The organism is Pelagibacterium sediminicola, from assembly GCF_003390885.1.
GTDB lineage: Bacteria > Pseudomonadota > Alphaproteobacteria > Rhizobiales > Devosiaceae > Pelagibacterium > Pelagibacterium sediminicola.
Genome location: NZ_QMEL01000013.1, coordinates 1 through 49,139 on the forward strand (window position 1 = coordinate 1; position 49,139 = coordinate 49,139).

Below are 49,139 nucleotides of genomic sequence, written 5' to 3' on the forward strand. Positions count from 1 at the left end.
GGCGGAATAGTCCTGTCGCAATCGTATCGATCCGGGCATGAGCGAATCTCCTTCCCCGCTATCGAATCAGCAACCCGCCAGTTTGGGAATCCCCCGAGAGTCACACGCCAAAGCCGTTGGTATCAGTTCATGGTAATCAAGCCGCCGCTCGCATCCGATAGATTGAAAGTCAGCGTATAGGTTCGACCATTGCTGTTGCGCTGAATGATCGCCAGCCCGGATCGCCCATCCGTGCAGTTGATGCGCGGGGTCTGCGAGGTATCAACGGCAGGATTGGTCATACTGCCGGTGCAGGTAAAGCCCGCGCCAGTTATGACAAGCGCCCAGTTGCGGCCATTGTTGCTTTGTATCGAGCCAGAAATTGGCCCGCCGCCGACAAAGGACCCAACACCACTGAGCCGTATTGGCTGGCCGCCATTGTTGAAGCCGTCGTCTCCGCCCGCCCCTTGCTCGTTGAGGAACCTCAGGACAGCATCATCCGATCGAGACCTCTGATTGCTGTTGCAGGTGCCGCCGGCCTGGATTTGGCGGCCGTTCTGATTGTAAAGCATTGTACAGCCAGACGCCCACATAACCTCGATTTCGCCACTCGTACGCCGAAGAATTTCTGGGACATCGGCATTGCCCCCGCCGCTGGGAAAGCCTCCCGCTTCCCGCAAATAGCGGCCGGAGGCCCAGCCTCGCAGCGTACCGGCCTGGTTCTCGATCTGGCACCAGCGCGGAGCGCCGGAGTCCCTGCATCCCAGATTGCGGACCACTTCGCCTTGCCGCACAACGCCCAGTACTCGGTATCCGGTTCCAGGACCGCTGCGAACGTTCAAGGTGTCTCCGGCGTTCAGACCTGAAACCTGATAAAAATCCGGCCCTGACTGTGCCAGTAGAATGCGATGGTGGGGCGTCTTATCTCCCGGTCCGTTTGCTGTGTCGATGGCAAAGGGCACCCACAGCGGCGGGGACGCCGCGATTGCCGGTGCAACAGACAGGATGCCTGTCAGCAAGGCAGCAAGAATTGTGTAGTTGCGTTGCATTTTCATGATTCCGCCACCTCGAATGTTTCAGGACAGCACTAGCTGTTCTCAAGCAAGTCTATTCCTTGTACCAAGGACGGCAATCCGAAACGCGTATGAACAATATCCGATTTCCGAACAAATCTCTGGACCATCAAAGCTCACAAGCGTTACTCTCATTCTCTACTTCGACACCCGTTGGCGGCAATGAGGTGCGCATGCTGGTGCTACGTGGTCGGACTCTCGAGGCAGACCTTGATCGCCTCGGCCTGTTAGACGTCTATGGGGAGGCGGCTGCTGGCCTGAAAATGTTTCGGTTTTCCGATACTGTTGACGGATATTTCGGCATGAAGGGGGGGCAGCTTGGCTCAGGGGCGGTAACTGTCTCAATGGGCGAATGCAGCAATGTCAGCCTTCATCTTCCTGCTGAAGACACTATCCGGTACGAGCGCGTCGGTTTGGGAAGCGCGTCGTATGTCTCGTCGTCCATAGATGTGGAGCTGAACGGGGCGTCCGCCGTTATCGTTGGTCCTCGGCCCGTTCAGATGTCGGTCAAGCCTTCCAGTTTTCACACCGGTTGTATGGCCGCCACGCTGAACATGCGTGAACTCGACAGTTATCTGGAAAGTGCTCAGGATTTCCGTGTTGGAGCCTTGCAAGATGTCATTGTCAGCCAGGTTACCGAGACGAACGCTGATGCTGAGCTGCGCAGCTTGGTCGCGCATGTTATTTCCAATTTTGATTATTACGGTTCAGGAACGGCCAGCCGCGTTGGCCGGCTGATGGAGGCTCTGCTTGTTGACACCTTCGTCGCGCTGTTGAAGTCGACAGGAGCGTTGCTTGTGGCGGCCGGCGTCGGTGACATGGAATTGGACGCTCTGCGGCGTGCCCAGGAATTCATGCGGACGCGGTATGCGGAGCCGTTGAGGATGTCAGATGTTGCCGCTGCGGCCCAAGTGGGATTGCGCCAGCTTGAGTTGTCCTTCCGGCGTCACACCGACCAGACGCCGCGCCAGTTCCTGTCCCGGTTGCGGCTTGATCGGGCTAGGCGGCTGCTCATTGGTACACCGCAAATCTCGATTGGGGCTGTGGCACAGGCGTGCGGCATTGCCCATCAGGGCCGATTTGCGGGTGAATACCGGAAACGCTTCGGAGAGTCGCCTGTCCAGACACGCCGACGCTTTCAAGGCGCCTAGAGCGTTTCCAGAATAAGTGGCTACCACTTATTCGGTTCGGAAACGCGATAAATCAAAGACTTAGAGACCCCGTTTTGATTCCATCAAAACAGGAAAGGCTTTAGACGGGATCGGAATACAAGCGCGGGGCCTTCCGCCATGTACAAGATACGTGCTTCGCATATCGAACAGGACTTGGAGTCTTCGGGTCTTCTGCTTGCCTACAAGGGAGTAGCGGACGGGATTCAATTTCCGCGATTCGACGATCAGGACGACGGTCATTTCTCGGCTTCTGGCGGGCTGGTTGGTGACGGCACCATGTCGCTGACCCGATTTGATGTCACCGATTGTGTAATACGGCTGCCACGCGCTGATTTCATAGGCTATGAACGCACATTCTCTGGCCAGTTGGGGCAGCTGGCAGATGCCGGGCAGACTGCTGCGGCCCATGGCGTAGGGAGCATCTCTTCACCCGGTCAGTTTTGGCTTCATTTCGGCGGGCAGGGCGCCCCGGTTTCCGGGGTGGCTGTGACGATGTCTCTCGAGAGCTTGGACAGTTTTCTCGAAACCGGAAACGAACGACGCCTTTCTCCTCCGCTGCAAATGGTCTTGTCGTCAGATGGCCTGACCGGACGTGACCTGCCCCTGATCGGCCTGGTGCAATATGTTCTGGATGAGCGACGTCGTGGCGATCCTGCCTTCAACACGCGCCGAGACCGGCTTGCAGTGCCGTTGCTACAGGAAATGATGGTGCAGTTTCTCGTGGATACCGGAAGCCTTGTTCTGGGGTCCTCCAGCACGAACCTGGATGCGGTGATCGTCAGGAAAGCCAAGCAGGTTATTCAGGAGCACTATGCGAGCCCCATCACCGTCGCCTCAGTCGCTTCTGCCGTTGGTGTCAGCTTGAGATCACTTCAAAAGTCTTTCCGCGACCAAGGTGAAGGCACTCCCCGTCAGTACCTGTCGTCGGTTCGCCTCGACCGTGCCCGAGAGTGCTTGAAGATCGGGATGCAGGGCTCGGTGACTGAAATCGCTTGCGACTGCGGGATCATGCACTTGGGGCGGTTCTCACTCGAATACCGTCGCCGGTTCGGTGAAACGCCATCTGCCACATTTCGAACTGCACGCTTGGCCCGGGGTGTTCCCGGTTGAAGCTCTGCCTTTCCGCCTGCTTAAGAATACGGAATGTCGTTATGGCCTATTCGATAAATGGATATTTTGTTGCGTGATATGGATATCGCTTTCCCTGGAGACGTAGTAATTTTCCCGGATGATGGCACGTCCTTGTTTATGATGGCGGGCAAGACATAAATCTTGGATTGCTTGCCGTGGACGCAGTTGCGACCATGGCCCATCTGGTTTTTTGTCGCGGATTGCCTTCTGACCTTGCAATCTGAACCCGAGGACCGGGATGCTTAAGATTCATGCATTGGTATTGGCTTTAGTGGCTGGCCTTGTTGTGCCAGCGCATGCGCAACTGGTCATACCCACCGAACCGATAGATTTTCCCGCTGGCTCCGGTCGCGCGATTGTCGAGCATATGATTGTTGGCAAGGACGTCTACGGCTATACTTTCGAGGGTATGGCCGGGCAGTCGGTGACCATTGCCCTGGAGGCAGTCACCCCTTCGGCCAACTTTGTTCTCGCAAAATCAGGTGATGCGGGCGGTCTTTACAGCAGCATGACCGGCGAGAGGACACACACCCAAATACTACCGGAAGACGGCGAATATGTCATCCGGTTGCTGCTCGTTGGACAGGCCGCTGAGACAGGCTCTTCGGACATGACGCTCACCGTCACATTGGGTGATGGAGCGGTGGGTTCTGGGCCTGCACCCGCGCGGGCCGAGACAGCCGATGCGCCGCAGGGGGACTATGCGGACGGCCTGATGGGTGGCCCCGATTATTGGAGGGTCGATGGGCTGTCTTCTGCCGATCGGCTCAACGTGCGCTCAGGGCCTGGAACCGATCATGCGGTCATCGGCACGGTCCGCAATGGTGATATCCTGAAGAATGGCGACTGCGCTCAACCCCGCACTACAATCTGGTGCCAGGTGACGGCAACTGATGGCGATGGCCTGATCGGCTGGGTTTCCCACCGCTATCTCCGCGAAGGCTATCCGACCGATCCTGAAGGCGATGCGATGGTGGAAGGGACGAACTACCATGCGGTCGGCTCCATTCCATGTGTGATCGAGGCGAATTCGGCAGCCACGAACTGCGAATTCGGGGTCACTCGCGGTCAGCCAGGTATCGCGACGGTCTTCATCACGTTGCCCAATGGCTTTGTCCGGGTCATTGCCTTCTCTGACGGCATGGTCAGCCCGCAATCGGCCGTCACGACATTTAACTATGAGCATTCCGGCGATGAGACATCGGTTACGATCGACAATGGGGCCGAAAGTTACATTATTCCCGATGCGGTAATTTTTGGTGGTTGATCTCCACCGGGCGATCGGAAGGTCGCCTGCACGGCGATTGGGGATGGATCGCGCTGCTCTGTGCCGGTTCAATCAAAACGTGAAATGATCTAGCCACTCGCGAGAAAGGTGGTTGCATGGCGTGCCAGGCTAAAGGGCGAGCGAGCCGAATTGACTACCTTTCCAGGTGGTGCATATCGATCAAGCCGGTGCGTGCCTGAAGCAAATGGTAGCGCATGTATGTTGCCGCACCTTCGGCGTCTTCCGACGCGATGGCAGAATAGATTTTCGCATGTTCCTCGATCACGCGGTTGCGACGTTCGAGTGTGCGGGTCTGTGCCAGTTGCAGCCCTATTGCCACTGTCTGGCTCACCGGACGGCGAATTTGCTTGAGCAGGGTAATAAAGTACTCATTTCCAGCCGCTTTTGCGATGGCTTCGTGAAAAGCAAGGTCCTCTTCTCGACCAACGTCACCTTTTTCGATCGCTTTGCGCAGCGCCTCGTTTGCTTCCCTGATCGCCGATAATTGGGGCACCGTGCGTCTTTGTGCTGCCAGCCGTGCAGCTTCCGCCTCCAGAACGATGCGCGGCTCAAGCGAGCGCAGATATCCCGATATCTCAGCCGGTTCGGCAAATTCGGTCAGCCTTTGGGATGGCCGGGTGGACACGAACGTACCGATACCTTTCTTCGCATTGACCAGACCGTCGGCCTGCAACCGCATCAGCGCTTCGCGTACGACCGAACGTGACACGCCACAGCTTACCGCCAGCTCTGCCTCCGATGGCAGCTTGTCGCCCTCGTTGAGTTTTGCAGCCAGGATCTGCTCCAAGATCTGGCCATAAATAACTTCAGCCAACCGTTGTTTTCGTGCCGGTCGTATATTGATCTTGTCCACGACATCCTTCCTGAGCAGAGTGGCCGATATCTCGACCGCCGCCCCGTATTATTTGAATTTGTCGCGCATTCCCGCAAGCCCTGGGATGTAGTCGATCAGATGCGCATGATCAGGATCGAAATACTGAACAAGCCCGCGCTGGTCCCGCCCCACCAATATCGTGAATACATACGCGCGATGCCCCGGTGAGGTTACGGTCGGATGATAACCGGTCGGCAGGAGGTAGGTATCGCCGTCGCGAATTATTTCGGCGCGAGCATCCTGGGAATCGTAATGCAGCTGCGCACCGAAACCGCTCGGCGGGTTAAATCTGTAATGGTAGAGTTCGGCGTGGTTGGTTTCGCCGTCTCGGGCGGTATCATGCTTGTGAGGGGGGTAGCCTGACCAGCATCCATCCTCGGCATAGAGTTCGCTGACAAGAAGATTGCCTGCCCTGCCATTTCCGTTCTGGCCGAGAATGTGAAAGATCTCGCGCTTCGATTTGGTTTCCGGCGAGCCCACCACGACGCTTTCGACTTCCTCGGGCGTGACACGAAATGGGGCATATGGCTCGGGGCAGGCGCCTCCCGCAATTGCCAGGGCACATCCCTCCCCACCGGCTGTGATCCGGATCGTTTCAGCCGTTCCGGCGTAGACCGAATCCGCCTTGCCGCTCCAGATGTCGGTCCGGCGGCCGACGTCGCGGAAGACCTCGTCGTCGCAGGTTATCGTGCATGCGCCAGATTGAACAACGAGGACAAGCTCGAAGCCCGGAACGCTTACAGTATTTTCCTCGCCGGGTTCGAGGTGAACGAGATCGAAATAGACATCGTCCAGCAATGCGTTCCCGGCGTCGACTATCGGCTTGTGCCTGTCGGTGGTGTGGCGGATTAAATTGGTCATGATTTTGTCCCCTGTTTCAGACCGATGCCGTCAGGCCCCCGTCCACGGTCAGCACGTGGCCGGTGACGAAATCGGATGCTTGTGATGCTAAGAATACGGCGGCGCCGCCAAGTTCCGCTGGCTTACCCCAGCGCCGCATGGGTGTCCGCGCCAGAAGCCAGCCCGAGAATTGGTCGTCCGCGACAAGTGCCGCGTTCATGTCGGTGGCGAAATAGCCCGGTGCTATGCCGTTGACCTGAATATTGGCAGGACCGAACTCGGTCGCGAGCCCCCGCGTGAACATCTTGAGCCCGCCCTTGGCCGCCGCATAGGGCACGACCGAAGACCGCCCAAGGTCGGCAAGGACAGAGAGAGTGTTGATGATCTTGCCGGATCGGCGCGCGATCATGGAGCGGCCAACGGTCCGCGCGAGCCGAAACGGGACAGTGAGATTGGTGAGTAGAACCCGGTCCCAATCTGCATCCTTTATTTCGGTCAATGGCTGGCGATGCTGGACCCCCGCGTTGTTGACCAGGATATCGATCACCTCGCCGCGCCTGTCGATGCCTTCGAGCAGAGCCTCGGTCGCATCGGCATCGACCAGGTCACAGATCTCCGCTCGCGCCGCGTGACCGTGCCTGGTCAACTCGGAGACGGCATTGTCGAGCTTTTTGCCGTCACGGCCCACCAGCACAACGCTGGCTCCGTGCTGGCAAAGGGCGGTTGCCATTGCAAAGCCCAGGCCGGAGCCTCCGCCCGTGACGAGCGCCATGCGGCCGCTCAGATCGAACGCCCCTCTTGCGCCCGGGTCCATCGTTTCGGCCTCGATCGTCATGGGTCAGCCGGCCTTGGGCGTGAATGTGAGGTAGATCTTGGTCAATCCATCGGTCTGCCAATCGAAAACGGTATCCTTGACGGCAAGAAACACGTCCCCCGCGCCGAACGCGTGGCGGCTACCGTCTTGTTCAGTCAAAGTGAGGTTGCCCTCGAGCAGATACATGATCTCGTGCTTGGGAAAGGCAATCGGAACTCGGGAATACGCCGTCGTGCTCCAGGCGCCGGCATTCATCTGCCCTCGAGCGCCGCTGGCAACGGTCACGTCGGCTTGCTCAGGTGTTTCGGAGGTCAGCAGCGAAGCGGGCGTGGGGTCGCATGTGGCCATGGCTGGCGGAGACGCGGGATCGAGAAGTACGGGAGAGCCGGCACCATGCTCTCCAGCCGCCGCGACGTGCACCGCACTTATTTCGGGTGTCGATGTAAGCGTCCACCCGGCTCCCGACGGCACCATGCAGGCTTGACCCACCCGGACCGTGACCGGCTGCCGGTCCGATCCTTCCAATACAAGCTCGCCAGATTTGACGATTACGAAATGCGACCCGTCATCGAGCGGCCGGCCGTCAACCTGTGCGTTGATGGCGGTGCAGGTCACGCCATGATCCTTGTCGTCGAGCAGAACGCCGACAGGCGGCGTTTCAGACACAGCATCGATGTTGAAGATGTGCGTGATGCTGGCAGTCATGGTTGTTCTATATCCTTGTTCAATTGTACATGGTGCCCCTCGCTCCTCAGATGAGCGGAGCGAAGGTGTGGTTGCGTGCCCTATTCAGCGCCGGGATCAGTAACCGCGCCCGGCCTCAAAGACGTTGGAGAGCGCTTGCCCGTTTTTGTGTCGCTCGATCGAGGCCGCCACGAAGTCGGCTTTCTCCTGCCGGCTCGGCGTCGAAGCGATGTGCGGGGTGACTATGATCCTGGGGTGATCCCAAAGCGGGCTGTCTCCTGCGAGCGGTTCCTTGTCGAACACGTCCAGAACCGCGCCGCTCAACCCACCGTTGTCGAGAGCTGCGATGAGATCGCTTTCGACCAGGTGCTGGCCACGACCAACGCTGATGATCCCGGCTCCGCGCGGCATCGCCGCAAAGGCGGTGGCATCAAGCAGCCCCTTGGTCTCGGCTGTGGCGGGAAGCAGACACACCACGATATCGGCACCGGACAGGAACGCCTCGAATTCTGCGGGACCCGCAAAGGTTTCGAGATCTTCGATGTCTTTTGCAGTCCGCGACCAGCCCCTCACATTGAAGCCAACGGCGGACAACATCCGGGCCGAGCCGACACCGAGATTGCCCAACCCCATTATGCCGACAGTCCTTTGGGGGGCGGAATGCTCGACTTCCTTGTAGCGCCATTCATGGGCCGCCTGGCCCAGAGCAAAATCGCGCGTGTCACGCAGCAACGAGAGCGCTGACCAGACAACAAATTCTCCCATACGCTGGGCCATGTCGGCTCCCCCCATACGCACGAGCGGCAGAGCTTCGGGCCAGGACGGGTCCTTGGTGATATGGTCGACCCCGGCGCCTGAGGAAAACACGACCTCAAGATTGGGCAGGCTGGCCAGCCAGCCCTGCGGGGGCTCCCATACCATCACATATCCGACATCGGCAGGATCTACGGACTTGTCGCTCCAGAAATGAACGTCCAGGGAGGGATCTGCCTTCTTGAAGCACTCTGCCCAGAGCGGAAAGTTCTCCTCGGGCCCGGATTTGATCAGGACTTTCATCATGTTTCTTTCTGAATATACGCTAGGAATTCTTGTCGGAGTCGATATTGCCGATCAGGATCTTGTCGAGGCCGAACAGTCTGTCGATGATCAGCATGGTCAGAACAGCCAGGGCAATCAGCACGGCCGAGACGGCGGCGACCAGCGGGTCGATGGAATCCTCGATATAGAGCATCAATCTGACCGGCAGCGTGGTCAGTCCCGGCGACGCGATGAAGATGGTCATGGTCACTTCGTCGAAGCTGGTGATGAAGGCCAGGATCCAGCCGCTTACCACCCCCGGGACGATCAGCGGAAAGGTGACCCGCCTGAAGGTCGTCCAGGGCGAGGAGCCGAGCGAAGCGGCCGCATTGTCGAGTGCCGGGTCCAGCGATCCAAAGGAGTTCATCACGGTCCGCAGGATAAAGGGCAGGATTATGATGACGTGGCTCAGGATCAGTCCGGGCATGGTGCTGCCCAGCCCGATCTGAGACAGATACCGCAGGAACGCCACGCCGAGGACGATCGAGGGGATCATCAGGGGCGACATGCACAAGGTCAAAAGAAAGAGGCGGCCAGGAAACCGGTAGCGCACGATTGCGATCGAGGCAGGAATGGCGACAAGCGCGGCGGCGCTGGCCGAGAGCAGGCCGAGCATCAGGCTCGTCTGAAACGAGGTCACGAAATCCCGATTGTCCAGCAGGGCCTCGAACCAGCGTAGCGAGAACCCGTTGGTCGGCATCGCCAGGTAAGACTCCGGAGTGAATGCGATAAGACAGACCACCGCGATCGGTGCAAGCACGAAGATCACGAACAGGGTGTGAAATGCCAATGCCCAAAATCCATTGCGGCCTCTCATCTGTAGATCCTCGCAAAGTAGCGTTCGGCCAGGGCGTTGCAGCCGACGGTGACGCCGATTACGGCCGCGAACAAAAGCATGGCGAGCGCCGCGCCCAGGGGCCAGTTGAGAGAATAGAGGAACTCGTCATAGACAAGGGTTGCGATAACCTTGAGCCGCCTGCCGCCGATGATCTGCGGTGTCGCAAAGGCACTGGCGGCCATGGCGAAGACGATAATGGAGCCGGCGAGAATGCCAGGCACCATCTGGGGGATCACCACCCTGCGCAGCGTTGTGAACCCGCTTGCGCCCAGCGACAATGACGCATTCTCGATCTGTGGATTGAGGCGCTGCAGCGTGACCATCACCGAGATGATCATGAACGGCATCAGCACATGCGTTAGCGCGATCACGACCGCAAATTCGGTGTACATCAACGCGACCGGGCTTTCGACAAGGCCGAGAGCCATGAGCGTTTCATTGATCAGCCCGTTCGAGCCGAAAAGAAGGGCCCAGCCCAGTGTACGGGACACCACGGAGATCAAGAGAGGTCCAAGCGCGACCAACAAAAACAGCCCCCGCCACGGCGCCCGCATACGCATCAGGATATAGGCTTCCGGGGCACCCACGACGATCGCCAATACTGTCGTCAGGACCGCAATTCTGGCCGTTCGTGCAAATATCTCAAAGAAATAGTTGTCCGAAAAAATCTCAATGTAGTTGGCAAGGTTGTAAACGTTCTGAATGCCGGTGTAGAGGCTGAATGCCTGCAGCGACAGAATTGCCGTCGACAACAACGGCGCCAACAGAAAGCCGAAAAATACGACGACTGCTGGCAAGGCCAACAGGAAGGGCGACCACGGGATACGCCGGAAGTCGAGTGTATCGCTCACGCTACACTCCTGTGCCGAAGGTATGGATGTCGCGTCCATCCAGATCGAGATGGCAAGCCGATCCGATGCGCGGCGGCGGAGTGCCCACATTGGGCTGCTGGACGAGAATGGTGCCGTGCTCACTCGTAATTTCGAGAAGCCATAGGGTGCCCTGGAAGACGCGGTTTTTGACGATTCCCGGTATTCCACTGGACGCGAGCCGCATCTTTTCAGGACGTATCGCAATCCGGACCGGGCCTTCGGGAAGAGCGGTATCGCAGGCAAAGCTCTGATCGCCGATCACGATCTCCTTGACGCCATTCACAGTCCTTACAGACGCGCTGACCAGATTGGTCTTTCCGAGGAACTGTGCAACGAAATCCGTTTGCGGATGTTCGTAAACCTGCTCGGGACGTCCGATCTGCTCAACCTGACCGGCACGCATCACAACGATGCGATCAGAAAGAGCCATCGCCTCGTTCTGATCGTGTGTAACCAAAATTGTTGTTGTTCCGGTCACCTGTTGAATCCGGCGAAGTTCAACCTGCATTTCTTCGCGCAGACTTGCGTCGAGATTGGAAAGCGGTTCATCGAGAAGCAGGATCGAGGGTTCGATCACCAATGCCCGGGCCAGGGCGACCCGCTGCTGCTGTCCACCCGACATGCGCCGGGGATATCGGTCGCCAAATTTTGCGAGCCCGACCAGATCCAGAGCTCTGGCAACCCGCTCCTCACATTCGGCGCGTCCCACGCGCCGGACTTCCAATCCGTAAGCAACGTTTTGCGCCGCGGTCATGTGAGGGAATAGCGCATAGCTTTGAAATACCATGCCCAGACCGCGCTTGCTCGGCGGCGTGCGGACGAGATCCCTGTCCTGCAGTCGGATGTTTCCCGACGTCGGTTCAACAAATCCGCCGATCATTTGCAGGGTAGTGGTTTTGCCGCACCCGGAAGGACCGAGAAGGGAGAGGAACTCTCCCTTCCGAACATCCAAGGTCAGACTGTCGACAACGGTGATCTGCCCATATCGCTTAGTCAGGGACGCAAGTTCGAGATAGGCATGGCCGGTGTTCGTGGCTGCGTTGGAACGTGTCATCTAAAATCGGCGTCCTGCTGATCAGCGTTCGATCTCGCGGACCCAACGGCGGTCCCAGTCCTCGCGGTTCTGGTTCACCACGTCCCAATCGACGTTCTCGAGAAGGCTGACCTGTTCCTCGCCATATGGAATGCCGACGGCTTCCTCTTCAGTCAGTTCGGCCAGTTTGTTGGTCGGGCTGAAGCCGAGATTTTTTGCCAGGGTTTCCTGGATTTCGGGCGAGATCAGGAAGTTGATGAATTCCTGAGCCGCCGGATTGGGCTCGTCCTTGGCGATCGCGCAAACATCGTTGGAGATGACCATTGCGCCTTCCTGGGGATAAGCGAGCTCAATAGGGAAACCGGTTTCCGCGAGCACCTTCACCTGGGTCGAGGACCAGACGGACAGGTCGACCTCGCCGCTCTGAAACATTTCGGCCAGCCGGGCCGATGACGGCTCGAAGCTGAGAACGTTGGGCGCGATATTCTCTTCCATGACGGCAAAGCCGGGATCCATGTTGTCCACGCCACCGCCATTGATCTGAGCGATCTTGATGAGCGCCAGAAGACCATTGGTATTGTTGAGCGGTTGGAAAACGATCCTGCCCTTGTGTTTTTCGTCCTGGAGTTCAGTCCACGACGTGGGGGCGTCCCATTCGTTTTCTGCGAACGTCTCCGTATTATAGGCCAGACCCAGTGCAACGGAACCGAACCCGACGGCTTTGCCGGAGGAAAATTTGGCGTAATCGTAGATGTTATCTTCGTGCGCCCCGATGTCGAGATCGCCGCAGATGCCCAGTTCGATGGCCTGGCTCATCGGCCCGGTGTTCATCATGGCCACGTCGATTTCCTGGTTGTTCTGCTGGGCCAGCAGCCGCGCGAGCACGTTGGCGGAATTGCCAGCGACGTAGACGATTTCCACCCCGGTTGCCTCCTGAAAGGCCGGGAAAATTTCTGCGCGCATTAGTTCTTCTTGTGAGCCACCATTGCCAGCGACATAAAGAACCTCCTGTGCCGTGGCTGTGGCTGCGAACACCCCGGTTGCGATCGAGGCCAGCAGTGCGAGCTTAAACTTCATCGAATTCCCCTTCTTGACGTTCCCGTAAAGTCAATCACTGGCTCACAGTCCAGCTTGAGCACCATTTTAGCAGGGTGCTGCCGAAGAAAAGTTGGAACTTGGCTTGCTAAACCGATTATATTTCGGTTTTGGTGGACAGGGCCGATGTTTCAACCATCGCGAGCGCCGACAGGTTGGCTAAACTTTATTCTGATATCGCCATTGAGCGAAAATAGTGCAGGTAGGGTATGAGTATGGAACGTACGGCACATAGGCGCTTCTTCCTGGGCCGGCTGGACCTCGACGCAGTCGACTTGAAAATGCTCTCCATTCTTCAAAACGAGGGGCGCATTTCCAAGTCGGATCTTGCAAAGCGGGTTAACCTCTCGGCCAGCGCGTGCTTCGAGCGGGTGCGCAGACTCGAGCATTCGGGCTTGATTGCTTCCTACCACGCGACTTTGCGGGGGGACCTGTTGGCGGGCTTGCAGTTTTTCCGAACTCAGATCGTGCTCGAATCTCACCGCAGCCACACCTTCAGCAGGTTCGAGACCTATGTGAAGGAGGCTAACTGGATAGTGGACTGCGAGGCGCTCGGTGGTGAAATAGACTATACAATAGGCGTGGTCTGCCGGAGCGTCGCCCACTATCAGGACCTGGTCGAGGGCATGCTTGAAGCTGGTGTGGGGGTGCAGCGCTATTACACCTATGTCGTCACAAAATCGGTCAAGCGCGGCTCACCCGATCTGGCATGGCTGCTGCTGCCAGAAGCCAATCCCCGATTTTGAGGCGCAAGAAAACCATGTCCCGCAAAGCGGATAAATCATCGCTTTCGTGGTCAAGCCCGGGCGGTCGGCAGCCATCCAGGCGTTGCGCCTCTCATCTGTTATCGACAGATTTCTGATCTGGCCGCCAATGTTGCAACCGGAAATGGCGGGTGGACGACTGGAACCCACATAGTGGTGGGCATCCGGCGGGCAACGTCAGCCGCCTGGGCCCGGCATCTCCTTATCTATTCGATACTACTCCATGGTCGGCATGGCGAACTGGGCGCCTTCCTTTGCGCCGGAGGGCCAGCGGGAGGTTACGGTTTTGGTCCGGGTCCAGAACTTGATCGAGTCGGTGCCGTGCTGGTTGAGATCGCCGAAGGCCGATGCCTTCCAGCCGCCGAAGGAGTGGTAGGCCATCGGCGTGGGGATGGGCACGTTGATGCCCACCATGCCAATATTGACGCGCGTGGCAAAATCGCGCGCGGTGTCGCCGTCACGGGTGAAGATGGCGACCCCGTTGCCGTATTCGTGCTTCATGGGCAACTCGAGCGCCTCGTCATAGGATTTGGCGCGCACGACGGAGAGCACCGGGCCGAAGATTTCTTCGCGGTAGATGTCCATGTCCGGTGTGACGTGGTCGAATAGCGTGCCGCCGATGAAATGCCCGTTCTCATAGCCCTGAAGTTTGAAGCCGCGACCGTCGACGACGAGCCTGGCCCCTTCCTGGACGCCCCTGTCGATCAGCGAGAGCACCCGCTCCTGGGCCGCCTTGGTGATCAGCGGTCCCATTTCGCTCTGGGCGTCGGAGTAGGGGCCGATCTTCAGGGCCTCGATCTTTGGAGCCAGCGCGGCGACCAGCCGGTCCGCCGTTTCCTCGCCCACCGGCACGGCCACCGAAATCGCCATGCAGCGCTCTCCGGCCGAGCCATAGCCCGCACCCATCAGGGCATCGACGGTCTTGTCCATGTCGGCGTCGGGCATGACGATCATGTGGTTCTTGGCGCCGCCAAAAGCCTGCACGCGCTTGCCGTTCTGCGCGGCCGTCGCATAGACGTAGCGGGCGATGGGGGTGGAGCCGACAAAGGACACGGCGCCGATCTCGTCATGCCCGAGGATACCATCCACGGTTTCCTTGTCGCCGTTGACGACGTTGAGAATGCCCTGGGGCAGTCCCGCCTCCGTCATCAACTCAGCCAGCCGCATGGGGACGGAAGGGTCGCGTTCGGAAGGCTTGAGGATAAAGGCGTTTCCGGCTGCGATGGCCGGTGCGAACATCCATAGCGGGATCATGGCCGGAAAGTTGAAGGGGGTGATGCCGGCGCCGATCCCAACGGGCTGGCGCAGGGAATACATGTCGATACCCGGCCCGGCGCCTTCGGTGAACTCGCCCTTTTGGAGATGCGGAATGCCGCAGACGAACTCGGCCACCTCCAAGCCGCGCAGGATGTCCCCTCTGGAATCCTCGACCGTCTTGCCATGCTCGGAGGAGAGAAGTGCCGCCAACTCGTCCATGTGGCGATTGATGAGATCGACGAAGCGGAAAAAGACACGGGCGCGGCGCTGGGGGTTGGTGGCGGCCCATTGCGGCTGGGCCGCGCGTGCGGCGGCAATGGCCGCATCGAGGTTATCCGCCGAGGCGAGCGCGACCTTGGCGGATATTTCGCCCGTCGCGGGATTGAAGACATCGGCGTGGCGTCCGGATGTGCCCGCCACCTGCTTGCCGTCGATGAAATGTCCGATCATACGCATGCTGAAGTCTCCCAAAATTCTCTGACCCTAGCATGAGCTTTGCTTTTCGCTGCGACAATGCCAATATTTCCGCATCCAATATGCGAAAAGTAGAGCCATGCAGAACTGGGACGACGTACGCATATTCCTCGCTATCGCCCGGAGCGGTCAGATTCTTGGCGCCGCCCGCGCTTTGGGGCTTAATCATGCGACCGTGGCGCGCCGGCTGAACGCGCTCGAAGAGACGTTTGGCGTGCGGCTCTTCACACGCCGGACCAGGGGCTGTGACCTGACCGCCGAGGGCGAAGCTCTGTTGGACCGGGCCGAGATCATGGAGAGCGCCATGCTCGAGGCGCAGGGGGAAGTCGGTCAGTCGGGCGGAGCGGTTGCCGGTAGCGTGCGGATCGGTGCGCCCGACGGATTCGGGGTGGCGTTTCTTGCCAGACGGCTCGGCAAACTGATGGACAGGCATCCCGGGCTCACCGTCCAGCTCGTGCCGGTGCCGCGCAGTTTCTCGCTGTCGCGCCGCGAGGCCGATATCGCGATCACCGTCGAGCGGCCCACCGAAGGGCGGCTGGTGGCGCGCAAGCTGGTCGACTACAGCCTCGGGCTTTACGCCTCGCGCGATTATCTCGACCGGTACGGGGCACCGCAACGGGTGGAGGATCTCGGCGGGCATCGGCTGGTGGGTTATGTCGAGGACCTGATCTTTACCCCCTCGCTGAATTTTTCGCGCGAACTCTGGAAGGATTGGCGCTCCGATATCGAGGTGTCGAGTGCGACCGGACAGACCGAAGCGGTGCGGGCAGGGGCCGGAATCGGCATCCTCCACGGCTATATCGCCCGATCCTGTGCCGACCTCTTGCCGGTGCTTCCCGCTCTCACCTTCGAGCGCAGCTACTGGCTCGTCATGCACGAGGATCTGCGCGCCATATCCCGCGTCGCTCTGGTGGCCGATTTTATCGTCGGGGAGGTGATGGCGGCCAAAGACGATTTCCGCTGAAAAATCACGGCAGACAGGCACGGCTCATGGCCGTGGATAGCATGTTTCCGGGATGCGGCTGATGGGTGTGCCCATGCACTCTGGCGCCGCAGCAACCTGGGTTCGCTGCGCGTCTCTTTTCGCGTTCCCAGAATCGCTCAGTTTTTGAGGAGGGTAAAGCCGTCGGGGGGGACGGTGATGCCCACTTCGGTCCCGGGAGACAGCGGTGTTGACACGATGGGTGCGGAGGCCAGAAGGCTCCCGAAGCTGGTTTCTAGCGAATATTCGTAACGTGAGCCCAGATAGGTTGCGTCGCGCACCTTCGCCCGGACCGCGCCGCCGTCAAAAACGATACGCTCGGGGCGGACCGATACGGTCGCTTTCGGCCTGTCTGGCGAGCCGTCGACGGCAAGCGTGAGGTCGCCCGCCTTGAACCTGCCCCCTTCCACGTGGCCCTCGATAAGGTTGGCGTCGCCGATGAAGTCGGCGACGAACCTCGAATTGGGCTGGTTATAGAGTTCGGCCGGCGTGCCGATCTGCGCGATCCTGCCCTGGTTCATGACGACGATGCGGTCGGAGACCGCCAGCGCCTCCTCCTGGTCGTGGGTGACATAAACGGCGGTGAGATTGAACCTTCGCTGGAGGTCGCGGATCTCCTGCCGGACCCTTCGGCGCAGCTTGGCATCCACGTTCGATAGCGGTTCGTCGAACAGCAGCACGTCAGGCTGCTGCACGATGGCGCGCGCGACCGCGACCCGCTGCTGCTGGCCGCCTGAAAGCTCGGACGGCAGCCTTTTCCCAAGACCTTCGAGACCGAGCATTGCGAGAATTTCGTAACCGCGATCGGCCGCCGCCTTCTTGTCGCCGCCGCGAATGGTCGGGCCATAGGCGACGTTCTCGATGACGCTCATATGGGGGAAAAGGGCGTAGGACTGAAAGACCATGCCGACATTGCGTTCGGAGGCGGCGCGGGTCGATACGTCCTCGCCTGCAATGCGCACCACGCCCTCACTGGGCAGCTCAAGGCCCGCGATCAACCGAAGCGAGGTCGTCTTGCCGCAACCGGACGGGCCAAGGAAGGTGACCAGCTCACCGCGTTCGATCGAAAAACTGATACGGTCAACTGCCGTGACCGTCCCATAGCGCTTGACGACGTCGGCAAACTCGATGGCTTTTTCAGTCATGGTTATGCGGAATCCTATTCTGCCGGAATGGCGGGAGGCGTATTCTGAAGTTCACTGCGTCGCCCGAGTTGGCGTCGGCCGATGAGAAGCTGGATGATGACGATCGAGACGATCATGATGATCATCAGGACCGCCGAATAGGCGATGGCAAGGGGATACTCGCCGTTCTCGACCCGTCCCATGATATAGGCCGTCGCCATGTTATGGCGCGCGCTGACGAGGAAAATAACCGCCGATACCGCAGTCATGGCCGTAACGAAGGCATAGACCATGGAGGTAAAAATGGCGGGACGTATGAGGGGCAGCACGACGGTGCGCAACGTCGAAAGCCCGCTCGCGCCCATGGTCTGGCTGGCCTCCTCCATTGATCTGTCGATCTGGGAAAGGGCTGCGATGCCGGCGCGCATTCCGACCGGCATGTTGCGGAACATGAAGCAGATGACGAGGATCGCCATCGTGCCCGTGATGTCGACGGGCGGCACATTGAACGCCGCGACATAGGATACGCCGACCACAGTGCCCGGAATGGCGAAGCTGAGCATGGTCCCGAACTCGAAGGCGCCCTTGCCGGCAAAATCCTGGCGCGAGATCAGGTAAGCGGTCAGGATGCCAACCGCGGTGGTCAGCGGCGCGGCGATGGCCGATACCAGTAGCGTTGTACGCAGCGAATCCCATGCAGAGCCGTAAAGCTCGAGCCCTGTGGCGCCGATCTCGAAGGAGAATGCGGTACTCAGATGACGGAAGGTCGGGACCAGATCGAAACGGGCGATGTCGCTGACAAATCCGCCGATGACGACGATGGCGTATACGCCGAGTGTAAAAAGCACCCATGGGATCATGGCAAGATAGGCGGCGGTTTTGATTGGACCGGGCAGCGGCGCAAAAAGACCCGCATCGGACTTTCCGGTCACCGTCACATAGGACTTCTTGCCCAGCCAGCGTGTCTGCAGCCAGAAAGCGCTCAGAGTGAGCGTCAGCAATATGATGGCGAGAACCGAAGCGTTGCCCAGATCATATCTGGCGCCTACAACGGCAAAGAAGATGCGGATCGAAAGCACGTCATATCCGCCCCCGAGCACGATCGGATTGCCGAAATCGGCAAGGCTTTCGATAAAGGCGAGAAGGAAAGCGGCGGCGATACCCGGACGCAGCAGCGGCCAGGTGACCGTGCGGAAGGTCGCAAGCGGCTTGCCGCCGAGGGTCTTCGAGGCTTCTTCCAGCGTGGGGTTTATGGCCTCGACCGTGCCGAGCAGGACAAGGAAGGTGATCGGCGCGAAAGCGAGGACCTGCGCCAGAAGGATACCCGGCAGGCCATAGACCCAGCGCGTACGGGGTACATCGAAAAGGAAATCGAGCCAGCCGGTCACGACGCCCGTGCGTCCGAACAAAACGATGATGGCGACACCGACGACGAAGGGTGGCGTGATGATGGGCAAGATCGAGACTGCCCGGAGCGCGCCCTTGAAGCGGAACCCCGTGCGCGCGACGATCAAAGCCAGCGCAAGGCCCAGGGCAGTCGAGAAGATGCCCGAAAGAATGCCCAGCATGAGCGTATTGATCACCACGCCGCATCTGCCGTCACCGATGAGGCAATTGAGCCCCCAGAGGTCGGGAGCCGTCAAACGGGTGATGAAAAGCCCCGGCTGGAAGATGCCGTCGGGAGAAAAAAGGGCGGCCGATCCCAGCCTCAGAATGGGGAAGAAGACAAAGAGGGACAAAAGGACGACGATAAAGACCACGGCATTGGCGGCAAAGCGCTCGCCGCGACAAAAGCCGCGCACGGCGAGCGCCTCGGCGATAATGCCGGTGAGGGCAATGCCGAAGACAAAGCCGCCCGGTCCGAGCCCCGGCTGTCCCGCTTCCGCCATCGGAAAGAGCAGGGAAATGCCGCCGATGGCCGGGCCGCGAAGCCCGATGCCAAACGCTTGAGCGAGGTAAAGGACGGCGGTAATCCCTGCAATCCACGGTACGAGACGGTGTGCCTGCCAGCGCTCGCCGGCCAGGATGCGCACTGCGGCAAACGCAAGCGCAGCGAGTATGGGTGGTAATAACCACCAACGCCCGATCAACGCTTCCGTGAGCGCAGTTCCGAAAAGGGATGGACCTCCGCCCATATCGGGAGGGGGGACTTTATACCACGGCAGAACCAGAACGGCGGCCAGCCCCAGAAGAAGCCATAGACCGCCGATCCGGTTCAGCAGAACCAGCCCGGTTCTCACCGTGAGCCGATCTCCGCATCCCAGCGCGAGAGCAGGCGGTTGCGTTCCTCGGACGAGCCGTAGAGCGCGAAATCATAGTCGATCAGCCGGATGTCCTCTAGATTGGGGGACTGCTCGGGCGTGGCGGCATTGGTGTTTGAGGGAACCTGGAAGGAGTTCGCCTGGGCACCGAGCTCCTGTGCGGCGGGGGTGAGCACCCAGTCATAGAACAGGCGGGCATTTTCCGGGTTCGGGCCACCTTCGATGATGCTCATCGAGCCGACTTCATAGCCGGTTCCCTCGCAGGGAGCGACGGCCTGGATCGGGGAGCCCGCAACCGCCTGCGCGACGGCGTCGTGCATGAAGACGATCCCGATGCTGGTTTCTCCCGTGCCGGCCGCCCGGATCGGAGCCGAGCCGGAGCTCGTATATTGTGCGATATTGTCATCGAGCGCCGTCAGATACTCGAAGGCTTCATCTTCGCCCATCAGCTGAACCAGAGTCGCCAAAAGAGTATAGGCGGTGCCGGACGAATTTGGATTTGCGACCTGGATTTCGTCGCGATAGGTCTCATCGATAAGGTCGGCCCAGCATTTGGGGGCGTTTTCGCTCGCGGGGTCGATCAGATCGGTGTTGTACCCGAAGCCCAGCGCGCCAGCATAGACACCCACTGTGCGGTAATCGGCGGTTTCGGCCTGGCGGACCGCCCAATCCTGAAGTTCTGCCAGCATCGGCGATTCATAGACCGATGTGAGGCCTTCCTGCGCGGCCTGCAAATGCGGATCGCCAGTGCCGCCCCACCACACGTCGCCGCGCGGCTGGCCTTCCTCGGCCTTGATCTGGGCATAGGTCTCGCCCGAGGATTTGCGCGTCATCAGGACGTTGATGCCGGTTTCGCGTTGGAACGTTTCGGTCAGCAGGCGGCAGATGCCCTCGTCGGCGGCGCAGTACAGCACGAGTTCGCCCGACTGCGCATTTGCCACGCCCGCAGCGCCCAATAAAGACGCAGCGGCGAGACCTGAAACGGCTATGGTGCGGATCATGATTTCTCTCTCCCAGTATCGGCCAGTTCATGGTGGCCATTGTTGCTGGCCCCCCTCCCGAGGATTCCAGACAGTTGAGCTTAGCAGCATTGCAATGGTGTGCAATACCATGCGTCCCGGGAATTGACGTGTCGCCCGGATAAAATCAGTCCCAAACCAAGCGATGCTCTTTGTGCAGGAGCAGACCAAGACCGTGTGCACAGGATTGCAATTGCCGAGCGCGAATATCGTGTTCTGAGGTGGGCACCTTTCTAAATCCGCTCAAATGTTCCGAATTATCTATAGTCTTCAATGGATTATTCTGTGGCCTTGTTTTTGCACAGGTGTGCAAAAATTCCTTGACAGACATCCTCGGTATTATACGGTCGCTGTCGGAGGTGGGCCGCTTCGGTGGCCCGAAAACGGCGGTGGGAGGAAGTATGAGGGATCTTTCGGCGTATCTTTGGGCGAGCGTTTGTCATTGCGATGATGCAGTATGGGCAGTCGCCTGATGAGTGTGGTCGGCACTCCCGTTGGCCGTGGGGCGGTGCCGGGTTTTTGGCGGAGACTGCGTTACCGCGCCCGCATTTCGATGCGCGAGCCGACCACGCTGCTCGGTATTCTGGTCGCGCTGCTGTTTGCCTATCTGATCATCGTTCCGATCGCTTCGCTTCTGGTCGATGCAGGGAGAGTGCAGTTCGGTGACGAGCGGCGCATCGGGGCCGCTCCTGGCGAATGGACCCTCTACTATATCAGTCGCGCGCTTTTTTCGCCCGTCGCGGGCAATCTGTTCTGGGCCCCGCTTTTCAACACGCTGTCGGTGGCCATTGGCGCCATTACGATTTCGCTGGCGATCGGCGGGCCGCTGGCCTGGCTTGTGAGCCGGACCGATATGTTCGCGCGCCGCTGGTTCGCGACCGCCCTCATCGTTCCCTTCATGCTGCCCGCCTGGACGTTCGCGCTGGCCTGGACGACGCTCTTCAAGAACCGTTCGGTGGGCGGCCAGCTTGGATGGTTCGAGGCGATGGGCTTTGCTCCCCCCGACTGGCTTGCCTATGGCCAGGTGCCGATCACCATCATCCTCGCTCTCAATTATATTCCGTTCTTCATCCTGCTGTTCGGAAATGCCCTGCGGCGTTTCGATAGCCAGCTTGAGGACTCGGCGCGGATGCTTGGTGCGCGGTCCTCGACCGTCGCCTTCAGGATTATCGGGCCGATGATGCTGCCGGCCTTGATGAGCGCGATCATCCTTGCGTTCGCCAAATGTATCGGGGAGTTCGGTGTCCCCTATGTGCTCGGCCTGCCGGTCAATTACGATCTGCTGGCAACGGGGCTTTACCGCTCGATTTCCTCGCGCCAGACCGGAGTGGCGGCGGTTCTGGCTGCGGCCATCATGCTGATCGGCGTCATATCGCTGCTCATCGATGCGCGGCTCGTACGCGAGGCCCGTAAATTCGTGACCGTGGGCGCCAAGGGTGCCATGAGCCGCAAGAGCGCGCTGGGTCCGCTACGGGTCCCCGCAACGGCATTTGCCGCGCTGATCTTTCTGGTCTCGGTCGGGCTCCCGCTGCTGACCCTTTCGCTGTCCACCATCATGCGCGTTCCGGCGAATTTTGCCTGGTCCAATTTCACGCTCGATTACTGGATCGGGACCGATCTTGAAACAGTCGCGCTTCGCACCGGCATTCTGCTTTCGCCTTCGCTCTGGAGCGCTGCCTGGAATACGCTCACGATCGTGGGTACGGCCTCGATCTGTTCGGGTCTGCTGGGACTTCTGGTCGGCTATGTGGTCGTGCGCACGCCGGTGCGGCCCCTGGCCGGATTTTTGCGGCAAGTGACGTTCCTGCCCTATCTCGTTCCCGGTATTGCGTTCGCGGCCGCCTACCTTTCGCTCTTTGCCGTACAGCGCGGTCCCATACCCGCCCTTTACGGCACGGCGGCAATCTTGCTGCTGGCACTTGTCGCCGACCAGATGCCCTATGCCTCGCGCGCTGGTATCTCCGCCATGATGCAACTGGGCAAGGACCCCGAAGAAGCCGCCCAGATCTCGGGAGCCGGCTGGTTGCGGCGGATGGCCTGGATCGTCGTGCCGGTCCAGAAGGGCGCGCTGGTCACGGGAATTCTTCTGCCCTTCATTTCGGGGATCAAGGGGTTGAGCCTTTTCGTCATCCTCGCCGTGCCGGCCACCGATGTTCTCACCACCTATTCCCTGCGGCTGGTCGATTATAATTACACGCAGGCCGCCAATGCTGTGGTGCTGATCATCGCCGCGATCGCCTATTTCGGGACGCTTCTGGCCCAGAAACTCACCAAAACCAATCTTGCCGATGGACTGGGGACCTGACCGCCATGCCAGCAATCACTCTCTATGGAGCCGAGAAGAATTATGGCGGCAATGCTGCCAACGCGGTTTCCAACCTCGATCTCGAAATCGATGACGGCGAGTTCATGTGCCTGCTCGGGCCTTCGGGTTGCGGCAAGACCACGACGCTGCGCATGATCGCCGGGCTCGAGCATCTTTCGGACGGCAGGATCGCGGTGGGCGAAAGGGTTGTCGACTGCGTCAGCAGTGGCACGTTCGTTTCGCCCGAAAAGCGCGGCATGGGCCTGGTTTTCCAGAGTTATGCGCTGTGGCCGCATATGACGGTGGAACGCAATACCGATTTCGGCCTTCGGTTGCGCAAGGTTCCCAGGGCCGAACGCGAGGCCCGCGTTGCCCGGGTCATGGAAACCCTTGGCATCGAAAAATACCGCGACCGCTACCCCTCGCAATTGTCGGGTGGGCAGCAGCAGCGCGTGGCGCTGGCGCGGATGCTGGCCGTCAATCCGGACGTGCTGCTGCTCGATGAGCCGTTGTCCAATCTCGACGCACGGCTGCGTCTGGAGATGCGCGCAGAACTCAAGCGCCTCCACGAAGAGTTCAGGACCACCATCGTCTTCGTGACCCACGACCAGTGGGAGGCCATGACCCTCGCGACATCGATTGCCGTGATGAACGAAGGCACGCTGCAGCAACGCGGCACCCCCAACGACATCTATGACCGGCCGGCCAACCGCTTCGTCGCCGAATTTGTCGGCAGCCCGCCGATCAATATTATCGAAATGGCGGCCGGGAGCCCGCTCGCGGCCTCCGCGCGTACCTATTTCACGAGGCATTTCCCCGCGCTCGATGGCATCGGTTCTGTCGGAATGAGGCCCGAGGCCCTGGCGATCGCCGCGACGGCGGAAGACGTCCCCTCTGGGGCTTTTGGAGAAGAGGCGACGGTGTCGGGCGTTCTGCCGACCGGTGGGTCCTGGATCATAGAATTGCAGTGCAAGGGAGCAAAGCTGTTCCTCACCACTCATCTTGCGCCTCATGTGGAGGATGGCGACGGCGTTCAAGTCTACATCCGCCCCGAGGCCTTGCACGTCTTTGACGATCAGGGGAACCGTCACGGGAAAGCCGACGATATGCTCGGAACCGGAGCGGGCGCAAAGGCGCGCAAGACAGTTCAACCAATGCACGCTTGAGGAGGTGGTGCTGAAATGAGGAGATACGGAATGAAAATAACTTCTGGATCGGGCAGGCTGTCTGCGGGGGTCGGTGCAATGGCGCTGGCGACCGCGCTGTCCTTGTCGCCTGCGGTGGCGCAAAATGCGTGGGATGCCGAGAATTTCGACCTCGATGCACTGATCGAAGCCGCCCGCGCAGAACCGCCGATCACGGTTTACGACAGCACCGGAAAGATCGTGGAAATCGCCGAGGCGTTTGCCGCAAAATATGGCGTGGGCGCTACAGGGGTGAAGGTTTCCACCGGCGCACAGATCGATCAGGTCATGCGGGAAGGGCAGGCGGGCAACGTCGTTGGCGATGTCATCGTGGTCCAGGATGTGCCGCCGGGAATGGCTCAACTGGTCCCCATGGGGCTGCTCGAAAGCTGGACGCCCCCCGATCTTGTGGACCTCATTCCCGAGACGATGCAGGATCCGGTCATCATCGTTTCGAGCCCCAACGTATGGACGTACAACACGGAGGTTTACGAGACCTGCCCGGTTAGCAACATCTGGCAACTCACCGAACCCGAATGGAACCGCAAGGTTGCCATGCAGGACCCGCTGGGCAAGCCGACCTATACGGACTGGTTCAACCAGATGGAGACGCATTTCGACGGCGAAATTGCCCAGGCCTACGAAGCTTATTACGGCAAGCCGCTCGAGACCGACGAAGATTCCGCCACCAAGGCCTGGGTCAAGGCGCTGGCGGCAAACTCGCCGCTTCTTACCGATTCGGATTCGGCGGCCGGCGATGCCGTAGGCGCTCGCGGACAGGCCGATCCTTTCATGGGCATGATGGCGACCGCCAAATTCCGTGACAATGCGCCCGATGGTCTGGCGCTCGGACTTTGTACCGGGCTCGAGCCGTTCTCGGGCTGGATGTATCCGGGGATCGGCATGATTTCGACCCTGACGGACAGCCCCAACGCGGCGCGTCTGTTCATCCGCTATCTGCTGACTGAGGAAGGCATCGCTCCGCAAAGCGCCGACGGCAAACTCTCGTCCAACCCCGAGGTGCCCGCCCACTCCAAAGACCAATCGGGCGTCAGCGAATATCTCGATGAAATGATGCCCTACAGCACCCTCACCGCGATCGAAGACTTTGATACGCGTCAGGATTGGCAAGACTTCTGGCGGATCAACTACACCCGCTAAGACCCGGATGGCTGGTGCCACGGCGCCAGCCATCAATTCCAATGAATGAAGCAGTTCGTGCGGAACCAAAGCCGGCACGACAAGGAGGAGTTATGTCTGATTTCAGAAGAGCGCTGTTCGGGTCCATCGCCGCAGGGTTCGCACTTTCCGCCTCGACCGTTGCGGCACAGGATGGATTCGATCTCGACGCAATCATAGAAGCTGCGCGTACCGAGCCCGCGATAACGGTCTATGCTGTCACTGGAAAAATCGTGGAGACAGCCGCGGCCTTTACGGAAAAATATGGCGTCGCAGCCGAAGGCCGTAAGGTCAACGAAGCCGATCAGATCGAGCTTTTGATCCGCGAAAGCCAGTCGGGCAACGTCGTTGGGGATGTCTCCGTTGCCGCGGACGTTGCAGCCATTGCCGCCCAACTCACGCCCACTCGCATCGTCGAGAGTTGGGTGCCGGGCGATATTGAGGCGAAAATCGCTCCCGAATGGCGTGATCCGCTGGTGCTGGTCAACGACCCCCACGTCTTTACGTATAACACCGAAATCAATCAGACCTGCCCCGTCACCAATATCTGGCAGTTGACCGAGCCGGAATATGCCCGGAAGGTCGCCATGCTCGATCCGCTGGTCAAGCCCAATTATGCCGATTGGTTCAACCAGATGGAAATGCATTACGACGGGGCCATGGCCGCCGCATACGAGGCGCACTACGGAGCGCCCCTCGAGACCTCCGAGAAAAGCGCCACTGCTGCTTGGGTGCGGGCTTATGCGGAAAACCAGCCGCTTCTGGGGGATTCTTCATCGGTCGCCGAGGCGATCGGCGCCCCCGGCCAGGACGATCCCTTTTTCGGCATTACCTCGGTCGCCAAATATCGCGATAACGCGGCCAGCGATTTCAAGCTGGGTCTGTGCGTTGGCATGGAGCCTTTCATCGGCTGGCTCTATCCCGGACCTGGTGTCATCGCGGCCGGAACGGACAGCCCCAATGCAGCCCGCCTGTTCATCCATTATCTGCTGACCGAGGAAGGGATCGCGCCGCAGGCCGTGGATGGCAAGATGTCCACCAATTCGGACATAAGCCTCCCGGCCGACGAGCCCTCGGGCATCTCTGATCATATGGACCGGTTGATGACGTTCTCGATGGAAACGGCCGAAGCTGATTTCGATGCGCGGCAGGATTGGCAAGATTTCTGGCGCCTGCACTACTCGCGCTGACAGGGCATTGGGACGCCGCTCCTGCCATCGGCCTCGAAGCGGGCGGCGTCCCTACCCAAAACCGCACCCGGCGGCTTCGCTGCCGGATGCCAATACGAAGCCCGAAAAAAGGAGCCTTAGACCATGTCAGCAATAGTGCAGCCCGCGACCAGAACTCCGGCCCTGAGCGATGCGGCGCTCGACAGCCGCCATCGTGCGCTCAAGGATCTTGTCCGTGAAGCCGGAGGTATCGCACAGCAGGCATTTGAGGCCAGCTCGGGCGGCTATGAGATGAAGGGACCCCAGGATTTCCTGACCGAGACCGATGCCGCGGTGGAAAAATTCATCCGCGACCGGCTCGCAACGCTATTCCCCGAAGACGGTTTTGTGGGAGAAGAATCCGGTTCTGCTCCGGGTGATATCGTCTGGGTGGTCGATCCGATCGATGGGACCGCCAATTTTGCGCGCCGCATTCCCCATTATTGCATTTCCATCGCACTCGCGGCGCACGATGAGGTTCTACTCGGGGCGATTTATGACCCTGTCCATGATGAGCTCTATTTCGCGCGAAAGGGCAGGGGGGCAACGCGCAACGGATCGCCGATTTCGGTCTCGGGAGTCACCGATCCACAGATGGCCTGCGTCGAGATGGGATGGTCGGTGCGCATTTCTAACGCGACCTATCTGGACGTTTTCAGCAAGATACTTGCTGCCGGTGTCAATATCCGTCGGGCAGCGACCGGCGCGCTCGGACTTGCCTATGTCGCGGATGGGCGCTCGGACGCTTATGCCGAATTGCACATGCATCCCTGGGATTGCCTCGCCGGACTTCTTCTGGTGCGTGAGGCTGGAGGCAAGGTCTGCGACTACCTGGGCGTGGACTGGCGGGAAGAGGGAGGCGGGGTGCTGGCTGCCGCGCCGGGATTGGCCGGCCTCATGAGCGAAGCGACGGGGATCGTCTGCCGATAAGGGGATGTCAGCGCGGTCTTACCGTCTTGCGCCAGACCGGTTTCACCTGGAACCGGACGGGCTCCTGTACGGCGTGGACCGGGCTGTGGTTTCCGATGAGGTTGACGATGTGGTCGGCGATCTGGTCGATCGGCTGGCGGAAGGTGGTCAATTCGTAGGACGACCATCCGGCCTGTTCGATATCGTCGAAACCCACGACGCAAAGTTCCTCGGGCACCGCAAGGCCGAACTCGTTCCGCGCCGCGTCGAGAAATCCGCACGCCAAAAGGTCCGTTACGCAGAAAATGCCGTCGGGCCGGTCGCCTCTGCTCAGGACCTGCCGCGCGGCCTCGACCCCCGAAGCATAAGCGGTCGGCCCCCAGCGGATGACGCTGGCATCGATGCCAGATTCCTGCGCCGCTGCAACGAACGCTTTTTCGCGCGCGGAAAGCGATGCCGATCCAACGGCCGAAGCGATGACTGCCAGCTTCCGGCACCCGGCCCGCATGAGCATGTCGAAAGCCTGGCGGGCCGCTGTGCGGTTGTTGACGACGATGGTTTCCGGTCCGGGAACCGGATCGTCACGGTTGACAAGAATGACGTGCTGGCCGTTGTTGATACAGGTCTCGATCAGCGAAGCTGCGGGCTGTCCAGAAAGTACGATCGTTGCGTCGGCGCGGTAGTGAAGCGTCTGGCGCAAGGCGGATTCGACGCTGGCATTCTCGCCCGAGGAGTTGATGACCATGGCGACCTTGTTGGCCGCCTGCAGGCGCCGGGTCAGCGCCTCGATCATCGCGGACTGATAGGGCGTATTCAGGTCGGTCACGATCAGCGAGATGATGTTGCTGTTGTCCCGGATCAGCCCACGCGCCAGATGATTGACGTGATACCCCAGTTCCTCGGCCGCTTCGAGGACGCGCTTGCGGGTGGCAGGCGAAACGCTCGCTCCTGTGGTAAAAGTCCGGGAGACGGCGGAGCGCGATACGCCGGCGCGCTGGGCGACATGCTGGGCGCTGACGAAAGATTTCCCGTGCGATCTGGGCGGTCTGTCCTGCTTCATCCTGTTCGTCGCCGCGTTCCTGTCTGTGAACGGCACATTGCACAGGTGTGCGGTAACTGCAAGAAGGGAACGCTGCATCACGGCTCTGTTGACCGCTTTGCACAGGTGTGCAACGATTGCTGGAGGCGCTGCATGAGGAGACCGGCATCGCTCCGATGTGCGTCCATCCCGCACGCCCATTTCCATACCCGAGAAGAGACGACTGCATGGCCCAGACTGCCCCCCGTTACGACCGCCCCGATATCAGCCTCATCGCTACCGAAGTGGGAAAGGACAGGATTTCGCTCTTTATCGGGGGGTCGGATGGGGCGCGCGATCTGGATCTGTTGCGTGAAAACGGCATCACCACGGTGATCAACTGCGCGGTCAATCTTGATTTCAACTATGTTCTCGACCCCGTCCTCGATGCGGAGCCCGGCAAGGTGGCGACCGGGCATGGCGCCCTTCGCGCCTACAAGATCGGGCTGATAGACGGCGACGGCAATCCGGGCAGGATGATGCTGGCGGGCTATTACATTCTCGACGGTGCCCTCAACCAGCGCATGCCCGAACGCCCGAGCTACCCTCATCGGGAGCGCGGCAACGTGCTTGTCCATTGCCGAGGCGGCCGCAGCCGCTCCGTTGCCCTTGTCGCGCTCTATCTCGCCAAGAACCAGCCGCATCTGTTTCCCACCTTCGAGGATGCGCTGGCCCATGTGCGCGAGCGGCGCGAACTGCGCCGGGACGAGTGGTTTGAAACCCCCAAGCCGATGCTGATCGACGCCGCCAAACGCGCATCCGAGGCCATAGATCTGCTGGAGGGCCGCTGAAATCGACTCGACGCTGGTTTTGATCGAACTGCTTGGTGCTGGCGCGCTGCTCATATGGGGGTTGCGTCTTATCAAGACGGGCATGCTGCGCGCCTTCGGCGTTTCGCTGCGCTACTGGATCGGCAAAAGCACCAGAAACCGCGTGTGGGCGGTGTTCGTCGGGATGCTGGCGACCCTTGCGGTCCAGTCCAGCACGGCGACTGCGGTCATCACCGCGTCGTTTGCCGCGCGGGATCTCGTCTCCGGCATCATGGCGCAAGCCATCATGCTCGGTGCCAATATCGGCACGAGCCTTGCTGCCGTCATCCTCACGCTCGATCTTCACTGGCTTTCGCCGGTCCTGATCCTTGTCGGCGTAATATCCTTCAATCGCAGCCGTTATGCCATGGGAAAGGGCATTGGCCGGGCCGTGCTGGGCCTCGGGCTGATGCTTCTGGCGCTGTCGCTCATGGGGGATGCGACCGAGCCGGTCAGAACTTCGGAAACGGTCATCTTCATTCTCGCCAGCCTCGGCAATGCACCGGTCTTTGCGTTGCTCTTTGCGGCCGGGCTGGCGTTTGCCGCCACCTCCAGCCTGGCGGTCGTGCTGTTCGTGGTCCTGCTGGGACAAGCCGGGATCATTACGGCTGAGCTGGCGCTGGTGCTGGTGGCCGGCGCCAATCTGGGCGGAGCCCTGCCGCCGTATCTCGCCGTCCTGCGCGAAGGTGTGGGCGCACGGCGCCTGGCGGCTGCCAACCTCTCAATACGCGCGATCGGCGCCATTGTGCTCACCGCTATGGCGGGGATCATCGCGCCATGGATGAGCCGGGTATGGCCCGATACGGGCGACTTGGTACTGGCCGCGCATATCGGATTTTCCGTCGTCCTGCTTGTGGTCTTCCTGCCCGTTCTCGGCCCCGTCGTGGAGCTGTTCAAAAAGCTCTTTCCCGATGCGGTGGAAGCCGGTTCGGCGCCGCATTATCTCGATGAAAGCGTGCTGACTACGCCTGCGCTCGCGCTCTCGGCCGCCGCCCGCGAGACGCTGCGGCTCGGCGATATGGTCAGGGAGATGCTCGAAGCGAGCATGGCAGCGCTCAAATCGTCCGATCCGGGCCTGCGCGATCGCTTGTCGGCGATCGAGAATGACATCGACAGGGTTCACGCGGAGATCAAGATGTATCTTTCGCGCCTCGGACAAGAAGAACTCGACGAAGAGGATTCGCGGCGGGCTACGGAAATCATGGCCTATGCGGTCAATCTCGAGCATATCGGCGATATCATAGATAGCGGCCTTTCCGAGCTTGCGGCAAAGAAAGTGCGACGCAAGCTGGCCTTTTCCGAGGAAGGGTTTGCCGAGATCGTTGCGTTCTACGGCCGCACCTTCGAGATTTTCCAGATCGCCCAGTCGGTGTTCCTGTCGCGTGATCCCGATCTGGCGCGGAAGCTGGCGGGCTGCAAGACCGATGTCAGGCGTCTCGAGGCGGAATCGGCGGAACGGCACCTTGAACGCCTGCGTGCGCAACGGACCGAGACGGTCGAAACATCCGGGCTCCACCTTGACATTCTACGCGATCTCAAGCGTGTCAATGCGCATCTGATTTCGGTCGCCTATCCAATTCTCGACGATATGGGCGCCCTGCGCGAAACGCGCCTGCGGTCGACGCCGGAGGCCTGATGAAGCCACATAAGCTCGCCATTATCGCCGATCCCCACTACCATGAGGTCTTTCCCGGTTACGGCTTTGCCGGGGTAGAGTTTGAGGGCAGGGCGGGGGCGTGCATTCGCACGCGGGACGATAGCGCCCGCTCCACGCGCATCTTCAATGAAAGCTATCTGGCCTTTCCGGCGGCGCTCGATGCCTGTGCCGCTGAGGGTATCCGCACCGTCGTCATTGCAGGCGACCTCACCGATGACGGTCAAATCGCGACGATGGACGCCGCGCTCGGTGTTCTTGCACGATACGAGGCCGAGCACGGCATGAGGTTCTTTCTCACCCCCGGCAATCACGATGTCTATGGCATGAGCGGGCGGCACCACGCCAAGGCGTTCTATGACCGCGATGGCGGCACGACGCTGGTGACGAGCGACCCGGCGCTTGCACAAGGAGAGAAACGGGTGGTGATCGATCCGGCCATGTTCTGCCGCGCCTATGACGATCTGGCTCCCCTTTGGGCACCATATGGGGTTCAGCGGCGGCCCTCCGATCTTCATTGGGAGTCGCCCTTTGGAACCGACGATTCCTTTTCCAGCCGCATGTTCGCGATGCGCTCACCCGATGGTTCGGTTACCCATCACCAGCTGGACCTGAGTTATCTCGTTGAGCCCGAGCAAGGACTTTGGCTGGTTTCGATCGACGCCAATGTTTTTGAGCCTCGAAACGGTTGCCCCGACAATGGGCGAGAGGATGCGTTTGCCGATAGCACCGATGCCGGATGGAACGCGCTGGTGCGGCTAAAGCCATTCATCCTCGACTGGCTCACTGACGTCTCCGCGCGGGCCAGATCTCAGGGCAAGGCGCTGGTGTGCTTTTCGCACTATCCGGTGCTCGATACCTATGACGGCACCACCGTGCAGGAGTGCGAACTGTTCGGCACGACGCAGGCCGTTCGCCGGACGCCGCATCCGGAGACGGCCCGCACCGTTGCAGGCACGGGGATCGGGATGCATTTTTCGGGTCATCTCCATATCGCCGACACCAACACCATTGCAGCGTGCGGCCAAAACATCACCAATGTGGCCATTCCATCGCCTGTTGCCTTCCCTCCGGCCTTTGCGGTGGTGGACGCACACGCGAATGGGCTGAGCGTTGACTACAGGCATCTCGATTTCCAGAATTTTGACGCCTTTTTCCCGTTCTATCGCGAGGATGAGCCTGACAGTGGTTGGACGCAGGCAGATTCTTATGGCGCGTTTCTCTACGGCCATGTTCGGGAACTGGTCGCTCATCGCTATCTGCCCAGGGAATGGCCGGTCGAGCTGGCGCGCGCCATCGAGGCGCTTTCTGTACAGGATATGTTCGCGATAGCTGCGCTTGCAATGCCGATCGACCTTGAAGGGGGCCTTCCAGCGGGGCTTACGCATAAGGGGCTTTCGGGCATCGACCTCGTGACCGACTGGTATGCGGCGCGAAAGGCAAGCGCTCTCGTCAGCCGATACGTCCCGCAAGAGCGGATGGCGCTCTACCGGCGGCTCATCGAGGTCTATTCCGCGGGCCACTGGCCCGATCCCTCGTGCCTCCAGTCGCGGCTAAAACTCTTTTTTGAAATGCTGGAGCGGTATATCGGCGCCGAGGATTGCGGGAGCACGGAAGAGGGACCGACGGTCGGGCTGAAGGTACCGGTGAAAGCGTAGCGGTTTGGGGCTATCCGCCGACGCTGACCCAGTTCCCGGTCCGATGGCTTTCGGCCATTGCATGGACGGCGCGCTCGATCTCCAGCCCCTTCTCGAAATCTATGATATGGGCCGGATCGCCAGCGATTTGCCGCATGAATTCGCGGGCCTCGATGATTTTGAGTTCGTTGAAGCCCAGCCCGTGGCCCGGCGCGGGGATGAACTTGTCGTAGGGCGGGTGCACTGGTGCCGCAAGGATGGTGCGAAACCCCTCTTCGCTCCCTTTCCCCAGCCGGGTAAAGAGCTGCAATTCGTTCATGCGTTCCTGATCGTAGGTGATCGTCCCCTCTGACCCGAAAATCTGGAGCACGATACGGCCTTTGCGGCCCCATGCCGCGCGCGAGAGCTGTATCGCGCCCGAAACGCCGCTGGCAAACCGGATGAGGATATTGGCGATGTCCCAGGTTTCCACTTCACGCGGGCCGCCGCCGGCTGTTGGGCGCGTTCTGAAGGGCCGGGCAAGATCGGCCATGACTTCGGCGACCGGGCCGATAAGCATGGTGAGGATCGAGAGCGGATGAACCCCGAAATCGTCGAGCGCGCCATAGCCTGAACTCGCTTCGCTCTTCCAGTAAAAGAGCGCGTCGGGGTCGGCCATGAAATCCTCGTCCATCTCGGCGCGAATGGAGTGCACCATGCCGACGGTGCCCTCGCCGATCAGCTTGCCGATATGGCGGATCAGGGGGTTCTGGATATAATTGTAGCCCAGTATCGCCACCTTCCTGGCGGCGCGGGCCCCAGCCGCCATGCGCATGGCGTCATGAAAATCGGGCGCCATCGGCTTTTCGCACCACACATGCTTGCCTGCTTCCAATGCGGCAATCGCCATTTGCGGATGGAAGGCGTTTGGCGTGGTGATCGAGACGACATCGACCTCCGGATCGGTGATGGCATCGCGCCAGTCTCCGGTCGCGCGTGAAAAGCCCAGAGCCTTGGCCTGATGCGCTGCCAGTTCGGGGCTCACATCGGCCAGATGCACCAGGCGCGGGTGGGCAACGTCACCGAAAACCGGCGCGACGGCGTTCCAGGCAAGCGCGTGGCACTTGCCCATATATCCTGTGCCGATAAGGCCGACACCGAGTCCAGTCATGGCGATGATCCGGGAAAACAAGGGGAATTGAGGAAGAAACGGCGCAGGATGATCTGCGCCGTTTCCGGAGTAGCCTTCGGAGGAAAAGGCTTACTGATATTCCGCCGCGTTGGAGGCATCGACAAGGACGGTGCCGGTGTCGACCCATTCCTCGATCGTCTCGCCATTGGTGAGCGCGATCAGCGACTCGATCCCGAACCGTCCCATATTGTCCGGCGCCTGGGCGATGGATGCCGTCATGTCCCCGGCGACGATCGAGTTCGCCGCGTCGGGATTGGCATCGAAACCGACCACCATGACATCATCGAGCATGGCAGCCTGCTTGAGCGCTTCCACGGCGCCGAGCGCCATGTTGTCATTGGACGCAAAGATGCCCGCGATATTGGGATTGCCGGCGAGAATGGTCTCCGTCACCGAAAGCCCCATTGCGCGGTCCCAGTTGGCAGGCTGCTCGGCGACGATATTGAGCCCGCATTCTCCCAATCCGTCATGAGCGCCCTGCGCGCGCTGCTGGCCCGTGGACTGGCTGATGAGCCCCTGCAGGATCGCGACATCGGCGCCTTCGGGCAGGTTGTCGCACATATACTGGGCAGCGAGCGCGGCGCCGACCTGGTTGTTCGTGCCGATGAACGAGACACCCTCATTGGTGCCTCGCGTATCGACGAATACGACCGGGATGCCCTGGGCAATGGCAGAATCGACGACCGGCGCCAGCGCATTCGGATCGGTGGGGGCCAGCGCGATCCCGTCCACGCCTTGGGCGATGAGGTCCTCGATCTGGTTGATCTGGGCCTGAACGTCCGATTCCTGCGGCGGGGCGACGACGATGACCTCGACGCCATGTTCTTCTCCGGCGGCTTTGGCGCCTGCCTCGACGGCTGCCCAGAACGGATTGCCCGCGCCGGGGCCTTTCATGCCGAGAACAAAGGTCTGGGCATGGGCTCCCATTGTCATGGCACCCAATGCGATGCCGGCCAATAGCACTCTTTTCATTTCATGGTCCTCCCTTTTGACCACTCTCCGGTTGACTTTGCACACCCCGGCTGGAGACATCCGGGGCGGTCGTAACGGCCTTTACCTGCGAACGGCCGCCCGCCGGCGGATCACATCGATCCACACCGCAAAGATGATCACGATCCCGATCAGCACCATCTGCCAGAAAGAGCTGACATTGTTGATGTTGAGGCCATTGCGCAGCAGGCCCATGATGAGCACCCCGGCGAGAACGCCGAGCACCGTGCCGCGCCCGCCGAAAAAGGAGGCGCCGCCGATGATGACTGCGGCAATGGCGTCGAGTTCGAGCATGAGCCCGGCGTTGGGGAAGCCGGAATCCGTTCGGCCGGCGAGCAAGAGCCCGCCGAGACCAGCCATGAATCCTGCAATCACATAGACCAGCACCAGGATGCCATCGACGTTTACGCCGGAAACACGTGCGGCCTGCGGGTTGCCGCCGATAGCGTAGATATGTCTGCCGGTGCTGGTTTTTTCCAGAAAGAACCATAGGCCGATCGCACATACTGCCACCACGATCAGGCTGGCCGGAATGCCGGCGGGCGGTGCGAATATGCCCAGATCGTAGTAGGCTTGGCCCAGATAGCGAACTTCTGGCTGCAGCCCGGAAATCGGCGCGCCGTTCGTGACGAGATAGGCGATCCCTCGCACGGCATTGAGCGTGCCCAGGGTCATGATGAAGGGATGCGGGAGCTTGAGCCAGGTGAGGCCGATCCCGTTCACGAGACCAACAGCTATCCCCACCAGCGGGCCGACCAGAAGCACGACCGGCCACGGCAAGCCCATCCGGCTGGCGAGCGCAAGCGTCACCATGGACAAGGCCATCGTCGAGCCTACCGAAAGGTCGATGCCCGCCGTGACGATGACGACGAACATCCCGAGCGCAACCAGTGCAAGCGTTGCATTCTGCTTGAGAATGTTGGTGAGGTTCTGCGGGGTGAGAAACACCTCGGGCCGCGAAAGCGCGATGACCACCATCATCACGATAACGACGAGAATGATGCCGTAGGATTCGAGGAATTTCGACAGCTTCGGGCTGTAAAGCATGCGATAACCCTTATTGCAGCCGGTCGTGGGCGAGGGATTCCGTGTGCCCCTTGGTGCCCATGATCCAGCCGATCACTTCGTTGCGCGAGGTGTCCGCCAATTGGCTCTCGGCGAAATTGGTGCCTTGATAGAGTGCCATCACCCGGTCGCAGCAGTAAAAAATATCGTCCATGCGGTGGGAAATGACGATCACTGCGACGCCGTGCTCCTTGAGGCGCTTGATGAGATCGAGGACCTTGCCGACTTCCTTGATGGCAAGGGCGGCGGTGGGCTCGTCCATGATGACGAGTTGGGCATGGAACGCCGTGGCGCGGGCGATTGCCACGGCCTGGCGCTGTCCGCCCGAAAGATCCTCGGTGTTCTGATCCACGGACTTGACGTTGATATGGAGGTTGTCGAGATGGCTTCTCGCCATCTCGCGCGCCTTGTGGTGATCGATGATGGTGAGCGGGCCCAGTTTGATTCCCGGCTCCCGGCCCATATAGATGTTCTCGTAAATGGGCATGTTGCCCGCGAGCGCGAAGTCCTGATAGACCATTTCGATGCCGGCCGCGCGCGCATCCTTGGGGCTGTTGAATTTCACGACCTTGCCATCGAGAAGTATTTCACCCTCGGAAGGATGGTAAAGACCCGAGAGGATTTTCATGAGGGTGGACTTGCCGGCGCCGTTGTCGCCGACGACCCCGAGTACCTCTCCGTGCCCAACTTGAAAGTTGACATCGTGCAGTGCGGTGATGGCGCCGAAATATTTGGCGACACCCCGCGCTTCGAGCAGCGGCGTTGCCGATCCAGCCATGCCCTCCCTCCCTTTTCATCTATTCTCGGTAGAATTATTGATGCACAAAGGAAAAAATATGGAATATTCATTCCACTCATGCTCTGATGCGTCAACCCCAAATATGGAATGCGCGGGGCCCGGCATCTGCAACGGGTGTCGCAGCCTCGAGAACGGCCCTGCGGACAGGATGGAACTGGTAAGAATATGGCGCGTGAGAAAGTGATCGAGGAGGACGATGACGGTTCGGGGCCGCCCCGGGACTATGGGGCATTGCGGGCCATGGTCATCGAGCGCTGCGAAGATTTGCCACGGCGGCTGACGCAGGTCGCCCGATACGCTCTCGACAATCCCGATGACGTCGCGTTCGGCACCGCGGCGTCGATCGCCGCCAAGGCCGAGGTGCAGCCGTCCACGCTCGTGCGCTTTTCTCAGGCGCTCGGCTATCAGGGCTTTTCCGATCTTCAGGATGTTTTCCGCTCGCGTCTGCGCGATCAGGTGATCGGCTATGACGAGCGCATGGCGCAGTTGCGCCAGCACGGCGGAAACGCCTCTCGTGTCTCGATGATACTAGAGGGCTTTGCCGAGGCATCGCTCCGCTCGCTTTCAATGCTGCGCAGCCGGCACGACGAGACTGTCATGGAAGGGGCGCTCGACGTGCTCGAGAACGCCGAGACCATCTATCTCATCGGGCTGCGGCGTTCGTTTCCGGTTGCATCCTATATGGCCTATGCACTGGGAAAGCTGGGCATCAAGACGGTGCTCATCGATGCCGTCGGCGGACTTGCGGCCGAGCAGGCGCGGTTCGTCACCGCCAATGATGCTGCCCTTGCCATCTCGTTTACATCCTATGCGAGCGAGACGGTGGCGTTGACGCGGCAGGTGCGCGAAAGAGGCGCCCGTGTCGTCGCGATCACGGATTCGCCTTTTTCCCCCCTGGCGGGGCTATCGGAGGTCTGGCTCGAACTGGCCGAGGCCGATTTCGAGGGCTTCCGGACGCTTAACGCAACCATGACCCTGGCGATGGCGCTCTCGGTCGCCCTTGCCGATCGCCGCAAGGCCGGAAGTGGAAAATAGGGCAGGGCGAGCGTATCCCGCCGACCCCCTCAATCCACCCGCACAGCCTGTCCGGTCCTGAGGCTTTCGCTTGCCGCTTCCGCGAGCTTTTGCGCCATGAGCCCGTCATGTCCCGATGCGCGGGGTGCCTCGCCCTTTTCCAGAAAGTCGAGGAACTTGTGAATTTCGGCGGTATAGGCCGCCTGATAGCGCTCGACGAACGAGAAGGGGATCATGTCCTCGGTCCAGCCGCGCTCATCGGCCAGTTCCACCGTTGTGTTGTGGATGTTGGCGGCGCGCAGCATCCCCTTTGAACCGTGCACCTCGATGCGCTGGTCATGACCATAGGTGGCGCGGCGCGAATTGGTGATGACGACGATCTTGCCCGATGCGGTCTGCATGTGGACCGCGGCGGTATCGATATCGCCGGCCTTGCCGATGGCGGGATCGGTCATGACGCCGCCCAACGCGTGGACCGTTTCGACTTCGTCGCCGCCCAGAAGAAACCGGGCCATGTCGAAATCATGGATCATCATGTCGCGATAAAGCCCGCCCGAGCGCTCGATGTAGGACACCGGGGGCGCGGAAGGATCGCGGCAAATAATCGTGATGATCTCGGGATCGCCGATCTCTCCGGCGCGCAGCCGCTTTTCGAGGAATGCAAAGTTGGGATCGTAACGGCGGTGGAACCCGATCATCAAAGGCACGCTCGCTGCCTCCACCACCTTGAGGCAGTCTTCGATGCGGGGGACCGACAACGACACCGGCTTTTCGCAAAGGATCGCCTTGCCGGCGCGCGCCGCCTGTTCGATGAGGTCGGCATGGGTGTCGGTCGGCGTCGCGATCAGGATGGCGTCGACGTCCGGTGCGGCAATCACCTCTTCGACCGAGCCGGTCCTGGCGCCCACTGCATTGGCAAGGGCGTCGGCCGCCTCGGCCATTGCGTCGGCGATATAGCTCACGCTGGCCCGGCCCGATCCCGCAATGGCGCGCGCATGGACATTGCCGATGCGACCCGCGCCCAAAATTCCGAAACGCAGCATACAAATCCTCCATGAGGCAAACGTGGTTGAGGGGGGCTCCCTTGCCTTACGGCTGAAACCGCGCGCAGGCGATGCCCAGTGTGCACATTACTTCCATTTTAAACGATAAAGTGCAATCAATAAATGGAACAAACATTCTGGTTTGACATCATTTCAGAATTGTTGTTTCACTTATCGCAGCTGTGGCCAGGTGGGGCCTTCCTGGAATATTCAAGGAGATCATCAGAGCGATGAGTGCGCGCAGGGATCAGTTGGACGTCATCACGATTGGGCGCGCCTCGGTCGATCTTTATGGCCAGCAGATCGGGAGCCGCCTCGAGGATGTGGCCAGTTTTGCCAAATCGGTCGGGGGGTGTCCTGCCAATATCGCGATCGGCACGGCGCGTCTCGGCCTCCGTTCGGCCTGGTTGGGCAGGGTGGGTGCCGAGCAGTTCGGCAATTTCATCATCGAGCAGATGCGCCGTGAAGGCGCGTCGGTTGAGGGTATCGCCGTCGATAGCGAGCGCCTCACGGCCCTCGCCATTCTGGCGGTCGAGGACGACAAGAAGTTTCCACTGATCTTTTATCGCGAGAACTGCGCGGATATGGCGCTTGAAGAGAGCGACATAGACGAGGGTTTCATAGCGCGTTCGCGTTCGATTCTCGTCACGGGCACGCATTTTTCGCAGCCCAACACGGCAGCGGCTCAACACAAGGCGATAAAGATCGCGCGGGAAAACGGGCTCAAGGTCGTTTTCGACATCGATTACCGCCCCAATCTGTGGGGGCTGGCCGGTCACGCGGCGGGGGAGGAGCGCTACATCGCTTCCGCAAAGGTTTCGGAAAAGCTCAAGGCCGTCCTGCCCCATTGCGATCTGATCGTGGGCACCGAAGAGGAAGTGCTGATCGGCTCGGGCGAAAGCGATCTTCACGCCGCACTCCGGACAATCCGGAAATTGTCCCCGGCAACGATCGTCCTCAAGCGCGGTCCCATGGGGTGCACTGTCTATGACGGCGACATTCCCGGGGATCTTGAGGATGGCATCGTTGGCCGGGGTTTTCCGATCGAGGTCTACAACACGCTGGGGGCCGGGGATGCCTTCATGAGCGGGTTCCTGCGCGGATGGCTCAGGGACGAGCCGCTCGCGACCTGCGCGACTTGGGCCAACGCCTCCGGCGCTTTCGCGGTGTCCCGGCTTCTGTGCTCGTCGGAAATCCCCAGTTTCGAGGAACTGACCCATTTTCTCGAGCATGGCAGCACGGAATTTGCGCTCCGCAATGATGAGGCGCTTAACCACATCCACTGGGCGACGACGGCGCGCCGCCGCGACCATCCGAAATTGATGGCGCTGGCCATCGATCATCGCCTGCAGCTCGAAATGCTCGCCGACCGGCTTGGGGTGGCCCATGACAGGATCGGTGAGTTCAAGGCGCTCGCCGTCGAAGCTGCCGCGCGCGTGGCCGATGGCCGGCCGGGCTTTGGGGTACTGATCGACGACAAGCACGGGCGCGATGCGCTGTTTGCGGCCTCAAGGCACGAGCACCTGTGGATTGGCAAGCCGGTGGAACTGCCCGGGTCGCGGCCGCTGCGTTTCGAGTTCACGCAGGATATGGGGTCGCGGCTGGTCGAATGGCCGGTCGATCATTGCATCAAATGCCTTGCCTTTTATCATCCTGACGATCCGGAAGATCTGCGCAAGGAGCAGACCGAAAAGCTGCGTGGCCTTTACGATGCGGCGCGCAAGATCGGTCGTGAGCTGCTGGTCGAAATCATCGCGGGAAAAAATGGGCCCCTCGATGACGACACCCTGCCACGCGCCCTCGAAGCGCTCTACAAGGCCGGGATCAAACCCGATTGGTGGAAACTCGAACCGCAGGCCAGCCCTTCCGCCTGGGCGCGGATCGATGAAACCATCGAGAGCAACGACCCTTATTGCCGTGGCGTGGTTCTGCTTGGACTGGAAGCCTCGAGAGAGGAACTCGAAGCCGCTTTCGCGGCGGCCCGAAGCTCGCGCTCGGTCAGGGGCTTTGCCGTTGGCCGTACCATCTTTGCGAGCGCAGCCGAACAATGGCTTGGTGGCGCGATGAGCGATGCCGATGCGGTAAACGACATGGCCGAGCGCTTCGGCGTGCTGGTTGGCGCATGGGAGGCGCGTGACGGTTGGACATGAAGGCGTATAGTGGAACGACGAGCCCAATCCCTTGTCACGAGGAAAGGACGCCGCGATGACTGAAACGATCAGACTGACCATGGCCCAGGCCGTCGCGCGGTTTCTTGCAGCACAGGATACCCGGATAGATGGCGAGACGGTCCCGCTTTTTGGGGGCGTCTGGGCGATTTTCGGACATGGCAATGTCGCGGGCATGGGCGAGGCGCTTTATGCCGTCCGCGACGTGCTGCCCACCTATCGCGCGCATAACGAGCAGGGCATGGCCCATGCGGCCATTGCCTTCGCCAAGGCGAGCTTCCGGCGCCGGATGATGGCCTGCACGACTTCCATCGGTCCCGGCGCGACCAATATGGTGACCGCTGCCGCGCTGGCCCATGTCAATCGCCTGCCGGTATTGTTTCTACCCGGCGACGTCTTTGCCAACCGCCGCCCGGATCCCGTGCTGCAGCAGGTCGAAGACTTTGCGGATGGCACGGTGTCTGCCAACGACGCATTCAGACCGGTTTCGCGCTATTTTGATCGTATCACCCGGCCCGAACAGATCATTCCCGCGCTGCGCCGCGCGATGCAGGTGCTCACCGACCCGGCCGAGAGTGGCCCGGTTACCCTGGCGCTTTGCCAGGATACGCAGGCCGAGGCCTATGACTATCCCGTCTCGTTCTTTGCGAGAACTCTTTGGAGCCCGCGCCGGGTGCGCCCCGATGAAGACGAACTTGCAACGGCTGCGGAGGCCATTCGTTCGGCGCAAAAGCCGGTGCTCATCGCGGGCGGCGGCGTACTCTATTCGCAGGCCTATGACACACTGCGCCAGTTTGTCGAGGCGCATGGCATCCCTGTGCTCGAAACGCAGGCGGGGAAATCCGCGCTGCCCCATTCCCACCCGCTCAATATGGGGTCGGTCGGGGTGACGGGCACCAGCGCCTCGAACCGGCTCGCCGAGGAGGCGGACCTCGTTCTTGCGGTCGGTACGCGACTGCAGGACTTCACCACCGGCTCGTGGGCCTTGTTCAGAAACGACGAGGTCAGGTTCGTCGCCCTCAACGTCGTGGGGGCGGATGCGGCCAAGCATAATGCGCTGCCGCTCGTCGCGGATGCAAAAGCAGGTCTTGTCGCCCTTGATGCTGCGCTCGAAGGCTGGCGCGCACCTCAAAGCTGGCGAGCGGCTGCATCTGCTGGCAAGTCTGACTGGATGGTCGAGGCTGCAAAGGCGACGGCGGCGACCAATGCCGAACTGCCTTCCGATGCACAGGTGATCGGCGCCGTGCAGCGCGCGATTGGCGATGCGGTCGTCGTATGTGCGGCAGGAGGGCTTCCCGGCGAGTTGCATAAGCTCTGGCAGGCGGAAAAGCCCGGAAACTACCATCTGGAATATGGGTACTCGTGCATGGGCTACGAGATTGCCGGCGGTCTGGGAGTCAAGCTGGCGCGGCCCGGAGACGAGGTTGTCGTCATGGTCGGAGACGGCAGTTACATGATGCTCAACTCCGAGCTCTCCACGGCCGTGATGATGGGCCAGAAGCTCACCGTTGTCCTGCTGGACAACCGAGGCTATGGCTGCATCAACCGCCTGCAGATGGGCACCGGTGGTGCCAACTTCAACAATTTGCTCAAGGATACGCATCACGAGATCATGCCCGATATCGATTTCGTCCTGCATGCGCGATCCATGGGCGCCCATACCGAAAAGGTGGCCGGTATCGCCGAATTGGAAACCGCGCTGGCCGCGGCCCGCGAGCGCGTGCAAACCAGCGTGATCGTCATCGATACGGACCCGCTGGTCACCACGGAAGCGGGTGGGCACTGGTGGGATGTGGCGGTTCCGGAGGTTTCGGACCGGCCCGAAGTGCGCGCCAGGCGGGCCGAATACGAAGACATGCTCAAGGCGCAGAAAATCGGATAGATCATCTGTGAATGATTTTCGCGCGCAAGCCTTTCCACTCAGACACAGGAATGAAGCATAAATGATCCGGATCGGCGCAAATCCAATCGGATGGTCTAATGATGACATGATCGAGATCGGCGGCGATACCCCGCTCGAAACCTGTCTGGCCGAAGCGCGGCAGGCCGGTTTCACCGGCATGGAACTGGGCAACAAGTTCCCGCGCCAGGCCGACGCCTTGCGCCCCATCCTCGAAGCTTATGGGCACAGCCTCGTTTCGGGATGGTATTCCTCCGAACTTTTGCTTCGGGATGAAAACGCCGAGATTTTAGCAGCCGACTCCCATGCGAGCCTGCTACGCGATCTCGGCTGCAAGGTGATGATCGTGTGCGAGACGTCGAATGCGATCCACGGGCAGATGGATACACCGCTCTCCGCCCGCCCCATCCTGCCACACGATGTTTGGGCGCGCTTCGGGATGCGGCTGACCGCCTTTGCAAACAGGCTCAAGCAGCAATACGGGCTGACGCTGGTCTATCACCATCATATGGGATCGATCGTGCAGACCGAGGCCGAGATCGATCGGCTGATGGCCTCGACCGGCGATGCCGTGCACCTGCTGCTCGATACGGGGCATGTGGCATGGGGCGGCGGAAACCCCGCGCGCGTTGCCCGCAATCACCGGCGGCGCATCGCCCACGTACATACCAAAGACGTTCGTGCCGACATTATGCTGCAATCCAATTCCGGGGATTGGAGCTTCCTCAAATCGGTTCTGGCAGGCGTCTATACAGTGCCCGGCGACGGCCATGTCGATTTCCCCGCCGTATTCGCGGAACTGGAAGGCTATGAAGGTTGGTTCGTCGTGGAAGCGGAGCAGGACCCTCAAAAGGCCCACCCCCTCACTTATGCCACCAAGGGATACGACTATCTGAACAGGACCCTCACGGCGGCCGGCTTCACAATCGAACGGTAGGAAGACCCATGTCCAGATTGCTCGTCAAACCTCAGGGCGAAACCGGCACCGTCATCGCGGTGACGCCGCAAAGCGCCGGATGGACCTATGTGGGATTCGAGGTGCAGAAGCTAAGGGCCGGTGAAAGCACGAAGGCTGCGACCGGGGATCGGGAAGTCTGCCTCGTTCTGGTATCGGGCACGGCGGAGATTTCTGCGGGCGGCGAACAGTTTGGCCGGGTCGGCGAGAGAATGAGCCCCTTCGAGGGCAAGCCCGCTGCGGTTTATGTGCCGGGACAGTCCGATTGGGCGGTAACGGCCGTCACCGATATCGAGCTTGCGATCTGCTCTGCGCCTGCCCTTTCCCAAAAAAAGGTCAAGCTGATTGCGCCGGAGACGATGAGCCAGGAAACACGCGGCAAGGGCACCAATGTGCGCCATGTCACCAACATTCTGCCCGAGACGGACCCGACGGCGGATGCCCTGCTCGTTGTCGAGGTCATCACGCCCGGCGGGCATACCTCCTCGTACCCCCCGCACAAGCACGATCAGGACGATCTCCCGAACGAATCCTATCTCGAGGAAACCTATTATCATCGGCTCAATCCCCCGCAGGGCTATGGCTTTCAGCGGGTCTATACCGATGACAGGTCGCTCGATGAGGTAATGCTGCTCGAGGACGGCGTCACTACTCTCGTTCCCAAGGGATACCACCCTTGCGCGGCGATCCATGGTTATGATCTCTACTATCTCAACGTTATGGCGGGCCCGAAGCGCACATGGAAATTCCACAACGAGAAAGCCCATGAATGGCTGCTCGGGTGAGCGCGCCTTCCAGGCGATGATGTAGTGGGAATAGGGCAGGTATCGGCCAAAGGCACCAATGTCATTCCGGGACCCGTTCCCGAAATCCAGCGCGATCCTTCAAAACGCGCCGCTCTGTGCCGGTTCAATCAAGACCTGAAATGATCTAGGTAAAATCGTTTCGCAACGGGGGGTCCCCGCTCGGTAATCCGTGCGGCGGCATCGCGCTTGAACACGACACTGAAATCGCCAGATCCCATCTTGGTCTTCTTGCCTCGGATCTGGGGAAGAAGGCGTCCAGAAATCCGGGGGCTACTCAAAACTCTACCGTTGAGGACCCTAATCTTGGAGCTTCATAAAGGCGTCGATGCCTGCTTGTGCGCAGATTCTGTCCTGATCGGGCGTGCCCGAACTCAGCCCGATTCCTCCCACGACTTCACCGGCGACGACGATCGGGAGCCCTCCAGCCACGACCATCAGTCGTCCCCCGAGTGCTGAATTAATCCCATAGGCAGGGTTGCCGGGCTGGCTGGCCTGACCATATTCATGGGTTGCCTTTTTGGCTGCGGCCGCCGTGTATGCCTTGTCGATGGCAATGGTGATGCTGGTGATCTTGCCGCCTATCATCCGCTCGAATGCAATAAGATTGCCCCCATCATCGGTGATGGCGATGCACATCGGCACGTCGATTTCGTTCGCTTTGTCCGCTGCGCCCTTCAGAAGGATACGGGCATCTTCGATATCAATGCGCCTAATGGTTTGCATGCGCTTTTCTCCTCGGGTTGGCTCGACGCGGAAATGAACACAGCTTGCCGTTCCCGCGCATATGTTTTCGCGAATGTTTCCACCATATGGAATTTCCGTCTCGGATTATGCGGTCCCGAACTCGCCACTGCCGACAGTTGGGCTTGCCGTGCATCGGTCGATGATACCCGCCCCATGGGGGTTGACCGGCTAACGGCGATTCCACCGGATGATCGGATTTTGCGCTCTCGCAACGACCGTTGCCAAAATGCCCGAGGAGAGGGGTATTCCTCAAGCGCCAGCCGCAACCTGTGGATAATCATACCAGGGCATGAGAGCATCTGTTGGCGTTCCTGCCTGTCTCCTCGGTCCGCCTCCATAGCGACTACTGTTGTCCCTTCATCGCTTAAGAGCTTGACAATCGAAAAATGTGATCACAGTATGAGATCAAGAATTAGAACCGTGTGTCGGATGGTGTTGTCCGGCTGGGAGCGCGGCGAGGGCAACACACAGTCGCTGACGCATCGGGAGGATGATATGCACAGCTCAAAAACAAAACGTCTCGTCACGCTTTTTTCCACGGCCGCGATGGTCGCCCTTATTGCCGGTGCTCCGGCGATTGCTGCCGATGACATCAATGTCCGGTTTAGCTGGAAGCTGAAGGGGGAATACGGGTTTTTCTACCACGGCCAGCAAGAAGGAGTTTATGAGGAGCGCGATCTCAACGTAAGCTTTGGTGAGGGTGCTGGTGCCCAGGCCGCGCTGGGTGCACTTCTGCAAGGCCAGGAAGACGTGGTCGTTCTTCCCGGTATCTTCGCCATTTCGGCTATCCAGCAGGGCATGCCGGTAAAGTTGGTGGCCCTGTATCAACCTGCGGCGCCGATTGTCCTGATTTCTCATGAGGATAATCCTGTCAACGTGCCGGCTGATCTGGAAGGGAAATCCATCGCTCACGCCGTGGGTGAAACGGGAACATCCTATCTCGATGCGTTCTGTCTGATGAACGACATCGACTGCGGTTCGATCAACAAGATTCAGATGGACGCCGGCTCGCGCGTGCCCCAGTTTATGCAAAAGCAGGTGGACGTGGTCAGCGTCTATCAAACTAACGACCTTCCCGTTCTCGTTGACAGGGTTGGTCACGAATTTCCCACCCTCGATCTTGCCGAGTATGGCCTTTCTGTACCCGGACTTGCAGCCGTGGTGAGCGATGATGCATTGGAAAACAATGCTGATGCATTGCATCGGTTCATCGAGGCAACAAATGAAGCGATCGAACTGACCAAAGCAGATCCTGACGCAGCCACGCAGTCCCTGATGTCCGTCTGGTCGGGCGGGCCCTCCGAGGCGGTCCAGCGTGAGCAGATCGTGGCCACCTCGGATTCAATCATCCAGATTGATGGCCATCCTTATGGCTGGATCGAGGAAGCTGCGATCGCCGACGCGCTGGAGCTTATTTCCAGCACGGATAACGTCGGGGAATTGAGAGCCTTGGACAATTTCTATTCCAACTCACTTCTTGCGGAGTAGCATGCATGGCCAGGGTTTCAGGTTTTTCAGGGAGTGTAGCGGTGCAGACCGAGCGGGGAAAAAACACCATAAAGGCTAAGCGCAAATTCAGGTTGCAGCAGTTGACCGAGCGGTTCTCCGCCCTGTTCCTTGCCGTGGCTTTGCTTGCGGTCTGGCAGATTGCGGTTCCCCTTTCAGGTCTGTCTGAATTCATACTGCCCACGCCTCTCGCGATTGCAACACGCATCGCCAATGAACTTCCTCTCCTGGCCAGTCATGGTTACATCACGCTTTTTGAAGTGTTGGCAGGCTTCGGAATGGGGGTTGCCATCGGCATCCCCCTCTCCCTTCTGATCTTCTATTCGCGCGCTTTCGAAAAGGCGGTCTATCCGCTGCTGGTCGCTCTTCAGACCATTCCGAAAGTTGCGCTGGCTCCCATCCTGGTTCTCTATCTGGGCTATGGCTGGGCGCCAAAGATCACTCTTGCCTTCTTGATTGCCCTTTTCCCCATTGTCATCTCGACGGTGGTGGGGCTGCAGTCGCTCGACAAGAATCTGGTAAACCTTGTGCGCTCGATGGGCGCGAACGAGATGCAGACCTTCTTCAAGGTCCGGCTTCCCGCGGCTCTGCCCAATATTTTCGGCGGGTTCAAGGTCGCGATCTCGCTGTCGGTTATCGGTGCGGTAATCGGCGAATATGTCGCCGCCGAGCGCGGATTGGGCTATCTTCAGCTTCAGGCGAACTCGCTGTTCGATACGACACTGAACTTTGCGAGCGTCGTTGCGATTTCAGCCTTGGGCGTGAGTCTTTATTTCATCCTCGATTTTATCGAGAGCAAGGTCGCCTATAAGCGGGATTCGGCAAAATGATCCCCAGCGCCTGTCGGAAATCTTTTGTTGAAGTTGAGAATGGGAGCATCCAATGAGCGCAGTTTCGCCTACAATCGGCGCCGAAGTTGATATCGCGCAGCTCACCAAGATCTATCACACCCGTGAGAGTGAGGATGTTCTGGCGCTCGATGCCATCGATCTCAAGATTGAGCGCGGAAGTTTCGTTGCGGTGGTCGGCCCGAGCGGCTGCGGCAAGAGTACATTGCTCTCGCTTTTGGCAGGTCTGACGCCCATATCGGATGGCCAGATCACCATCGACAGCGAGCGCGTTGCCAAACCCCATTCCAAGATCGGTGTGGTATTTCAGTCCGATCTGCTCCTCTACTGGCGAACGGTTATCGAAAACATTCTGTTGCCCATCGAAATCAAGGGTTTGGATGTCAAGAAATACGCGGCCAAAGCCGAAGAACTGCTCAAACAGGTCGGTCTTGCCGGTTTCGGGAAAAAATACCCCTCTGAGCTTTCGGGCGGCATGCGCCAGCGTGTTGCGATCTGCCGTGCTCTTATCCAGGAGCCGGGCCTGTTGCTTATGGACGAGCCCTTCGGCGCTTTGGATGCGTTGACCCGCGAGCAGATGATCATGGATCTGCAGACCATGTGGGTGCGCTTGGGCAATACGGTCCTGTTCATCACCCACGGTATCGATGAAGCGGTGTTTCTTGCAGACCGGGTGATTGTTATGTCACCGCGTCCTGGCCGGATCGATCTCGACCTCAAGGTCGACATGCCGCGTCCGCGGCAATGGAGTCGCGTCCACGAGGACCCGATCTTCCACGGATATGTGCGCCAGATCCGCGAGATTTTCGAGGCCAAGGGCATTCTGGTCGCCCATTAACGCACAGACCGAACCATCCAGGCAAACATCCAGCCGGCCACTCCATGGGTGGCTGTTCTGGAAGTGTGTGCCCAATTTTCAGGGGGCTTGATATGCAGATAGCCATCTTACGCGAGCCTGAACACGAGTCCCGCGTTGCGGCGACGCCGGAGAGCATCACCAAGCTGATCGGGCTTGGGGCTTTTGTGAGCGTCGAAAAGGGCGCGGGTGAAGGCTCGCGGATTCCCGATACGCTTTACAAGAACGCGGGGGCCGAGATTGCGGCGACGGCAGCGGCGGCGCTCAAGGGCGCGGACGTGGTGCTGGCGGTGCGGCGGCCTGACGCTGGGGCGCTGGCGGGTGTCAACAAGGGCGCGCTGGTTCTGGCGATCATGGACCCTTATGGCAACGAGGCCGCGCTCGGGGCACTGGCCAAGGCGGGGCTGCAAGCCTTTGCCATGGAACTGATGCCGCGCATCACGCGCGCGCAGGTGATGGACGTTTTGTCCTCGCAGGCCAACCTTGCGGGCTATCAGGCGGTGATCGATGCCGCCGGTGCGTTTGACCGGGCGCTGCCGATGATGATGACGGCGGCGGGCACGGTGCGCGCGGCCAAAGTGTTCGTGATGGGCGCTGGCGTTGCGGGGCTGCAGGCGATCGCCACCGCAAGGCGGCTGGGGGCTGCGGTTTCGGCCACCG

43 protein-coding genes are annotated in these 49,139 nt (G+C 60.2%); 22 read left to right on the top strand and 21 right to left on the bottom strand.

Going from position 1 to position 49,139, the window contains the following annotated elements:
- Nucleotides 1–122: 122 nt before the first annotated feature.
- Nucleotides 123–1,034 (bottom strand): SH3 domain-containing protein, encoded by a 912-nt coding sequence (locus DQG18_RS14860; protein WP_116655036.1) that lies wholly within the window; start codon nucleotides 1,032–1,034, stop codon nucleotides 123–125.
- Between the two features lie 89 nt (nucleotides 1,035–1,123).
- Between DQG18_RS14860 and DQG18_RS14865 the strand changes: the two genes are divergently transcribed.
- The 3 genes from DQG18_RS14865 to DQG18_RS14875 all read left to right on the top strand — a co-directional run bounded on the left by DQG18_RS14865 (nucleotide 1,124) and on the right by DQG18_RS14875 (nucleotide 4,622).
- A complete protein-coding gene (locus DQG18_RS14865) occupies nucleotides 1,124–2,203 on the top strand; it encodes a helix-turn-helix domain-containing protein (protein WP_116655037.1) in 1,080 nt (359 codons plus the stop codon).
- A gap of 138 nt (nucleotides 2,204–2,341) precedes the next feature.
- The gene (locus DQG18_RS16660) at nucleotides 2,342–3,334 is read left to right on the top strand and encodes an AraC family transcriptional regulator (RefSeq protein ID WP_116655038.1); all 993 of its coding nucleotides are present in this window, start codon (nucleotides 2,342–2,344) and stop codon (nucleotides 3,332–3,334) included.
- Nucleotides 3,335–3,593: 259 nt separating this feature from the next.
- Nucleotides 3,594–4,622: an SH3 domain-containing protein gene (locus DQG18_RS14875; RefSeq protein ID WP_116655039.1), complete on the top strand. Its 1,029-nt coding sequence runs from the start codon at nucleotides 3,594–3,596 to the stop codon at nucleotides 4,620–4,622.
- A gap of 154 nt (nucleotides 4,623–4,776) precedes the next feature.
- On the opposite strand, the gene DQG18_RS14880 is transcribed toward DQG18_RS14875, so the two are convergent.
- The 9 genes from DQG18_RS14880 to DQG18_RS14920 form a co-directional block, all read right to left on the bottom strand.
- A complete protein-coding gene (locus DQG18_RS14880) occupies nucleotides 4,777–5,496 on the bottom strand; it encodes a FadR/GntR family transcriptional regulator (protein WP_245958489.1) in 720 nt (239 codons plus the stop codon).
- A gap of 48 nt (nucleotides 5,497–5,544) precedes the next feature.
- Complete coding sequence (locus DQG18_RS14885) at nucleotides 5,545–6,378, bottom strand: 5-deoxy-glucuronate isomerase (RefSeq protein WP_116655041.1); 834 nt, start codon at nucleotides 6,376–6,378, stop codon at nucleotides 5,545–5,547.
- 16 nt (nucleotides 6,379–6,394) lie between these two features.
- Complete coding sequence (locus DQG18_RS14890; RefSeq protein WP_116655042.1) at nucleotides 6,395–7,192, bottom strand: SDR family oxidoreductase; 798 nt, start codon at nucleotides 7,190–7,192, stop codon at nucleotides 6,395–6,397.
- Between the two features lie 3 nt (nucleotides 7,193–7,195).
- The gene (locus DQG18_RS14895; RefSeq protein WP_116655043.1) at nucleotides 7,196–7,876 is read right to left on the bottom strand and encodes a cupin domain-containing protein; all 681 of its coding nucleotides are present in this window, start codon (nucleotides 7,874–7,876) and stop codon (nucleotides 7,196–7,198) included.
- Nucleotides 7,877–7,972: 96 nt separating this feature from the next.
- The gene (locus DQG18_RS14900; protein ID WP_116655044.1) at nucleotides 7,973–8,914 is read right to left on the bottom strand and encodes a 2-hydroxyacid dehydrogenase; all 942 of its coding nucleotides are present in this window, start codon (nucleotides 8,912–8,914) and stop codon (nucleotides 7,973–7,975) included.
- 19 nt (nucleotides 8,915–8,933) lie between these two features.
- Nucleotides 8,934–9,749 (bottom strand): ABC transporter permease, encoded by an 816-nt coding sequence (locus DQG18_RS14905; protein WP_116655045.1) that lies wholly within the window; start codon nucleotides 9,747–9,749, stop codon nucleotides 8,934–8,936.
- Entirely contained in the window at nucleotides 9,746–10,621 is an 876-nt protein-coding gene (locus DQG18_RS14910; protein ID WP_245958490.1) for an ABC transporter permease, read from the bottom strand. Before DQG18_RS14910 ends, DQG18_RS14905 begins: the two co-directional genes overlap by 4 nt.
- 1 nt (nucleotide 10,622) lies before the next feature.
- The gene (locus tag DQG18_RS14915) at nucleotides 10,623–11,696 is read right to left on the bottom strand and encodes an ABC transporter ATP-binding protein (RefSeq protein ID WP_116655047.1); all 1,074 of its coding nucleotides are present in this window, start codon (nucleotides 11,694–11,696) and stop codon (nucleotides 10,623–10,625) included.
- 21 nt (nucleotides 11,697–11,717) lie between these two features.
- Complete coding sequence (locus DQG18_RS14920) at nucleotides 11,718–12,752, bottom strand: ABC transporter substrate-binding protein (RefSeq protein WP_116655048.1); 1,035 nt, start codon at nucleotides 12,750–12,752, stop codon at nucleotides 11,718–11,720.
- Between the two features lie 233 nt (nucleotides 12,753–12,985).
- Between DQG18_RS14920 and DQG18_RS14925 the strand changes: the two genes are divergently transcribed.
- On the top strand, nucleotides 12,986–13,516 hold the full coding sequence (locus DQG18_RS14925) for an Lrp/AsnC family transcriptional regulator (protein WP_116655074.1): 531 nt from the start codon (nucleotides 12,986–12,988) through the stop codon (nucleotides 13,514–13,516).
- Nucleotides 13,517–13,750: 234 nt separating this feature from the next.
- Here the strand turns inward: DQG18_RS14925 and DQG18_RS14930 are convergent, their stop codons facing one another.
- Entirely contained in the window at nucleotides 13,751–15,247 is a 1,497-nt protein-coding gene (locus tag DQG18_RS14930) for a CoA-acylating methylmalonate-semialdehyde dehydrogenase (protein WP_116655049.1), read from the bottom strand.
- A 97-nt stretch (nucleotides 15,248–15,344) separates the two neighbouring features.
- Between DQG18_RS14930 and DQG18_RS14935 the strand changes: the two genes are divergently transcribed.
- The gene (locus DQG18_RS14935) at nucleotides 15,345–16,229 is read left to right on the top strand and encodes a LysR family transcriptional regulator (protein ID WP_116655050.1); all 885 of its coding nucleotides are present in this window, start codon (nucleotides 15,345–15,347) and stop codon (nucleotides 16,227–16,229) included.
- Between the two features lie 137 nt (nucleotides 16,230–16,366).
- Here DQG18_RS14935 and DQG18_RS14940 read toward each other — a convergent pair whose 3' ends face one another.
- The 3 genes from DQG18_RS14940 to DQG18_RS14950 are packed head-to-tail and all read right to left on the bottom strand — an operon-like array spanning nucleotide 16,367 to nucleotide 20,633.
- Nucleotides 16,367–17,392 carry an ABC transporter ATP-binding protein gene (locus DQG18_RS14940; protein ID WP_116655051.1) on the bottom strand — a complete coding sequence of 342 codons (1,026 nt, stop codon included), beginning with the start codon at nucleotides 17,390–17,392 and terminating at the stop codon, nucleotides 16,367–16,369.
- A 14-nt stretch (nucleotides 17,393–17,406) separates the two neighbouring features.
- Nucleotides 17,407–19,611, bottom strand: a complete 2,205-nt coding sequence (locus tag DQG18_RS14945; RefSeq protein WP_245958491.1) for an ABC transporter permease — start codon at nucleotides 19,609–19,611, stop codon at nucleotides 17,407–17,409.
- Nucleotides 19,608–20,633 carry an ABC transporter substrate-binding protein gene (locus DQG18_RS14950; RefSeq protein ID WP_116655052.1) on the bottom strand — a complete coding sequence of 342 codons (1,026 nt, stop codon included), beginning with the start codon at nucleotides 20,631–20,633 and terminating at the stop codon, nucleotides 19,608–19,610. The genes DQG18_RS14945 and DQG18_RS14950 overlap by 4 nt, the downstream gene beginning before the upstream one ends.
- Before the next feature lie 571 nt (nucleotides 20,634–21,204).
- On the opposite strand from DQG18_RS14950, the gene DQG18_RS14955 reads away from it, so the two are divergent.
- From DQG18_RS14955 to DQG18_RS14975, 5 genes are all read left to right on the top strand, one after another.
- A complete protein-coding gene (locus DQG18_RS14955; protein WP_198669796.1) occupies nucleotides 21,205–22,956 on the top strand; it encodes an ABC transporter permease in 1,752 nt (583 codons plus the stop codon).
- A gap of 5 nt (nucleotides 22,957–22,961) precedes the next feature.
- Complete coding sequence (locus DQG18_RS14960; protein ID WP_116655054.1) at nucleotides 22,962–24,122, top strand: ABC transporter ATP-binding protein; 1,161 nt, start codon at nucleotides 22,962–22,964, stop codon at nucleotides 24,120–24,122.
- Between the two features lie 30 nt (nucleotides 24,123–24,152).
- Entirely contained in the window at nucleotides 24,153–25,301 is a 1,149-nt protein-coding gene (locus tag DQG18_RS14965) for an ABC transporter substrate-binding protein (RefSeq protein ID WP_425454229.1), read from the top strand.
- A gap of 92 nt (nucleotides 25,302–25,393) precedes the next feature.
- Nucleotides 25,394–26,509 carry an ABC transporter substrate-binding protein gene (locus DQG18_RS14970; RefSeq protein WP_116655056.1) on the top strand — a complete coding sequence of 372 codons (1,116 nt, stop codon included), beginning with the start codon at nucleotides 25,394–25,396 and terminating at the stop codon, nucleotides 26,507–26,509.
- A 123-nt stretch (nucleotides 26,510–26,632) separates the two neighbouring features.
- Nucleotides 26,633–27,457 carry an inositol monophosphatase family protein gene (locus DQG18_RS14975; protein ID WP_116655057.1) on the top strand — a complete coding sequence of 275 codons (825 nt, stop codon included), beginning with the start codon at nucleotides 26,633–26,635 and terminating at the stop codon, nucleotides 27,455–27,457.
- A 7-nt stretch (nucleotides 27,458–27,464) separates the two neighbouring features.
- On the opposite strand, the gene DQG18_RS14980 is transcribed toward DQG18_RS14975, so the two are convergent.
- Entirely contained in the window at nucleotides 27,465–28,496 is a 1,032-nt protein-coding gene (locus DQG18_RS14980; protein WP_116655058.1) for a LacI family DNA-binding transcriptional regulator, read from the bottom strand.
- Between the two features lie 206 nt (nucleotides 28,497–28,702).
- On the opposite strand from DQG18_RS14980, the gene DQG18_RS14985 reads away from it, so the two are divergent.
- The 3 genes from DQG18_RS14985 to DQG18_RS14995 are packed head-to-tail and all read left to right on the top strand — an operon-like array spanning nucleotide 28,703 to nucleotide 32,635.
- A complete protein-coding gene (locus tag DQG18_RS14985; protein ID WP_116655059.1) occupies nucleotides 28,703–29,305 on the top strand; it encodes a dual specificity protein phosphatase family protein in 603 nt (200 codons plus the stop codon).
- 19 nt (nucleotides 29,306–29,324) lie between these two features.
- Nucleotides 29,325–30,959 carry a Na/Pi cotransporter family protein gene (locus DQG18_RS14990; protein ID WP_245958494.1) on the top strand — a complete coding sequence of 545 codons (1,635 nt, stop codon included), beginning with the start codon at nucleotides 29,325–29,327 and terminating at the stop codon, nucleotides 30,957–30,959.
- The gene (locus tag DQG18_RS14995; RefSeq protein ID WP_116655061.1) at nucleotides 30,959–32,635 is read left to right on the top strand and encodes a metallophosphoesterase family protein; all 1,677 of its coding nucleotides are present in this window, start codon (nucleotides 30,959–30,961) and stop codon (nucleotides 32,633–32,635) included. Before DQG18_RS14990 ends, DQG18_RS14995 begins: the two co-directional genes overlap by 1 nt.
- A gap of 10 nt (nucleotides 32,636–32,645) precedes the next feature.
- Here the strand turns inward: DQG18_RS14995 and DQG18_RS15000 are convergent, their stop codons facing one another.
- The 4 genes from DQG18_RS15000 to DQG18_RS15015 form a co-directional block, all read right to left on the bottom strand.
- On the bottom strand, nucleotides 32,646–33,764 hold the full coding sequence (locus tag DQG18_RS15000) for a Gfo/Idh/MocA family protein (RefSeq protein ID WP_116655076.1): 1,119 nt from the start codon (nucleotides 33,762–33,764) through the stop codon (nucleotides 32,646–32,648).
- Nucleotides 33,765–33,854: 90 nt separating this feature from the next.
- Entirely contained in the window at nucleotides 33,855–34,757 is a 903-nt protein-coding gene (locus tag DQG18_RS15005) for a sugar ABC transporter substrate-binding protein (RefSeq protein WP_116655062.1), read from the bottom strand.
- A gap of 81 nt (nucleotides 34,758–34,838) precedes the next feature.
- Nucleotides 34,839–35,822, bottom strand: a complete 984-nt coding sequence (locus DQG18_RS15010) for an ABC transporter permease (protein ID WP_116655063.1) — start codon at nucleotides 35,820–35,822, stop codon at nucleotides 34,839–34,841.
- Nucleotides 35,823–35,832: 10 nt separating this feature from the next.
- On the bottom strand, nucleotides 35,833–36,618 hold the full coding sequence (locus DQG18_RS15015) for an ATP-binding cassette domain-containing protein (protein ID WP_116655064.1): 786 nt from the start codon (nucleotides 36,616–36,618) through the stop codon (nucleotides 35,833–35,835).
- A gap of 186 nt (nucleotides 36,619–36,804) precedes the next feature.
- Here DQG18_RS15015 and DQG18_RS15020 point away from each other — a divergent pair, with 186 nt between their 5' ends.
- Nucleotides 36,805–37,674: a MurR/RpiR family transcriptional regulator gene (locus tag DQG18_RS15020; RefSeq protein ID WP_116655065.1), complete on the top strand. Its 870-nt coding sequence runs from the start codon at nucleotides 36,805–36,807 to the stop codon at nucleotides 37,672–37,674.
- Between the two features lie 29 nt (nucleotides 37,675–37,703).
- On the opposite strand, the gene iolG is transcribed toward DQG18_RS15020, so the two are convergent.
- Nucleotides 37,704–38,696 carry an inositol 2-dehydrogenase gene (iolG, locus tag DQG18_RS15025; RefSeq protein WP_116655066.1) on the bottom strand — a complete coding sequence of 331 codons (993 nt, stop codon included), beginning with the start codon at nucleotides 38,694–38,696 and terminating at the stop codon, nucleotides 37,704–37,706.
- A gap of 230 nt (nucleotides 38,697–38,926) precedes the next feature.
- Here iolG and DQG18_RS15030 point away from each other — a divergent pair, with 230 nt between their 5' ends.
- The 4 genes from DQG18_RS15030 (at nucleotide 38,927) to iolB (ending at nucleotide 44,504) form a co-directional block, all read left to right on the top strand.
- Nucleotides 38,927–40,846 carry a bifunctional 5-dehydro-2-deoxygluconokinase/5-dehydro-2-deoxyphosphogluconate aldolase gene (locus DQG18_RS15030; RefSeq protein ID WP_116655067.1) on the top strand — a complete coding sequence of 640 codons (1,920 nt, stop codon included), beginning with the start codon at nucleotides 38,927–38,929 and terminating at the stop codon, nucleotides 40,844–40,846.
- 55 nt (nucleotides 40,847–40,901) lie between these two features.
- A complete protein-coding gene (gene iolD, locus DQG18_RS15035) occupies nucleotides 40,902–42,746 on the top strand; it encodes a 3D-(3,5/4)-trihydroxycyclohexane-1,2-dione acylhydrolase (decyclizing) (RefSeq protein ID WP_116655068.1) in 1,845 nt (614 codons plus the stop codon).
- Nucleotides 42,747–42,807: 61 nt separating this feature from the next.
- Nucleotides 42,808–43,701, top strand: coding sequence for a myo-inosose-2 dehydratase (gene iolE, locus DQG18_RS15040; protein WP_116655069.1), 894 nt, complete (start codon nucleotides 42,808–42,810; stop codon nucleotides 43,699–43,701).
- An 8-nt stretch (nucleotides 43,702–43,709) separates the two neighbouring features.
- On the top strand, nucleotides 43,710–44,504 hold the full coding sequence (gene iolB / locus DQG18_RS15045) for a 5-deoxy-glucuronate isomerase (protein ID WP_116655070.1): 795 nt from the start codon (nucleotides 43,710–43,712) through the stop codon (nucleotides 44,502–44,504).
- A gap of 318 nt (nucleotides 44,505–44,822) precedes the next feature.
- Here the strand turns inward: iolB and DQG18_RS15050 are convergent, their stop codons facing one another.
- Complete coding sequence (locus DQG18_RS15050; protein ID WP_116655071.1) at nucleotides 44,823–45,248, bottom strand: GlcG/HbpS family heme-binding protein; 426 nt, start codon at nucleotides 45,246–45,248, stop codon at nucleotides 44,823–44,825.
- A gap of 450 nt (nucleotides 45,249–45,698) precedes the next feature.
- On the opposite strand from DQG18_RS15050, the gene DQG18_RS15055 reads away from it, so the two are divergent.
- The 4 genes from DQG18_RS15055 to DQG18_RS15070 all read left to right on the top strand — a co-directional run.
- On the top strand, nucleotides 45,699–46,757 hold the full coding sequence (locus DQG18_RS15055; protein WP_245958495.1) for an ABC transporter substrate-binding protein: 1,059 nt from the start codon (nucleotides 45,699–45,701) through the stop codon (nucleotides 46,755–46,757).
- Between the two features lie 5 nt (nucleotides 46,758–46,762).
- Complete coding sequence (locus DQG18_RS15060; RefSeq protein WP_116655072.1) at nucleotides 46,763–47,605, top strand: ABC transporter permease; 843 nt, start codon at nucleotides 46,763–46,765, stop codon at nucleotides 47,603–47,605.
- 52 nt (nucleotides 47,606–47,657) lie between these two features.
- Nucleotides 47,658–48,461: an ABC transporter ATP-binding protein gene (locus DQG18_RS15065; RefSeq protein ID WP_116655073.1), complete on the top strand. Its 804-nt coding sequence runs from the start codon at nucleotides 47,658–47,660 to the stop codon at nucleotides 48,459–48,461.
- A 92-nt stretch (nucleotides 48,462–48,553) separates the two neighbouring features.
- The coding region (locus DQG18_RS15070) for a Rossmann-fold NAD(P)-binding domain-containing protein (RefSeq protein ID WP_484237538.1) at nucleotides 48,554–49,139 on the top strand (586 nt) is incomplete at its 3' end.

Excerpts from the sequence above, each read along its gene's own strand:
- DQG18_RS14860 (WP_116655036.1), bottom strand. The coding sequence starts at position 1,034 with ATGAAAATGCAACGCAACTACACAATTCTTGCTGCCTTGCTGACAGGC.
- DQG18_RS14865 (WP_116655037.1), top strand. The coding sequence starts at position 1,124 with ATGAACAATATCCGATTTCCGAACAAATCTCTGGACCATCAAAGCTCA.
- DQG18_RS16660 (WP_116655038.1), top strand. The coding sequence starts at position 2,342 with ATGTACAAGATACGTGCTTCGCATATCGAACAGGACTTGGAGTCTTCG.
- DQG18_RS14875 (WP_116655039.1), top strand. The coding sequence starts at position 3,594 with ATGCTTAAGATTCATGCATTGGTATTGGCTTTAGTGGCTGGCCTTGTT.
- DQG18_RS14885 (WP_116655041.1), bottom strand. The coding sequence starts at position 6,378 with ATGACCAATTTAATCCGCCACACCACCGACAGGCACAAGCCGATAGTC.
- DQG18_RS14890 (WP_116655042.1), bottom strand. The coding sequence starts at position 7,192 with ATGACGATCGAGGCCGAAACGATGGACCCGGGCGCAAGAGGGGCGTTC.
- DQG18_RS14895 (WP_116655043.1), bottom strand. The coding sequence starts at position 7,876 with ATGACTGCCAGCATCACGCACATCTTCAACATCGATGCTGTGTCTGAA.
- DQG18_RS14900 (WP_116655044.1), bottom strand. The coding sequence starts at position 8,914 with ATGATGAAAGTCCTGATCAAATCCGGGCCCGAGGAGAACTTTCCGCTC.
- DQG18_RS14905 (WP_116655045.1), bottom strand. The coding sequence starts at position 9,749 with ATGAGAGGCCGCAATGGATTTTGGGCATTGGCATTTCACACCCTGTTC.
- DQG18_RS14915 (WP_116655047.1), bottom strand. The coding sequence starts at position 11,696 with ATGACACGTTCCAACGCAGCCACGAACACCGGCCATGCCTATCTCGAA.
- DQG18_RS14920 (WP_116655048.1), bottom strand. The coding sequence starts at position 12,752 with ATGAAGTTTAAGCTCGCACTGCTGGCCTCGATCGCAACCGGGGTGTTC.
- DQG18_RS14925 (WP_116655074.1), top strand. The coding sequence starts at position 12,986 with ATGGAACGTACGGCACATAGGCGCTTCTTCCTGGGCCGGCTGGACCTC.
- DQG18_RS14930 (WP_116655049.1), bottom strand. The coding sequence starts at position 15,247 with ATGCGTATGATCGGACATTTCATCGACGGCAAGCAGGTGGCGGGCACA.
- DQG18_RS14935 (WP_116655050.1), top strand. The coding sequence starts at position 15,345 with ATGCAGAACTGGGACGACGTACGCATATTCCTCGCTATCGCCCGGAGC.
- DQG18_RS14940 (WP_116655051.1), bottom strand. The coding sequence starts at position 17,392 with ATGACTGAAAAAGCCATCGAGTTTGCCGACGTCGTCAAGCGCTATGGG.
- DQG18_RS14950 (WP_116655052.1), bottom strand. The coding sequence starts at position 20,633 with ATGATCCGCACCATAGCCGTTTCAGGTCTCGCCGCTGCGTCTTTATTG.
- DQG18_RS14955 (WP_198669796.1), top strand. The coding sequence starts at position 21,205 with ATGCGCGAGCCGACCACGCTGCTCGGTATTCTGGTCGCGCTGCTGTTT.
- DQG18_RS14960 (WP_116655054.1), top strand. The coding sequence starts at position 22,962 with ATGCCAGCAATCACTCTCTATGGAGCCGAGAAGAATTATGGCGGCAAT.
- DQG18_RS14965 (WP_425454229.1), top strand. The coding sequence starts at position 24,153 with ATGAAAATAACTTCTGGATCGGGCAGGCTGTCTGCGGGGGTCGGTGCA.
- DQG18_RS14970 (WP_116655056.1), top strand. The coding sequence starts at position 25,394 with ATGTCTGATTTCAGAAGAGCGCTGTTCGGGTCCATCGCCGCAGGGTTC.
- DQG18_RS14975 (WP_116655057.1), top strand. The coding sequence starts at position 26,633 with ATGTCAGCAATAGTGCAGCCCGCGACCAGAACTCCGGCCCTGAGCGAT.
- DQG18_RS14980 (WP_116655058.1), bottom strand. The coding sequence starts at position 28,496 with ATGAAGCAGGACAGACCGCCCAGATCGCACGGGAAATCTTTCGTCAGC.
- DQG18_RS14985 (WP_116655059.1), top strand. The coding sequence starts at position 28,703 with ATGGCCCAGACTGCCCCCCGTTACGACCGCCCCGATATCAGCCTCATC.
- DQG18_RS14995 (WP_116655061.1), top strand. The coding sequence starts at position 30,959 with ATGAAGCCACATAAGCTCGCCATTATCGCCGATCCCCACTACCATGAG.
- DQG18_RS15000 (WP_116655076.1), bottom strand. The coding sequence starts at position 33,764 with ATGACTGGACTCGGTGTCGGCCTTATCGGCACAGGATATATGGGCAAG.
- DQG18_RS15005 (WP_116655062.1), bottom strand. The coding sequence starts at position 34,757 with ATGAAAAGAGTGCTATTGGCCGGCATCGCATTGGGTGCCATGACAATG.
- DQG18_RS15010 (WP_116655063.1), bottom strand. The coding sequence starts at position 35,822 with ATGCTTTACAGCCCGAAGCTGTCGAAATTCCTCGAATCCTACGGCATC.
- DQG18_RS15015 (WP_116655064.1), bottom strand. The coding sequence starts at position 36,618 with ATGGCTGGATCGGCAACGCCGCTGCTCGAAGCGCGGGGTGTCGCCAAA.
- DQG18_RS15020 (WP_116655065.1), top strand. The coding sequence starts at position 36,805 with ATGGCGCGTGAGAAAGTGATCGAGGAGGACGATGACGGTTCGGGGCCG.
- iolG (WP_116655066.1), bottom strand. The coding sequence starts at position 38,696 with ATGCTGCGTTTCGGAATTTTGGGCGCGGGTCGCATCGGCAATGTCCAT.
- DQG18_RS15030 (WP_116655067.1), top strand. The coding sequence starts at position 38,927 with ATGAGTGCGCGCAGGGATCAGTTGGACGTCATCACGATTGGGCGCGCC.
- iolD (WP_116655068.1), top strand. The coding sequence starts at position 40,902 with ATGACTGAAACGATCAGACTGACCATGGCCCAGGCCGTCGCGCGGTTT.
- iolE (WP_116655069.1), top strand. The coding sequence starts at position 42,808 with ATGATCCGGATCGGCGCAAATCCAATCGGATGGTCTAATGATGACATG.
- iolB (WP_116655070.1), top strand. The coding sequence starts at position 43,710 with ATGTCCAGATTGCTCGTCAAACCTCAGGGCGAAACCGGCACCGTCATC.
- DQG18_RS15050 (WP_116655071.1), bottom strand. The coding sequence starts at position 45,248 with ATGCAAACCATTAGGCGCATTGATATCGAAGATGCCCGTATCCTTCTG.
- DQG18_RS15055 (WP_245958495.1), top strand. The coding sequence starts at position 45,699 with ATGGTGTTGTCCGGCTGGGAGCGCGGCGAGGGCAACACACAGTCGCTG.
- DQG18_RS15060 (WP_116655072.1), top strand. The coding sequence starts at position 46,763 with ATGGCCAGGGTTTCAGGTTTTTCAGGGAGTGTAGCGGTGCAGACCGAG.
- DQG18_RS15065 (WP_116655073.1), top strand. The coding sequence starts at position 47,658 with ATGAGCGCAGTTTCGCCTACAATCGGCGCCGAAGTTGATATCGCGCAG.